Annotated in this window: 60 protein-coding genes and 3 pseudogenes (2 of these 63 only partly in view); 15 read left to right on the top strand and 48 right to left on the bottom strand. The window is 62.2% G+C overall.

Features of this window, described 5'->3' with window-relative positions; translation table 11 throughout:
* Positions 1-417, top strand: the final stretch of a protein-coding gene (locus P5W98_RS35145) for an HNH endonuclease family protein (protein ID WP_434717183.1). It extends 1,167 nt beyond the left edge of the window; the window shows 417 of its 1,584 coding nt (coding positions 1,168-1,584); its start codon lies off the left edge, out of view; its stop codon occupies positions 415-417.
* Positions 418-847: 430 nt separating this feature from the next.
* Positions 848-2,194 (top strand): IS4 family transposase, encoded by a 1,347-nt coding sequence (locus P5W98_RS35140; protein ID WP_421028804.1) that lies wholly within the window; start codon positions 848-850, stop codon positions 2,192-2,194.
* A gap of 25 nt (positions 2,195-2,219) precedes the next feature.
* On the opposite strand, the gene tnpA (P5W98_RS35135) is transcribed toward P5W98_RS35140, so the two are convergent.
* The 16 genes and pseudogenes from tnpA (P5W98_RS35135) to atpD form a co-directional block, all read right to left on the bottom strand.
* On the bottom strand, positions 2,220-2,681 hold the full coding sequence (tnpA, locus tag P5W98_RS35135) for an IS200/IS605 family transposase (protein ID WP_421023352.1): 462 nt from the start codon (positions 2,679-2,681) through the stop codon (positions 2,220-2,222).
* Between the two features lie 82 nt (positions 2,682-2,763).
* Positions 2,764-3,435: an endonuclease NucS domain-containing protein gene (locus P5W98_RS35130; RefSeq protein ID WP_421045109.1), complete on the bottom strand. Its 672-nt coding sequence runs from the start codon at positions 3,433-3,435 to the stop codon at positions 2,764-2,766.
* Between the two features lie 155 nt (positions 3,436-3,590).
* Positions 3,591-4,765 (bottom strand): IS3 family transposase gene (locus P5W98_RS35125; RefSeq protein WP_421028881.1). Its coding sequence is split into 2 segments (ribosomal slippage): positions 3,591-4,516 and positions 4,516-4,765, totalling 1,176 coding nucleotides; the frame shifts between segments, so codons are not numbered across the junction.
* 711 nt (positions 4,766-5,476) lie between these two features.
* The gene (locus tag P5W98_RS35120; RefSeq protein ID WP_421029105.1) at positions 5,477-6,145 is read right to left on the bottom strand and encodes a hypothetical protein; all 669 of its coding nucleotides are present in this window, start codon (positions 6,143-6,145) and stop codon (positions 5,477-5,479) included.
* A 391-nt stretch (positions 6,146-6,536) separates the two neighbouring features.
* Positions 6,537-7,001, bottom strand: coding sequence for an HU family DNA-binding protein (locus P5W98_RS35115; RefSeq protein WP_421029104.1), 465 nt, complete (start codon positions 6,999-7,001; stop codon positions 6,537-6,539).
* Between the two features lie 1,132 nt (positions 7,002-8,133).
* Positions 8,134-8,475 (bottom strand): BON domain-containing protein, encoded by a 342-nt coding sequence (locus P5W98_RS35110; protein WP_421029103.1) that lies wholly within the window; start codon positions 8,473-8,475, stop codon positions 8,134-8,136.
* Complete coding sequence (locus P5W98_RS35105) at positions 8,394-8,750, bottom strand: BON domain-containing protein (protein ID WP_421029102.1); 357 nt, start codon at positions 8,748-8,750, stop codon at positions 8,394-8,396. Before P5W98_RS35105 ends, P5W98_RS35110 begins: the two co-directional genes overlap by 82 nt.
* A gap of 26 nt (positions 8,751-8,776) precedes the next feature.
* A complete protein-coding gene (locus P5W98_RS35100; protein WP_434718550.1) occupies positions 8,777-9,667 on the bottom strand; it encodes a F0F1 ATP synthase subunit gamma in 891 nt (296 codons plus the stop codon).
* A complete protein-coding gene (locus P5W98_RS35095) occupies positions 9,664-11,268 on the bottom strand; it encodes a F0F1 ATP synthase subunit alpha (protein WP_421029100.1) in 1,605 nt (534 codons plus the stop codon). Before P5W98_RS35095 ends, P5W98_RS35100 begins: the two co-directional genes overlap by 4 nt.
* Positions 11,213-11,962 carry a F0F1 ATP synthase subunit B family protein gene (locus P5W98_RS35090; RefSeq protein ID WP_421029099.1) on the bottom strand — a complete coding sequence of 250 codons (750 nt, stop codon included), beginning with the start codon at positions 11,960-11,962 and terminating at the stop codon, positions 11,213-11,215. The genes P5W98_RS35095 and P5W98_RS35090 overlap by 56 nt, the downstream gene beginning before the upstream one ends.
* Positions 11,963-11,972: 10 nt before the next feature.
* Entirely contained in the window at positions 11,973-12,218 is a 246-nt protein-coding gene (locus P5W98_RS35085; RefSeq protein WP_410852683.1) for a F0F1 ATP synthase subunit C, read from the bottom strand.
* Positions 12,215-12,913 (bottom strand): F0F1 ATP synthase subunit A, encoded by a 699-nt coding sequence (locus P5W98_RS35080; protein WP_421029098.1) that lies wholly within the window; start codon positions 12,911-12,913, stop codon positions 12,215-12,217. The genes P5W98_RS35085 and P5W98_RS35080 overlap by 4 nt, the downstream gene beginning before the upstream one ends.
* Positions 12,910-13,185, bottom strand: coding sequence for an N-ATPase subunit AtpR (locus P5W98_RS35075; RefSeq protein WP_421029097.1), 276 nt, complete (start codon positions 13,183-13,185; stop codon positions 12,910-12,912). The genes P5W98_RS35080 and P5W98_RS35075 overlap by 4 nt, the downstream gene beginning before the upstream one ends.
* The gene (locus P5W98_RS35070; RefSeq protein WP_434716294.1) at positions 13,182-13,652 is read right to left on the bottom strand and encodes an AtpZ/AtpI family protein; all 471 of its coding nucleotides are present in this window, start codon (positions 13,650-13,652) and stop codon (positions 13,182-13,184) included. Before P5W98_RS35070 ends, P5W98_RS35075 begins: the two co-directional genes overlap by 4 nt.
* Positions 13,586-13,933 (bottom strand): annotated as a pseudogene (locus P5W98_RS35065) (F0F1 ATP synthase subunit epsilon); the annotation flags it as partial. The gene P5W98_RS35070 and the pseudogene P5W98_RS35065, both read right to left, overlap by 67 nt.
* The gene (gene atpD / locus P5W98_RS35060; RefSeq protein ID WP_421029094.1) at positions 13,930-15,447 is read right to left on the bottom strand and encodes a F0F1 ATP synthase subunit beta; all 1,518 of its coding nucleotides are present in this window, start codon (positions 15,445-15,447) and stop codon (positions 13,930-13,932) included. The pseudogene P5W98_RS35065 and the gene atpD, both read right to left, overlap by 4 nt.
* A 191-nt stretch (positions 15,448-15,638) precedes the next feature.
* Here atpD and P5W98_RS35055 point away from each other — a divergent pair, with 191 nt between their 5' ends.
* Positions 15,639-16,151: an acylphosphatase gene (locus P5W98_RS35055; protein ID WP_421029093.1), complete on the top strand. Its 513-nt coding sequence runs from the start codon at positions 15,639-15,641 to the stop codon at positions 16,149-16,151.
* Positions 16,152-16,230: 79 nt separating this feature from the next.
* Here the strand turns inward: P5W98_RS35055 and P5W98_RS35050 are convergent, their stop codons facing one another.
* The 4 genes from P5W98_RS35050 to P5W98_RS35035 form a co-directional block, all read right to left on the bottom strand.
* The gene (locus P5W98_RS35050; RefSeq protein ID WP_421029092.1) at positions 16,231-17,622 is read right to left on the bottom strand and encodes a cytochrome C; all 1,392 of its coding nucleotides are present in this window, start codon (positions 17,620-17,622) and stop codon (positions 16,231-16,233) included.
* Positions 17,623-17,802: 180 nt separating this feature from the next.
* Positions 17,803-18,417 (bottom strand): c-type cytochrome, encoded by a 615-nt coding sequence (locus P5W98_RS35045; protein ID WP_421029091.1) that lies wholly within the window; start codon positions 18,415-18,417, stop codon positions 17,803-17,805.
* 442 nt (positions 18,418-18,859) lie between these two features.
* On the bottom strand, positions 18,860-19,627 hold the full coding sequence (locus P5W98_RS35040; RefSeq protein ID WP_421029090.1) for a hypothetical protein: 768 nt from the start codon (positions 19,625-19,627) through the stop codon (positions 18,860-18,862).
* Between the two features lie 740 nt (positions 19,628-20,367).
* A complete protein-coding gene (locus P5W98_RS35035; protein WP_421029089.1) occupies positions 20,368-21,051 on the bottom strand; it encodes a DUF4396 domain-containing protein in 684 nt (227 codons plus the stop codon).
* A 614-nt stretch (positions 21,052-21,665) separates the two neighbouring features.
* Between P5W98_RS35035 and P5W98_RS35030 the strand changes: the two genes are divergently transcribed.
* The 5 genes from P5W98_RS35030 (at position 21,666) to P5W98_RS35010 (ending at position 26,997) form a co-directional block, all read left to right on the top strand.
* The gene (locus P5W98_RS35030; RefSeq protein WP_421029088.1) at positions 21,666-22,040 is read left to right on the top strand and encodes an STAS/SEC14 domain-containing protein; all 375 of its coding nucleotides are present in this window, start codon (positions 21,666-21,668) and stop codon (positions 22,038-22,040) included.
* Positions 22,041-22,601: 561 nt separating this feature from the next.
* Positions 22,602-23,033 (top strand): MarR family winged helix-turn-helix transcriptional regulator, encoded by a 432-nt coding sequence (locus tag P5W98_RS35025; RefSeq protein WP_421029087.1) that lies wholly within the window; start codon positions 22,602-22,604, stop codon positions 23,031-23,033.
* 108 nt (positions 23,034-23,141) lie between these two features.
* The gene (locus P5W98_RS35020) at positions 23,142-24,743 is read left to right on the top strand and encodes an APC family permease (RefSeq protein WP_421029086.1); all 1,602 of its coding nucleotides are present in this window, start codon (positions 23,142-23,144) and stop codon (positions 24,741-24,743) included.
* 57 nt (positions 24,744-24,800) lie between these two features.
* Positions 24,801-26,765: a chloride channel protein gene (locus P5W98_RS35015; RefSeq protein WP_421029085.1), complete on the top strand. Its 1,965-nt coding sequence runs from the start codon at positions 24,801-24,803 to the stop codon at positions 26,763-26,765.
* Positions 26,749-26,997, top strand: a complete 249-nt coding sequence (locus P5W98_RS35010) for a hypothetical protein (protein WP_421029084.1) — start codon at positions 26,749-26,751, stop codon at positions 26,995-26,997. The genes P5W98_RS35015 and P5W98_RS35010 overlap by 17 nt, the downstream gene beginning before the upstream one ends.
* A gap of 41 nt (positions 26,998-27,038) precedes the next feature.
* Here the strand turns inward: P5W98_RS35010 and pal are convergent, their stop codons facing one another.
* The gene (gene pal / locus P5W98_RS35005; RefSeq protein ID WP_421029083.1) at positions 27,039-27,545 is read right to left on the bottom strand and encodes a peptidoglycan-associated lipoprotein Pal; all 507 of its coding nucleotides are present in this window, start codon (positions 27,543-27,545) and stop codon (positions 27,039-27,041) included.
* Positions 27,546-27,972: 427 nt separating this feature from the next.
* Here pal and P5W98_RS35000 point away from each other — a divergent pair, with 427 nt between their 5' ends.
* The 3 genes from P5W98_RS35000 to P5W98_RS34990 all read left to right on the top strand — a co-directional run bounded on the left by P5W98_RS35000 (position 27,973) and on the right by P5W98_RS34990 (position 30,861).
* On the top strand, positions 27,973-29,133 hold the full coding sequence (locus P5W98_RS35000) for an MFS transporter (protein ID WP_421029082.1): 1,161 nt from the start codon (positions 27,973-27,975) through the stop codon (positions 29,131-29,133).
* A gap of 81 nt (positions 29,134-29,214) precedes the next feature.
* Entirely contained in the window at positions 29,215-30,525 is a 1,311-nt protein-coding gene (locus tag P5W98_RS34995) for a chloride channel protein (RefSeq protein ID WP_421029081.1), read from the top strand.
* A 102-nt stretch (positions 30,526-30,627) separates the two neighbouring features.
* Complete coding sequence (locus P5W98_RS34990; protein WP_421029080.1) at positions 30,628-30,861, top strand: hypothetical protein; 234 nt, start codon at positions 30,628-30,630, stop codon at positions 30,859-30,861.
* On the opposite strand, the gene P5W98_RS34985 is transcribed toward P5W98_RS34990, so the two are convergent.
* The 6 genes from P5W98_RS34985 to tnpA (P5W98_RS34960) are packed head-to-tail and all read right to left on the bottom strand — an operon-like array spanning position 30,858 to position 36,737.
* A complete protein-coding gene (locus P5W98_RS34985) occupies positions 30,858-32,051 on the bottom strand; it encodes an FAD-binding domain (RefSeq protein WP_421029079.1) in 1,194 nt (397 codons plus the stop codon). The two genes, P5W98_RS34990 and P5W98_RS34985, sit on opposite strands and share 4 nt — an antisense overlap.
* Positions 32,052-32,089: 38 nt before the next feature.
* Positions 32,090-33,718, bottom strand: a complete 1,629-nt coding sequence (pgaB, locus tag P5W98_RS34980) for a poly-beta-1,6-N-acetyl-D-glucosamine N-deacetylase PgaB (RefSeq protein ID WP_421029078.1) — start codon at positions 33,716-33,718, stop codon at positions 32,090-32,092.
* Between the two features lie 49 nt (positions 33,719-33,767).
* The gene (locus P5W98_RS34975) at positions 33,768-34,154 is read right to left on the bottom strand and encodes a hypothetical protein (RefSeq protein WP_421023123.1); all 387 of its coding nucleotides are present in this window, start codon (positions 34,152-34,154) and stop codon (positions 33,768-33,770) included.
* A 28-nt stretch (positions 34,155-34,182) separates the two neighbouring features.
* On the bottom strand, positions 34,183-35,904 hold the full coding sequence (gene tnpC / locus P5W98_RS34970) for an IS66 family transposase (RefSeq protein WP_421023124.1): 1,722 nt from the start codon (positions 35,902-35,904) through the stop codon (positions 34,183-34,185).
* A 51-nt stretch (positions 35,905-35,955) separates the two neighbouring features.
* Positions 35,956-36,306: an IS66 family insertion sequence element accessory protein TnpB gene (gene tnpB / locus P5W98_RS34965; protein WP_421023125.1), complete on the bottom strand. Its 351-nt coding sequence runs from the start codon at positions 36,304-36,306 to the stop codon at positions 35,956-35,958.
* Positions 36,303-36,737, bottom strand: a complete 435-nt coding sequence (tnpA, locus tag P5W98_RS34960) for an IS66 family insertion sequence element accessory protein TnpA (protein WP_421023126.1) — start codon at positions 36,735-36,737, stop codon at positions 36,303-36,305. Before tnpA (P5W98_RS34960) ends, tnpB begins: the two co-directional genes overlap by 4 nt.
* Before the next feature lie 182 nt (positions 36,738-36,919).
* On the opposite strand from tnpA (P5W98_RS34960), the gene P5W98_RS34955 reads away from it, so the two are divergent.
* Positions 36,920-37,114, top strand: a complete 195-nt coding sequence (locus P5W98_RS34955) for a PEP-utilizing enzyme (RefSeq protein ID WP_421029115.1) — start codon at positions 36,920-36,922, stop codon at positions 37,112-37,114.
* Between the two features lie 162 nt (positions 37,115-37,276).
* Positions 37,277-37,966 (top strand): CBS domain-containing protein, encoded by a 690-nt coding sequence (locus P5W98_RS34950; protein ID WP_421029077.1) that lies wholly within the window; start codon positions 37,277-37,279, stop codon positions 37,964-37,966.
* A gap of 354 nt (positions 37,967-38,320) precedes the next feature.
* Here the strand turns inward: P5W98_RS34950 and P5W98_RS34945 are convergent, their stop codons facing one another.
* The 20 genes and pseudogenes from P5W98_RS34945 to P5W98_RS34850 all read right to left on the bottom strand — a co-directional run bounded on the left by P5W98_RS34945 (position 38,321) and on the right by P5W98_RS34850 (position 53,480).
* The gene (locus P5W98_RS34945) at positions 38,321-38,566 is read right to left on the bottom strand and encodes a F0F1 ATP synthase subunit C (RefSeq protein WP_421029076.1); all 246 of its coding nucleotides are present in this window, start codon (positions 38,564-38,566) and stop codon (positions 38,321-38,323) included.
* Between the two features lie 328 nt (positions 38,567-38,894).
* Positions 38,895-39,077 (bottom strand): hypothetical protein, encoded by a 183-nt coding sequence (locus P5W98_RS34940; protein ID WP_434716293.1) that lies wholly within the window; start codon positions 39,075-39,077, stop codon positions 38,895-38,897.
* Positions 39,078-39,192: 115 nt separating this feature from the next.
* On the bottom strand, positions 39,193-39,390 hold the full coding sequence (locus P5W98_RS34935; RefSeq protein WP_421029114.1) for a BON domain-containing protein: 198 nt from the start codon (positions 39,388-39,390) through the stop codon (positions 39,193-39,195).
* A 15-nt stretch (positions 39,391-39,405) separates the two neighbouring features.
* A complete protein-coding gene (locus tag P5W98_RS34930) occupies positions 39,406-39,747 on the bottom strand; it encodes a CBS domain-containing protein (protein WP_421029113.1) in 342 nt (113 codons plus the stop codon).
* Positions 39,730-39,825: pseudogene (locus tag P5W98_RS34925) on the bottom strand (CBS domain-containing protein); the annotation flags it as partial. The pseudogene P5W98_RS34925 and the gene P5W98_RS34930, both read right to left, overlap by 18 nt.
* A gap of 237 nt (positions 39,826-40,062) precedes the next feature.
* Positions 40,063-41,118, bottom strand: a complete 1,056-nt coding sequence (hypE, locus tag P5W98_RS34920; RefSeq protein ID WP_421029075.1) for a hydrogenase expression/formation protein HypE — start codon at positions 41,116-41,118, stop codon at positions 40,063-40,065.
* Positions 41,115-42,260 (bottom strand): hydrogenase formation protein HypD, encoded by a 1,146-nt coding sequence (gene hypD, locus P5W98_RS34915; RefSeq protein ID WP_421029074.1) that lies wholly within the window; start codon positions 42,258-42,260, stop codon positions 41,115-41,117. The genes hypE and hypD overlap by 4 nt, the downstream gene beginning before the upstream one ends.
* Positions 42,257-42,499, bottom strand: a complete 243-nt coding sequence (locus P5W98_RS34910) for a HypC/HybG/HupF family hydrogenase formation chaperone (protein ID WP_421029073.1) — start codon at positions 42,497-42,499, stop codon at positions 42,257-42,259. Before P5W98_RS34910 ends, hypD begins: the two co-directional genes overlap by 4 nt.
* Complete coding sequence (gene hypF, locus P5W98_RS34905) at positions 42,499-44,829, bottom strand: carbamoyltransferase HypF (protein ID WP_421029072.1); 2,331 nt, start codon at positions 44,827-44,829, stop codon at positions 42,499-42,501. The genes P5W98_RS34910 and hypF overlap by 1 nt, the downstream gene beginning before the upstream one ends.
* Positions 44,826-45,113 (bottom strand): hydrogenase maturation nickel metallochaperone HypA, encoded by a 288-nt coding sequence (locus P5W98_RS34900; RefSeq protein WP_421029071.1) that lies wholly within the window; start codon positions 45,111-45,113, stop codon positions 44,826-44,828. Before P5W98_RS34900 ends, hypF begins: the two co-directional genes overlap by 4 nt.
* Complete coding sequence (locus P5W98_RS34895) at positions 45,106-45,633, bottom strand: hydrogenase maturation protease (RefSeq protein ID WP_421029070.1); 528 nt, start codon at positions 45,631-45,633, stop codon at positions 45,106-45,108. Before P5W98_RS34895 ends, P5W98_RS34900 begins: the two co-directional genes overlap by 8 nt.
* Entirely contained in the window at positions 45,630-46,925 is a 1,296-nt protein-coding gene (locus tag P5W98_RS34890) for a Ni/Fe hydrogenase subunit alpha (protein ID WP_421029069.1), read from the bottom strand. The genes P5W98_RS34895 and P5W98_RS34890 overlap by 4 nt, the downstream gene beginning before the upstream one ends.
* Positions 46,915-47,691, bottom strand: a complete 777-nt coding sequence (locus P5W98_RS34885; RefSeq protein ID WP_421029068.1) for an oxidoreductase — start codon at positions 47,689-47,691, stop codon at positions 46,915-46,917. Before P5W98_RS34885 ends, P5W98_RS34890 begins: the two co-directional genes overlap by 11 nt.
* A 1-nt stretch (position 47,692) precedes the next feature.
* The gene (locus P5W98_RS34880) at positions 47,693-48,553 is read right to left on the bottom strand and encodes an FAD/NAD(P)-binding protein (protein WP_421029067.1); all 861 of its coding nucleotides are present in this window, start codon (positions 48,551-48,553) and stop codon (positions 47,693-47,695) included.
* Positions 48,534-48,992 carry a cyclic nucleotide-binding domain-containing protein gene (locus P5W98_RS34875; RefSeq protein WP_421029066.1) on the bottom strand — a complete coding sequence of 153 codons (459 nt, stop codon included), beginning with the start codon at positions 48,990-48,992 and terminating at the stop codon, positions 48,534-48,536. Before P5W98_RS34875 ends, P5W98_RS34880 begins: the two co-directional genes overlap by 20 nt.
* Positions 48,979-50,145, bottom strand: a complete 1,167-nt coding sequence (locus P5W98_RS34870) for a 4Fe-4S dicluster domain-containing protein (protein WP_421029065.1) — start codon at positions 50,143-50,145, stop codon at positions 48,979-48,981. The genes P5W98_RS34875 and P5W98_RS34870 overlap by 14 nt, the downstream gene beginning before the upstream one ends.
* A 97-nt stretch (positions 50,146-50,242) precedes the next feature.
* The gene (locus P5W98_RS34865; protein WP_421029064.1) at positions 50,243-50,614 is read right to left on the bottom strand and encodes an STAS/SEC14 domain-containing protein; all 372 of its coding nucleotides are present in this window, start codon (positions 50,612-50,614) and stop codon (positions 50,243-50,245) included.
* A gap of 45 nt (positions 50,615-50,659) precedes the next feature.
* Entirely contained in the window at positions 50,660-51,097 is a 438-nt protein-coding gene (locus P5W98_RS34860) for a universal stress protein (RefSeq protein ID WP_421029063.1), read from the bottom strand.
* Between the two features lie 19 nt (positions 51,098-51,116).
* On the bottom strand, positions 51,117-51,809 hold the full coding sequence (locus P5W98_RS34855) for a CBS domain-containing protein (protein WP_421029062.1): 693 nt from the start codon (positions 51,807-51,809) through the stop codon (positions 51,117-51,119).
* Positions 51,810-52,418: 609 nt separating this feature from the next.
* Positions 52,419-53,480: pseudogene (locus P5W98_RS34850) on the bottom strand (IS630 family transposase).
* Positions 53,481-53,974: 494 nt separating this feature from the next.
* Here P5W98_RS34850 and P5W98_RS34845 point away from each other — a divergent pair.
* A complete protein-coding gene (locus tag P5W98_RS34845; protein WP_421029061.1) occupies positions 53,975-54,217 on the top strand; it encodes a hypothetical protein in 243 nt (80 codons plus the stop codon).
* A 93-nt stretch (positions 54,218-54,310) separates the two neighbouring features.
* Here the strand turns inward: P5W98_RS34845 and P5W98_RS34840 are convergent, their stop codons facing one another.
* The gene (locus P5W98_RS34840; protein ID WP_421029060.1) at positions 54,311-54,469 is read right to left on the bottom strand and encodes a hypothetical protein; all 159 of its coding nucleotides are present in this window, start codon (positions 54,467-54,469) and stop codon (positions 54,311-54,313) included.
* Between the two features lie 81 nt (positions 54,470-54,550).
* Between P5W98_RS34840 and P5W98_RS34835 the strand changes: the two genes are divergently transcribed.
* Positions 54,551-55,116, top strand: partial view of a bifunctional enoyl-CoA hydratase/phosphate acetyltransferase gene (locus tag P5W98_RS34835; protein WP_421029059.1) — the beginning only. The gene runs 829 nt beyond the window's last position; only the first 566 of its 1,395 coding nucleotides appear in the window; it begins with the start codon at positions 54,551-54,553; its stop codon lies beyond the right edge, outside the window.

The raw sequence follows: 55,116 nt of genomic DNA, 5'->3' as shown, positions 1-55,116 counted from the left end.
GTAAATCATGTCGCAGGTAAATTCGGAAGCGGCCCGCGAAGTATGGAGCCGATCCTCGGCATGTACAGGACGATTATTAGTTGTTTGTATGGGAATGCCGACGAAGAAGAAATCTTTAAACGCTTCCGCGAGGACCCCAAGACAATCACTCTCGCGCCCTATACCGAAGAAGAACAACGGGCTGGCAGGAATTTTCGAAGTGAAACAAAATCGGCGATCTACTTGAAGGAAGCGATCGATAACGCGCCACGTTGCCAGATTTGCGGTGCGCGAATCCATAAGAAGGCGGTCACCATCGATCACATCAAGAGAAAGGCTGACGGTGGTTTGGGCACGTTCGAGAATGGGCAACTGGCTCATCCGTATTGCAATACAGGGTATAAAGAGCACAACGTATCCGGTAGCATCGCCCGCTGATGTCTCATTTGATGGCGCTGGGGCCGTCCTTGTATGTCTATTTGAACGCGGCGGCTCGTAGCACGATTCGCAAGGAATCAGGCAGAGCCACGAGAAGCGCTCTGTCGTGATCATTAGCGACAGGCGGCCGTCGCAGTTCCTCGACCCATATGAGACGTTCGCCTCAACGAAAACTGGACATTCAACGTTTAGGAGCACCCGCTTCGCCAAGTTAGAAATGTGCTCATAATTTCTCTGACATTCGCAGCGAAAAATTCAGCTCGTATTCCAAGTGAATCACCACGTTCGTAGAACGTGGTTTCGCCTTAAGCCCCCCATAGGCATGCCCTTATACACAAGTCACCGCAAGCGGAAAGGCACAGTGCAGGTGACGAAGCAAAAAAGCGATTGTTAACGCTGCGGATTTCCTGTTTACTCTCGGATTTTCTGCATGAAAATTCGGGACGATGCGGGGGTGTGGGTGGACGAGGAATTCGAAACGCTGGATCTGGGTGATCCACGGCGAGACCGGCGCGCGAAGGAACTGCTCAAACGGTTTGCCAGCCGGCCGACAGCCAGCATTCCCGGTGCGTGCGAGGGGTGGGCCGAGACGATGGCGGCCTATCGCTTTCTGGGCAATGAGCGCATTGAGTGGCGCGACATGATGCAGCCGCATTGGGATCGCACCACAGCGCGCATGGGGCAATTGCCGGTGGTGCTGTGCATTGCCGATACGACGGAGCTGAACTTTAACGGCCAGGATATCGAGGGCGCTGGCCCGCTCAGTTATGAAGCGCAGGTGGGCATGTATCTTCACGCGACCTATGCGGTGACACCGGATCGGGAGCCGCTGGGTGTCGTCAATTCCTGGATGTGGGCGCGTGAGCCGCGCGAAGCCAACGGCAAACGCGGTGGTGTCAGGGAAAGTATACGGTGGATCGAAAGCTACGAGATCGTGGCCGAACAGGCGCGAGCACTACCTGAGACGCGGTTGGTGTATGTGGCCGATCGGGAAGGTGATATCGCGGCGCTCATGAAGCGGGCGCAGGAACTGGGCGAACCGGCTGACTGGCTGATCCGCTCCCAGCACAATCGTGCCCTGAAGGATGAGGAAAAGCTGTGGGACAAGGTGCACGCGGGTAACGTGCTCGGCCATATCAGCTTCGTGTTGCCCGGGCGCAGTGGCCAAAAGGCGCGGGAAGTAAGGCAGGAACTGCGTAGCCAGCGCATCACGCTGCCCGGGCGGGCCGGTATCACGCTCACCTGCGTCGAGGCGTGCGAGGTGGATGCACCAGTGGGCGCCACGCCCGTTATCTGGCGTCTTGTGACCAACCGCGAAGCGGTTGATGCGGATGCGCTCATCGAACTCATTGACTGGTACCGGGCGAGGTGGGAGATCGAAATGTACTTCAATGTCCTGAAGAACGCCTGCCGGGTTGAGGCGCTGCAGCTCTCGCAGATGGAGCGGGTCGAGAAGGCACTCGCGTTGTACATGGTCGTATCGTGGCGTATTGCACGGCTCATGCGTGTGGGCAGGACGTGTCCGGAGCTGGATGCGTCACTGTTCTTTGCGGCTGACGAGATACATGGCGCTCACGTACTCTCAAAAAAGCCACGCCCGAAAAAGCCACCAACGCTCAACCAGATGATACGGATGATCGCATCACTGGGTGGATTCCTCGGGCGCAAGAGCGACGGTGAACCGGGCGCGAAGACGCTGTGGATCGGTATGCAGCGGGTCATGGATGCCGTGATCACCATCCAGATCTTGCGCGACGGCTACGATACTTCTGTATAAGGGGATGCCCCATAGGGGGGCACACCTATCGGCCCTTCTGAGAAGGTCCTCTACCCGGTTCCAGCTGAAGCTGCTCTTGATGCATCTCTTCCTTCTCCTGGAACCGTACGTACTTTTGAATCATCTCGCTGTTCAGGCCTACGGAATCCACGCAGTAACCCTTTGCCCAGAAGTGATTGCCCCAGTACGGTTTCTTCTTCAGAAACGGAAACGCCGTAAAAATTCGTATCGCGGTACGTCCTTTCAGGACGCCCATCAGTCCCGATACCGACAGCTTCGGCGGAATGCTTACCAGGAGATGGACATGGTCTGGCTGAACGTTGAGTTCTATCACCTCGCAACCCAGTTGCTGACTAAACACCATCACGCATCTGTAGACTTCCTTGCCGACCGGACCTTGCAGCACGCGAAACCGATATTTCGGCACCCACACAATGTGGTATTGACAATGCCATATGACATGCGATGCTCTTTTGAACCTGCTCATGCTTCTGTTCCTTTTTATGCGTTGTGGGGACAACACACAGAAAGGTACCTGCATGGGCAGGTGCTCTAACAGGCATAGCCAGTTAGGCGATGACCACGTCCATAGGACGTGGATTTCGACTTGTCATTAAAAGTATTCCGGGCACCTCTGATGCTGCATATTTAAGTTTATCAGATGCGCCGCTGGCAACAACTACACCGTATACGGGGCTACCTTTCGCAAGATTGGTTCTTACCCACGCCATGTAGCGTAATATTTGGCCGATCACCGCGTCAGAGCCGCGAGCAAGCTTTAACTCAAGAACATAGAATGCACCATCGGCACCTTTTGTGAGGATGTCGATATAGCCGACGGAGGTTCTGTACTCGATAGCAGGCATATCTGAGTCATCCCTATACAGGTCTAGTTGCGTCGGCAATCCTTCGATACGATTCAAATTCTGCGCCAAATAGTCCCTCAAATGAGACTCCATGGCGAAGCGTGAACTGGCCGAATTTCTTTCAGCGTCACAGACTATGCTTTCAGCTTCAAAAGGCTCCTCATCGGTTGCGGCGTTAGCATCCGATTCTGAAATTCTTTGAACATAGTGGTTGCCTTGGCTATTTTTTGCAATTTCCCAAATACCATGCTTTTCTGGAAGGTAGAACTCGTAGCGTCCATCTTCCCTGCGATATAGGCGGTCGTATTGATTTCCGGAATCTGTTCGCCTAACTTTTTTTCCCGCTCCGTAATGTACCCTTGAGTTGGCATTCACGGTGATCGACGTCGCATCAGCGCGCACGTTGGCCGCACGCTTTATGGGTGGGAAGTTTGCTTTGAAATAAGCCTCAATTTCAGGAATGGATGCGGCACCATTTAGCGCTTCTATGACGTTGCCCGCGATTTTCGCATCCGCTAACCGAGCACTTATTATGCCGCTTCCTTTCGCTGTGCGGCGTGCCAGTCTTGTTCAAATTGCATCGGACTGACGTAATTCAACGTCGAGTGCAAGCGCGAATGATTGTAGAAGCTCAACCAGTCGATTACCTCGTCCATCGCTTCGCGACGCGTCGCAAAGCGTTTGCCGTGGATGCGCGCCTGCTTCAGCGATCCCCACAGGCTTTCGGTCGGTGCGTTGTCCCAACAATTTGCTCGGCGACTCATCGAGCTTTGCATGCCGTAGCTCTTGAGCAGGTCCTGAAACTCGGCGCTGCAATATTGGCTCCCACGGTCGCTGTGCACGATCAGACCGGTCTCGGGGCGACGACGGAACCACGCCATACGCAACGCGTCAGAAACCAGCTCCGTGCGCATGTGCGGCTTGAGCGACCAGCCCACGACCTGGCGGCTAAACAGATCCAGGATGACCGTCAGGTACAGCCAGCCCTCGTCGGTCCACAGATACGTGATGTCTGTCGTCCAGACCTGATCGGGCTTCGCCGGCGAGAAGTCGCGTTGCAGCAGGTTCGGTGCGACCGGAAGGTTGTGGCTGCTGTCTGTCGTGGCCTTGAAGCGGCGTTTGGTCCGCGCCTTGATGCCATGCAGCTTCATCAGCCGTTGAACCCGGTCCTTGCTCACGCGAATGCCTTGCGCAAGCAGCTTTTTCCACACGCGCGGCCAGCCGTACTCGCCTTTGGATTCGGCGTGCACGGCCTTGATGTGGACCAGCAACGCATCGTTGCTGATACGTCGGCGCGGCCGATCAGGATCAACGTCTCGGGCCTTGCGGTTGTGATAACCACTGGGGCTGACACCCAGCGCCTCACAGGCCACGGATACCGGCCATTGTCGGCTGTGCCGCTCAATCCAGGCATACTTCACGCCGACCTCTTCGCGAAGTATGCCGTCGCTTTTCCCAGGATGTCGCGCTCCATGCGCAGCTTCGCGTTCTCTGCCCTGAGTCGCGCAATTTCCATCTGTTCGGCCGATACCTGTTTGCCTGCGCCAGCGAGCTTGCCAGCCTCGTCAGCCTTGAGCCAGCTGTTTAGCGTCTGCGTACTGATGCCCAGAATCTTTGCCACCGCCGCCTGGCTCTGGCCGTTACGCACCATGCGAACCGCCTCAACCTTGAATTCCAGCGTGTACCGCGCCCTCGGGTTACCCATTGCTCAATCCTCCGTCACTGAAGTTTTACACACTCTCAATAACGGATACGTTTTTCGAGGGCAAGGTCACTATGGCTTGAATTACAAGCTTCCAGTTTGGGGTTGTCGGGTCAAAGCTCATATTTGTCAAGTTTTCTAACGAATAAAGTTTTATCCACCGCCTCGGCGCGACTTTCCTTTTCCATAGCACGAGTCGATCAGCGGCAGATAAACGCTGTCGGACTGCACCGCCGCTACCGCGGTGGTCATGGAAATTGTAAGCCCAAGAATCTGTTGCCGGATGGGGGATTTTTTGTCTGCCCCGAACAGTGGTGGGCAGCGTTGAACTGGTGTGCTGCCGCCCGGAGTCAAGCGGGACTGGACAATGCGAGGTAGCCGCTGAGTGTAATCAACAAAACGTCAATCTGTTTTCAGCGTAACCTATCTGCTCGACCAAATTCATGAACACGGAAACACGAACAGCCGGTTTCGAGCTGAAGCTCGACCGATGGACTTGGACGACTAGCGCCCGACCACCGAGCGCCACGATCGTGTCCGGCGCGTGGGCGATGCAACAGGCATAGCACGACCCAATGCAGACGTTGTTGCTATAGAAAAGCGGACGTTGAAGTGAAGATAATTTGCAACCGCGCGGGGTGGCTGTCTCGGAGAGCGCCCCGCCTTCGGCTGTCAGGTTGACCGGAGTTTTAGACCTGGAGCGTATAGATAAGATCAGGCTACCCATGGCCTAACAGATTGATGCATGACGACGCCTTCCCAATCCTCCATCTGATCGCCATAGCCTTTAGCATCGAGTCCTATGAGGGGCGGAATTTCCAACACTTTTTCACCGTATGAAAAAAGTTGGTCTATCGCGCGAATGTCCGAGCCTCTGACGTAATTCAAAGTGTTCTTTTCTGCTCCCGATATAGCCTGCGGTTTGAAATCAGCAACGGAAACTGGCGTCGGGTATCTTCCTGCCCAGACCGCGAAGTAGGTGAGTCGCTGAAGCAGTTCTCTGCCAGAATCAGTAACAGGCATTCCTGCCTTGGCCGCTAACTTCAGGAGGTTGTGTGTCTTTATCTCTTTTAACAAATCTGTCGGATCGACGGTTCCTTGTGACGACGCGGCCTTTGCAACGATTGCCTTCAACAGATTTTCAGCCACAAAGCCTGCTATCATAAGGTAGCAGCCGTGCACACGTTTGTTCATTGGCAATGCTTGTCCCAGAGTGCTGCGCGTAGCCTTGAAAAAATCTATGGCTGGTGTCCGCAGGTAATTCAACGTGCATGCCAACTCGGTTGCGGTATCGATCCAAGATTTCGGATCAAGCACCCCATCATTGAAAATTGAATCCCAGTAGTCGTCGCTTTCTGGATAGTGGAAGTTCAAATGCAGCACAGCAGCCTCCGTGCAATGGTCTATCAATTATTCAGATTCAAAACCGCCGGGACCGTTTCTTGTCGCCCCCGACGATACCCTCTGGCGACTCTCAAGCAGCACGTTCGACCGCATGCTTCGAGATCCGGCAGGCCGATTTTCCTGTCGCGGCTGGAGTCCCTCGATGCAATGCAGGAAACAGCGCCGCCGCTTGCCAAGACGCTCGGTGTGTCGGAGACATTCGCAACGGAGCTTTTGATGAACGTTCCAAAGGGCAAGTATCTGCGGGTGCCGCCTCCATCGAAAACTCTGGCGGCATCGCCATCCGTGCGGGCGTGTACTCCGCCATAACGCCGGTCTGAAAACGAAAAGCCCGCTCAACGCGGGCTTTCTGTCAACGTCGCAACGGGCTTCAGGTTGCGGCGGCGTCCTTCAGCTTCTTCAGCGCACGAATCTTCAGCTTCACCGTTGCCGGCTTCGCATCGAACCAGCGCTCTTGACCCGTGAACGGGTCCTTGCCGAAGCGCTTTTTCTTCGCCGGGACGGCCTGGACGCCGATTTTCACCAGGCCCGACAGCGTGAACTCACCTGCACCCTTCTTATGCACCGAGCCCAGAATCGTGTCTTCGAGCGCAGCCAGAACGGCTTTGGCCGCTTTCGGCTCGACACCGGCCTGCTCGGCAACGTACGTTGCCAACGAGGCCTTCGTGAACGTGTCCTTCAGCGGCTTGAGTACGTCATTGGTCACAGCCTTCTTCGCCGGAGCCGCAGCCTTGGGCGCGGCCTTCCTCGCTGCCGGCTTTACGGCCTTCGGTGCTGCCTTCGTTGCGGCCGGCTTTGCCACCTTCGGGGCTTTCGTTGCGGTCTTCGTTGCCATCAATAATCCTCTATCAGGTTGAGAACCGCTTAAGACGGTGCACGACGCCTTGCGTTACTGCACCGTCTTAAGCTGGCGCCTAGCGTATCAACGGTGTCCGCGATTCGCAACAGGAAAACACCTTCTGGCAAGGCTTTTCGTCATCGCCAGCGCACGAAGCCCGGGACGCGCAGCGGGCGGACCTGGGAACCGCGTCTGAACAGGGAGAAGCGCGCCGCCGCTTGCGTCGGCGCATTGCGAGCGGTCATCTCCGCTCCTGCCGCTCTCGACGCGACACAATTCCGCCGCCTGCGCGCGCGTCCCCGGCTGCTGCCCTGAGTTCAATGCGCTCGATCTTGAACGTTGCGACGACAGAGACATACTCCCAGGTATGTCTCTAATTGGCCCCGCCACACCGCCTTTTTTTTCACGGGTGCGCGGCCATGACGCTGTCCCTCGCTGGCGCGACTCCCTGAGACCTCCATGACCGACGAACTCGCGCTTCCCTCGCCGCCCCCGCCGTAGGCGAATCGCAATCGCGCGATCTCGCCGATCCTCGCCGAGGGCGCGACCGACGTCGTTGCCGTTCTCGGTTCGGTAACTTAAATTGCGCCAGCTATGGTGTGCCTCGGGGAAGACAAACAGATCGGCGGTGCCGTTGCGAATATATGCACAGTCGTAGCGCAAGGGTTTGCCGGCTCGACCGGGATCGGTTGTCGTCTCGCCGATGTGCCGGGTCAAACCTTTCCGCGCTCGAAATCCGGCACGAACGCGAGCCCGTGCCGCACGGCGTCCAATATCATAAGGACTACAAACCAAAATGCGATCAATAGAATTATGTTAAATTCATGTCACCAGGCAAGGCGCACAGAGGGTCCTCCGTGCCGTGGCCATGGCGGCAAAAAAATAGAACTACGCGTGCTGCGCTACCTAGCCGAGATGGATGTTCATGTACTCAATCGAGTTCCGGCGCGGTGGACGCGCCCGTGAGCATGGAATCGCAAAGCGCTCGCCGCGCGCGTGCGCCTTCTCGATCAGGTGCGCCAGTTCGAGCGGCACGGCCTTCTATCAGCGCGGCAGCAGCGCTGGCCGGCATCAACTTCGACGCTAGCGATGTGTTCCGGATACGCAATTCCATCTGCAGTCCTCTTCACTACACAACCGGCCGGTCCACGACGGCGCGCACGCCGCGCGTGAACCAGACGGCGCCGCAGGCCGCAAGCCTCTCATGCAGCGAGGCGACAGTATCGATGAGCGTCATCACGCCGTCGTGCTCGTCGATGTGGATGCCCGCGAACTCGCGTTGCGCAGGGCGCGCCAGCGCCGCGCTGATATGCTGAGCGCCGTGGAGCGCCGCATCGCTATGGCGCACGCTCAGCCGGTTAGCCACGCCCACCAGGCCGCGCATGCGGCTCACGACGCTCTCCGCGGCGGTGTGCTGATAACACAGGTCCACTTCGCCGATGAGGGTGACGCAGCGATGTTCGACCTCCACGCGCACCCCGGTTCGGGCTCAAACTCGCCTGCCAACGCAAGGCGCCCATGATCGCGGTGGCTAGATAGGCGTCGGGATGGTCGGGGTCCGGCGGCGGGTCGATCGACAGTTCCAAGCGCGATCGCGCGGCAACCGGCCACGCGCCCGGCGGCGCGCTCGGTTGCCAGCTTCTGCGCATAGTCGGGCGCCCACCCCGACAACGTGACGATGCGATCTTTCACACCGACCTTGATGCCCGAGGCGTCGAGTGCGAGATCCCGCGCCAGTTCGAACATCGCGGGGACCGCTCGGCTGATGCCGATCAATCCACGGCGCGACGGGCAGCCTCGCCGCCGGCGCTCAGCTCGACGATCTCCGAGGTAATCTCCTCCTGGCGCACTGCCCGATAGTGCTGCGTGAGATCATTCAGGCGCTGCTGCACGTGGGTGCGCGCCGCGAGCATCGCGCGCACGCGCGCTTCGTTTTCAGCCGCGAACGAGAGCATCAGCGCTTCACACAATTGCACGAACACATAAAAGTCGACGAGACCGGACAGCAGCCGCGCCGGCGCGACGTTGACAAGCGGTGGCTGCGCGCGCGGGGATACCCGGAAGCGCGTGAAATCGAAGGGAATGAGGATGCGCTGCGCGATCTGCAAGCGTGACTCGCCGGGCTGCGCACTCACCACCGAAATCCGGGCGACGCGCTGGCCGGGCGCGAGCCGCGCGTAGAGCGCATCGGTAATGCGGACCGCCAGTTGCGGAATGGCGTCGGGATGCACCGCCATCGGTGCGGACCAGGCAGCGCTCAGGCCGCGCGAGGCGGCGGCGCTCGCGAGCCGCGAACCGACGAGCAGCCAGCGGTACGCATGCGCACCGCCGTCCTGACGCAGCGCGTACTCCACCAGCTTCGTCGTTGAGCGCCCCGACGAAGCCCTGCTCCGTGCCGACGACGATGCACACGTCGCCTCCCCCGCGCTGTCGCGCACGGCCGGCGCGCCGGCCGCTGGACCGCCGGCGGCGCCTTCGGTCGCGAACGCGAGCACTTCACCGATCGCCGCCCCCGCCGTCGCCGCCGCCGCGCGGATGCCGGCCAGCCGCTCGCGCGCCTCGTGCGAGCGCGAGGCCGCAATGCCGCGCATCGCCGCGATCACGGCATCGAGTTGATGCGTCGCCGCGATCCGGCTCTCGATTTCGCCGAGCTTGCCGCTCATTCGTGCTCCCTGGCGGGCGCGCCGCCCGCCGCCGTATCGGAAATCCGCTCGCGCACCCACTCGCGAAGCTGGGCGAGGTTTAGCGATGCTTCGGCATCCGAATGAACCGTCGATCGCTGTGCATGCCGCTGCGCGAGGCGCTCGCGAATCTGCGCGGCCACGCTCGCGGGCGCCGCGTCGAACACGCCCGCGGCGAGCGCGGCGAGCAGCGCCACCTGGTCGCCCGTGCCCAGCGCGCTGAAGCGCGGCTGCGCGAGCAAGGCGCGAATCCGCTCGCCGCGCGCGATCTGCGCGCTCACGCGCGCATCCGTGAGGCCGCCAAAGCGCGTGAATATCTCCAGTTCGAGGAACTGCGCATAGTCGAGCCGCAGGGGCCCGGCCACCTGGCGCAGCGCGGCTGTCTGCGCCTTGCCGCCCACGCGGCTCACGCTCAGCCCCACGTTGACCGCCGGCCGCTGGTTGGATGCGAAGAGCGCGGCATCCATCACGAGCTGGCCATCGGTGATCGAGATCAGATTCGTGGGGATGTAGGCCGAGAGATTGCCCGCGTCGGTCTCGGCGATGGGCAGCGCGGTCAGCGAACCGCCGCCCAGCGCGGGGCTCAGCTTCGCGGCGCGCTCCAGCAGCCGCGCGTGCAGATAGAAGATATCGCCGGGATAGGCCTCGCGGCCTGGCGGCTCGCCGGTGAGCAGCGCCAGTTCGCGGTGCGTGGCCGCGTGTTTCGAGAGATCGTCGATCACGACGAGCGCGTGCTGGCCGCGGTCGCGGAAGTATTCGGCCACCGAGAAGCCCGCGAACGGCGCGATCCATTGCATGCCCGGCGACGCCGCCGAGGACGCGACCACGAACACGCAGCGCTGCGGCGCGCCGCGCTCGCGCACGGCGTCGATCACGCGCTGGACCGCCGTGGCGCGCTGCCCCACCGCGACGTAGACGCAGACCACGTCGCTCGCGCGCTGGTTGACGATCGCGTCGACGGCGAGCGAGGTCTTGCCCGTCGCGCGGTCGCCGATGATGAGTTCGCGCTGGCCGCGTCCGATCGCGAACAAGGCATCGACGATCAGCATGCCGGTTTCGAGCGGCTCGGTCACAGCGGCGCGCTCGACGATGGCCGGCGCAGGCCGCTCCACCGGTAGCCACGCGCTGGCGGCAAGCGGTGCGCCGCGATCGAGCGGCCGGCCCAGCGGATCGATCACGCGACCGAGCAGGTCCTCGCCCACCGGCACCTGAAGCACGGCGCCTGTACGCTCGACGCGCTCGCCCGCCGCCACGCCTTGCGCGCCGTCCAGCAGCACGATCCTCGCGAGTTCGCTGTCGAGCGTGCGCACATAGCCCGTCGCGCCACTTGCGAAGCGCACCGTCTCGTCGAGCGCGACGTCGGGCAGTCCCGAAATATGCGCGACGCCGTCGGCGATACGCTCCACGCGCCCGAACGTTCTTGCATCGGCGCCAGGATGCACGCGCGCGAGCGCGCTGTGCTGACGCTCGAACCAGCGGTCGGCCTCGCCCGCCAGATCGGCACCATGGGCATCCTCGGCCGAGGTGTCAGCGGCGCTCAATGGCGTGCTCCAGCAAGGTCTCGCGGATATCGTCGAGATCATGACGCAGGTGGTTGCGCACCACGGCGTGCGAGCCTGTGAGTTCGAGCCCGGCGATCAGCGCCGGGTCTTCGCGCACCTGCAAGGTCACGGGCCGGCCGAGCGCCGCGCCGAAGGCCGTGACGCACGCCGCCTCTTCGGCGGCGCTCAGCGCGCGCGGTGCGGCGAGCGCAAGCGGCTCTCCCGGCGCGGCGAATCCGGCGCGCGTCTCGGGCGGCAAGGCGGCCAGCACCCCGGCCGTGCCGTCGATAAAACCCGCTACGCGCGCCTGCGGCGGCAAACGGTCGAGCAGCCGCCCCGCGATCTCGACGGCAAGCCGCACTGCATCGTTTTCAATCGCCCGTGCCTGCGCGGCGCGCGCGCGTTCGATCTCGCCAGCGGCATCGGCGCGCAATTGCGCAGCCTCGGCCCGCACTGCGGCGAGCAGCGCGTCCTTGCCTGCTTTCGCCTCGGCCTGCGCGGCCTCCAGCACCGCCTCACGCGAGGCCGCGAGCTTCGCGGCCTGAGCGCTCGCGGCCTGCTGCTCGGCCTGCGCCGCGCTCCGGCACGCCAGGGCATCGGCGAGCAGCGCCTGCGCGGCCTTCTGGCGCGCCGCCACGATCTCCGCCACGGGCCGGAACAGGAAACGCGCGAGCAGCCACACCAGCACGAGGGCATTGACGGTCTGCAAGGCAAGCGTCGACCAGTCGATATGCATGGCCGCGGCCTTACTTGACGAACGGATTGGCGAACAGCAGCAGGAGCGCGACCACGAGGCAGTAGATCGCCATCGTTTCGATCATCGCGAGACCGACAAACAGCGTGCGCGAGAGCGTGCCCGCGGAGTCGGGCTGGCGCGCGATGGCGTCCATCGCGGCCGCGACGGCGCGGCCCTCGGCGAGCGCGGGCCCGATGGCGCCGAACGAGACGGCGAGTGCGGCAGCGGCAATGCTGACGATTTCGATGAGGTTCATGGTTGTTCCTGTGCGCCATGGCCGGCGCCGGCCTGCGCGCCGCCCGCCGCGGCGCCGACGAACACCATCGCCAGCACCGCGAAAATGTAGGCCTGGACTGCGCCCGTGAGGAGATCGAGCGCCATCAGCGGAATCGGCACTAGCAGCCCCGCGAGCGAGAGCACGATGCCCACCACGAACACGCCGCTCATCACGTTGCCGAACAGGCGCACGACGAGCGAGAACGTGCGCGTGAGCTGCTCGACGACATTCAGGGGGATCATCACCCAGGTGGGCTCGGCGAAGGTCGCGAGGTAGCCGCGCAGCCCGCGCGTGCGCAGGCCGTGAAAGACGGTGGCGGCCAGCACGATCAGCGCGAGCGCGGCATCGGTTTCGATATGCGCGGTGGGCGGCTCCACGCCCGGCAGCAGCGAGGACCAGTTCGCCGCGAGCACGAACACGAAGAGCGTACCGATCAGCGCGCGGTACGGCGCGGGATCGCCTTCGAGGGTGTCGCGGATCTGCGCGTCGAGCGTGGTGACGAACAGCTCCAGCACAGTCTGCGCCTTCGAGGGCACGAGCGCGAGCCGCCGCGTGAGCAGCGCGGCGGCGATGGCGAGGCCGGCCATGATGGCCCATGTCACCACCACGGGCGCCGTGATCGGCAACGGGCCGAGATGCCAGAGCGGCGCGGTGGCAAGCGGCGAGGTTTTCATCGCTTCACCGCCGCGAGCCGCAGCACGGCGTGGCGCGCGAGCAGCAGGCCCGCCATGCCCGCGAGCAGCGCCGGGGCGCCCGCGCGTGCGAGCGCGAACAGCACCAGCGCGGTCAGCAGACAGCGCACGGCCTGTGCGCCGAGCGCGAAGCCGATGCGGCCCGCCACCAGCAGCCGCGTATTCCAGCGCAGCGCCGCGAAGTGCGCGGCGCCGGCCCCGGCGCCCGCGGCGAGGCCCGCCAGGCAGGCCCAGATCGTCACATGTTCCGTCATCCTGAAGAATCCTGTCGATGCATCCATTTCCAGGCGAACCAGAGGCCCGCCGCCGCGCCGAGCATGAGCAGCGGCGCCGAGAAAAACACGCGCGTACCGAATAGCCGGTCGAGCACGCGGCCGATCACGAGGCCCGCGAGCGTCGGCAGCACGATGGTCCAGCCGAGAATGCCGATCTGCCCGAGACGGCTGCCGAGCGACGGTTCGGGTTGCGCCCGGCCGCGCGCCTCGCGCACGGCGGCCTCGCGCGCCGCACGGGCAACGTGATCGGGCTCATGTGTTGGACCGCTCATCGCCGGTGCTCCCGCGGCGCCGGAATGTCCTGCCCGTCGGGCACGACCGGACCGCGCAGATACCGCACCATCTGCCGTACCGCCTGCGCGTGCAGTCGCACGGTTTCCACGCGCACGCGCCGCCCGGCGTCGAGCTGGGCCGCGCGCACGCGCGCCACTTCGCGCTCCAGCCATTCGAGCGAATCGCCGGCTATCGCCTCGCGGCACGCAATCGCCACCACACGGCCGCCGGATACGGTCATGACGCCGCCGTCCACGGCACAAAAGCGCCGCGCGCCGTCCGGCGCGGCCCAGCGCACCACCGAAGGGGCGAGCATCGTGATGAAGTCCGCATGACCGGGCCGGATGCCGAACGAACCGCTTTCGTCCTCGGCGCGCAGGGCGCGCGCCATGGCGTGGTTCACCACCATCTGGAGCGGCGTGGCAATCGTGAGGTCGAGCAGCGCGTCGTTCATGCGGGGGCTCCCGCGTGCGCGTCCGCCGTGGGTGTCGTGGGCAAGCTCGTCGAGGCGCGTTCCTTCGCGCGCGCCTCGTCGAGCGTGCCGACCATGAAAAGCGAGCGCTCCTGCCACTCGTCGCACTCGCCGGCAAGAATCGCCTTGCAGCCCGCGAGCGTCTGCGCGATCGAGACCGAACGGCCCGGCTGGCCCGAGAACGCCTCGGTCACCGTGAACGGTTGGGTGAGAAAACGTTGCAGGCGGCGCGCGCGTTGTACGAGCAGGCGATCTTCGGCGCCCAGCTCCTCCACCCCAAGCAGCGCGATCACGTCCTGCAATTCACGATGATGTTCGATGAGCCGCCGCACCTCGGTCGCGATGGCCGCGTGCTCCGCACCCACCACCAGCGGGTCGAGCAGCACCGATGACGACGCAATCGGGTCGATGGCCGGATACATGCCCTCGGCGGCCATCGCGCGCGAGAGCACGACCATGCTGTCCACGTGCGCGGCGATGGTGGTCACGGCCGGATCGGTGAAATCGTCGGCGGGCACGTAGACGGCCTCCACGGCCGTCACCGCCGCGCCGCCCACCGAGACGATGCGCTCCTGCAAGGCGGCCACCTCGCTCGCGAGCGTGGGCTGATAGCCCACCCGCGACGGCATGCGCCCGAGCGATGCCGATACCTCCGCGCCCGCCTGCACGAAGCGGAACACGTTGTCGATCATCAGCAATACGTTCTGGCGTTTCTCGTCGCGAAAATATTCGGCGATGGTGAGCGCCGTGAGCGGCACGCGCCAACGCGCGCCGGGCGGCTCGTTCATCTGGCCATACACCAGCACGGTGCGCGCGAGCACGTCGGAGCCGCGCATGTCGGAGAGCATCTCGTGGCCCTCGCGCGAGCGCTCGCCCACGCCCGCGAACACCGAGATGCCCTGGTAACGCTGGACCATGGCGTGGATCAGCTCCATCACGAGTACTGTCTTGCCGACGCCCGCGCCGCCGAACATCGCCGCCTTGCCGCCCTGCGCGAGCGGCGCGAGCAGATCGATCGCCTTGATGCCGGTCGTGAAGATTTCGGTGGAGCCGCGCAGCGCGGCAAGCGCAGGCGCCGCGCGATGGATCGGACGGCGTGGCGCCGCAGGGTCGAGCGGTGCGCCGCCGTCATGCGTGGCGCCGCTCACGTCTAGCAGACGGCCGAGCACCGCCTCGCCCACCGGCACTTCTAGCGGCCCGCCCTGGGGCTCGACACGCGCGCCGCGCCGCAATCCGGCCGTCGATTGCAAGGCGAGCGCGCGCAATGCCGTAGGACCGAGATGCGCCTGCACCTCGGCCGTCAGTCGCGAGCCGTCGTCGCCCATGATCCACAGCGCGTCTTCCACGTCCGGCAGCGGGCCCGTCTCGAACACGACGTCCACCACGGCGCCGCGCACGGCGCTCACGCGTGCAGCGCCAACAGGCACGGCCTGGTCTGCAGGCGTCGTCGAGATATTCGGGTCGGTGGCGCAAATGGGCACGTCGTTGCTCCGCATGGCACGGGTTCGATTCGTCCAGGATAAGCGCTGGATGCGCATCTCGACTGATCTCGGTCAATTCGCTGCGCCTCGCCCTGCAAATCGGCGGGTATGGCCGTCTCCCGCGCGCTCGTCGAAGAGGCGAGGCGCGCCCCGAGTCGTTCTGGGCGCGTCTCGCGCGCGAACAGCTCGACAGGATGCAACCAGTCATGCGCGCGATAGAGATGAGGATTACCGGCTGGGTGCGCAACCTTTTGGATGGCCAAGTGAAGGTATTCGTGCAGGGTTCGCCGAAGCAGCTCCTCGACACGTGCATCTGGCCAGGAAAGGGCATGCCCGGCACCCCCATCGACGAATTCGAGCTAACTGACCTTCCGGAGGGCACCGCGCAAATTTCATCGGCTCGCGTAGTCAAAGCCGGCGGCCCGTCTACCCCGCCTTCGGATGAGTGGCGCACGAGCGCGTGGAAGCGAGGGTCATCAAGTGCTTTGCGCTTCTCAATAGATGCGAGTGAAGTGACGAAGGAGCGAATCGCCGTGCTGCGCCATACCAGGCCGCACGGCCTCGCCGGCGCGCCTCTCCATCGTGACAAGGCGACATTCAGCGGACGGTATCCAGTCGTTCCCGTTCAGCATGAATGCGGCCTGTCATCGCGCCACACTTCGGGTGCGCCTTTTCATCTGGCGGGAATGGCCTGGCGTAAGCTACCTCGCACCCAATAACAAGGAATCCTTTACGCCTTGAAAGAACACATGCCATCTTCATCAATTCGACAAAGCCGCGTGCAGGAGCAAACGTGTATCACCAGGACGCCGCCCACAAGTATAGAAACAGCGTGTCGTTGGAACTTGCGTTGCGCCCGTTACCATCGTAGTTGCTGCTCGCGCCAAGGTATTTGGTGAAATGCGTATACTGTAAGCCGATGCGAAGGTATTGCACCGGGATCCAAAAAATCTCAGGCGTCCAGCCTTGCGTATTGGGGGAGAAATTCGCGCTGCCGGCGTAGGCGACGCTATCAGAACTACCCGTCGTATTGAAGAATGAAAGGCTTATACCGTATTTGTTCTGGTAGACGTATGACGCCTTAAGCCGCAGGCTGTTCAGATTCCCCGACGTGCTGTCGCCCAGAACGAAATTGTTCGGGTCGTGGATATTCTCTTTGACATAGAGCGCCTGGGCGGTAATCGTATGCGGGTCGAGGATGTATTCATACTGCGCGTCCGCGCCAATATCCCGATAGCGGGTTACGCCCTGCACGAATATCGGGAAATCGTTTGCATCGTTGGGATAGACGTTCACGTTAAACCCGAACGCGCCTAGCATGACACTATGTGGACCCCAGTCACGGGTAAAGGCGATTCGCGCGTATGGGTTGTACCCGCGCAGATAGATCTGCGGGTGAGCTGGGTCGCCCGCACTGTTTCCATGGCTCAGGAACGACCAGATGCCATCTGCCGTGCTGTACGCCGTCAATTCCGCGTAAATCGTCTTGTTCCAATACATATAGGCGCCCGTGCCTACGACCTGTTGGGCCAGTGCCCCGTCGATAATTGGCAGGTTCTCAATGCGGGCAACCGGGCTAATCGTTGAGGAAATGTAGGGGTAGCTCCACGCCGGCGCGCTATTCCACACGTCCTGCACGGTGGGATTGTTGTGCACGGTCAGGCCGAGTATCAGGTCGCTGGTGTCCCCGATGATACTGTCCACAAAACGGAAGTCGGTGTTGTCCGACCCCCAGCGACCCTGCCACCGGCCGTCACCGTTCTGGTGATCGTAATTCGAGTATGTGAACTGAGCGAATCCGCCAATATGATCGGTAATTTTCCCTGCGAGGAAGATGCTGGCCGAATCGAACATTGGAAGGCCGTTTTTGGGATTGATGGGCATCCCGTTAGAGTCGAGGTTATTGCGTGTGTTACTCAGATCGGCAGTGGCCATTGCTGCTAGCGGAATCGTGCGCTTGCCGATGGTGTAGCCATTTAACTTGAACCACCGCCCGTAGGGAGTCAGTTCAGGAAATTGCCCGCCGGCGTGACACGCCACGCAACTTTGCCCCGTCTGTCGTGCGAATATGGGCAATGCATGGGCTGCAGAAGCCTGGAGCAGGCAAAGTGCCGCCACTACAGCAATCCAGGCGCGGCGAAGCAGGTAGCAGCATGTTCGGTCGCGGGCAAGAGCGGACGTCGTGATCATTTTTCCCCCTGCGGTGTCGCCGCCTTGCACTCTTCCTTGAAGGCATCGGTAGCGAAGGCGAATCATTTAGCCATGAGTGAATCTCGCTGTGCCTTGGCTGCGGCGCATTGATCAAGATCAACTGGCATACGGAACAACTTGTTCAGAGTCCACTGCCCCCGCCATGCGGGGGGGAATGGCTTATCTGGATTGCAGGTAGGTCACCACGGCCTTAGCCTGTTCGTCATTCAAGGTATGTGCAACTGCACTCATCACAGGCGCATTGCCACGCGTACCGTTTTTGAAAACCTCGATCTGATGCAACAGATACTCCTTGTGTTGCCCGGCCAGCCGTGGGAATGTGCCGGCTCCCTGGGCCTGCGCGCCGTGACATGTTGCGCAAGCCGGCACGCCCTTATCCGGCACCCCACGTTCGAAGATTTCCTGTCCCCTGGCCGTCAAGGCGGCATCTCCACTCGCGCCTCGCGTTGCCGGCTGGTGCGAGAAATAGTCGGCCAGCGACTTGACAGCGGCGTCGTCCAGCAGTGCGGCAATGCCCCACATGTAATCGCGGGCAGTGTTTTCACCACGCGCGTGCTCGCGGAATCCTTTCAACTGGGCTTCGATGTATTCGGGGGTCTGCGCATTGAGCTTCGGAAACATCGGCGATTCGCTACGCCCGCCTACACCATGGCAGCCGGAACAAATCTGCATGGCAATGCGGGTGCCATCCTCGCTCTGTGCGAGGGCTGGCGTAAAGGTGAGGCCAGCTGCAGCAAGCAGCGCAATTACGGGCAATCGTGGACCGAGGATCATTTTTTATCTACGTTGTCTTCAAGTCGAACGGATGGAAGATGTCAACCCGTTCGGGCAGCGTAGGATATTTTTGAACTCAAGACAAAGGGAAAGTTGAAGGCGGACGTGTTGCCCCACACACGCGACGTATTCGGCTTTCTTGTCACAAGCGACGGCACTACAGTGGCGAGTCCCGAGTGTCTCCATCACGATCGCGCCGGTGCTCAGGTGCAAATGTTTCCCCGGAACCCGCCGGTCGACCTGCGCCCTGTCGAAGTGCAATTCAGGGGCGATTTGAGGTGATCGCGTCCGGTGGCAGGCAGCCATGAACTCACCCGGACCGTACCTCGCTCGTTCACTAGACTCCTCATCCCCAGTAAGCAGCGCTTCGACTCCGAACGCTTCGGCTCCTCAAACAGGCGCCTGCTTCATTAACGCCGTTGGTGTACAACGCCCACCCGAGTCAACGCACGACAAACTTTCCGTACATGCCTTCTTCAGCGTGCCGAGGGGTCGGGCAAACATACCAGTAGGTGCCAGCGTCGCGAGCGACGAAGGTTGTCGAGAGCGCCGCGTACCTAGCTTGTCCGACATCCTTCTTGCTGCGCCATGGGAGAAGTGGTTCGACCTGCGCGAGGCCGGCCCCCGTGTACATCATCGACATATAGGGGTATGGCGGTGGAGCTGGGGTGATGATCAGGCCGTGCTCCATATTGCCGCCATAGTCCATGTTCACCAGATTCAGATGAACCGTCGCGCCACGCGGAACAACGAGTGTCGGATTCGTGAGACCGGCGACCTCAAAGGTCTGGTCGTCATGTCCCGGTTGCACCGTGACCATGTTGATGGTGATCTCCGTCCCGCCATATGTAATGGCGTTGGCACTGGTGTCGACGTGGCCCTGAGCGGCGCTCTCACGCAAATACTTCGCGACCTGTGCATGGGTGAAAACACCGCCCTCCCAGGCTGAATCGACAGGACGGTCTGCGAAGCCGCCCATCATGCCCGGTCCCATTGACCACCCGCCCGGCCCATGGGGACGGCCATCGCCCGTTTCGCGCTGCCATGCTCCCGTTCCGTAGCCACCCATCATTCCGGGGCCCATGCCGTAACCCCTCCCGTAACCCGATGCCGCAGATGTGTCGGTGCTATTGGTGGATTGCGCCCATGCCGGGATGGATGCGAGCGCAAGCGCAGAGGCCGCCAAGGCCGCCAAAACCCGTCTGTTCATGATCTCTCCCCTGCTAACGTGATGAAACCGCGCCCGCGAAGCACGGCCTGCACTTCTGGGCGCTCCAGGTCTGCGCGCCCGTTTTATGATTCGTCGGCGTCGATCTCACCGTACGCGCAGCGGTCGTCGAGTATGCCAGGAGCCGACCGGCTTCGAGTACTTCGTTACCGTTGGCAAGGTGAGGACCGGCTAACCAAACCGGGCACCACAGCCCAAGCCGCGACAATTAGAAGCACGAGCAGCCATTCGAAGCCGCCCCCGCCGCGTTGCGGCAAACCACATCATCCGATGTTCCACAACTTGACTTGACCAAAGGCTAATTCGTCCAGCCGGTATTCTTTTGATTTACATCACGGCATGACTATTCTTTGCGGCCAGCCGCTGGTCCGCACCCGGGACCGGTTCGCCAGCAGCGATGGCAAGCCAAAGTAGCGTACAAGCCCTCGACGACCTCCTCGAAAGGCAGACGACAGCCTGAAGTATCGCCAGTTCGATCAAACGTCCAGCTGCCAGACACCTCGGCGTCGCCCTCGCGAATCACGTGTGCACGGTGTGCCAGTGGCCGAGTTCCGCCGGGCACGCCGCATCGCTGGGTGCCCATGCGACTTATCCACAGCGCCGCTTCGATAAAGCGACGATTGTCCCTGGCCACTCGACCACGATCACCTTCCTTGCCCTGCAACATCGCTTCGGCACGTTTACAGTCACCACCTCTCCTGTCCCGAGATCGAATAATCTCTTCACATCTTTTCTTTCATGCCGTGACTGATGAGCCACCAGTTCACCGGATACGTGGTAATGAATCCGGCCAGCATTGCCAGCTGCATGAGAAGCCAATAGCGTAAATTGATCGGCTCGAGCCCGGGAAACGCCATGGCGAACGCCACCATGCACGCGAACATACCCATCTCGTAGGCCACAAGTGAAAGCGTGTCGGCCTTCACGGCAGCGACGATGCCGTCGCGCAGACCAAGTCCCCGCATCGGGGCGATCGAGAAAAACTGGAAGGCGATCCCAATCAAGTAGGCAAGCACGAACGCGAGAAGCAGTTTCCCGCCCAGTGCCGAGCCAGCCGCTCTGAAAGTAGTACCGAATGCTACCCATTCACCAATAAAGTCGCCGAGCGCGCAGCCCGCGCCGCAGTGCATCGCGCCTTTGAACGCTGCATGCCACATCGGAGCCACTGACTTGTCATCTTCGTCGTGACTCCTGCTCGCCGTCACGCGAACGGCACGCCCCAAGGAAACATAAAAGACTAGCCCTGGCGGCCCCCAGTACAACATGGTCAACGGCCAGACGACCGCCATGACCGTCATGCGTTGATGCCGTCCGCCTCCTGTCACGTCCCAGGTAACCCAAGCCGCAGAAAGGACGCTGGCAGCGAGCCAGAGGGCGACAAATGCTTCGAGTCCATTTTGTTCCATTCCTTGCACTCCGCAATTCGGCGCACGGGACTTGCAGCAAACCCTGGTCACTCCGGCGCGGCACAGCCGGAGCGTCGACTGAGATGTCGCTCTGGCCGAGCAAATTGAAAAATTGCGTTCCACTGGCGCAGGTGAGCGACGACCTTCCATCACGAATGCGGACGCAGATTCCCATACCGGGCATCGTGGCGGACCATCGCAAATCGCTCACTGCTTCGGCGTTCGCACGAACGTCGGCGCAAGCAGGTACCCGCAACGTCCATTCCTTGAAACATACGGAGCGCTTGCGGCGTGACCGGTTCAAGTTGTGGGAGCGCGCGAGACAGACAGGCGCGACAGATATCATCCGGAGTGGCCGCGCAATGGCGGTTAGCCGCGACAACCCGCGCAAGCACTATGAGGAAGAGGAAGCAAACGCCATCGGTTCCGGGCCCTTCTTCCCCATTTTTCCCGGCGATTTGGCAACGATACCGGAGTCGACTATCGTAAGGACGAGGGGGATGTGGTCCAGATGATGGGATCTATGCCTTGCGAAGTGTCTCCCCGGTTAGAGCTTCATCGAGCCCTACCGGCCGCATTGACAAGCACCACCCAATCACGAGAAGGGGACGATCATGATCGAGATTGTTACCGGCCTGCCGGACGGCGTAGCAGGATTCGTCGCCACGGGGCGTGTTACGAGAAAGGACTATGAAGACGTGTTGCTTCCAGCGCTGGAAGCAACACTTCGCAGTCACCCAAAGGTCCGCTGCTACTATGAATTGGGACCCGACTTCTCTGGAATGGACCCGGGTGCGGCATGGGAGGACTTCAAGGTCGGTATGCAACACATCACACAGTGGGAGCGCGTTGCCGTCGTCACGAACGTCGAATGGATCCGAATTGCACTGACTGCGTTTCGATTCATGATCCCTGGTGATGTCCGGGTATATTTAAATGGCGATGCGGCAACAGCGCGAGCATGGATTGTCGAAGGTAAGTCTCCGTAGAATCGCACATCCTCAATTCCCGGAAGCGCAGCCACTCCCGGGAACCGGGTACGGCCAGCACGACGCATTTCGCCGGAGCGCAGCAAAACGACAACATGAACGCTGCCGACCAGCGGGGAAGCCAAGCACAAAAAAATCAGCCAGGTGCCAGGCGAAAGCGAGCGGCGGACGAATGAGGCATCAGCACCAACCAGGCTTCGCCGCCATTTCTGACATCCTGCGTGGACATAGACGCTTGCGACCCGATCAATAACGCAACAGGGCGCCCCGCCACGCGCGAGGCTTTGGCGCGTACCAGTGAAAGCGTTGACCACGTAGCTTTGAGGAATCGACTTCGAACTGCCGCTGTCCGCGCGGCAACGCCGAAAACCATTGCGACCGCGAGCGGCCCACACCGCCGATGGAAATGAACACCGAGGCACCGCCGGCAGGCGAAGCCAGCGCGTGGTCCAGTCGTTGCGGCGCGGCGCTCCCTTATACAATCGTGTTTTGCACGACAACTCAATTACGTCTATATTTTATGTCACATAGTGATCTTTCCCCACCTAAGCTCACCAAAATATGGACAGGCCTATGCCACCGAAGCCCCGTCAAGTAACGGAAAAGGTGACACGGGCCGACCTGGAGGAGCTTTCGGAGTTTCGCTATCGTCTGCGCAGGTTCTTGCGAATTTCCGAGGAATTCTTGCATGCGCAGGGGATAACGCCTCTCCAGTACATGCTCATGCTGCACACACGCGCGTTTCCCGACCGCGACTGGGCTACCGTGGGCGAAATCGCCGAACGCCTGCAGGCTTCGTCGCACGGAACCGTGGCGCTGGTCACCCGCTGTGAGGCGGCCGGGCTTGTCTCCCGCGTACAGAGCCCATACGACCGCCGTCAGTCACAGGTGCACCTGACGCCCAAGGGGGAGCAATGCCTCATGAAGGTGGCCGCATTTCACAAGCAGGAGGTTCAGTCCTTCGGTTGGGCTTTCAGGGACAAAGAGGAATAGCACGAAGCGACAAGAGCCCGTAGTCTCGTGCCAACGAAGAGGAGAACGCCACACACGGCACAAGAACAAAGCATTAGGTCAGGGGTGACTGAAAGCAAGGAGTTCAGCATGAGCACACCCTCAAGCCTGACCCTCGAAGGCAAGCTCCGGCGTGATGCCGGAATCGTAGGGCTATTGTTTGCCAGCACCACCAGCATGATCGGCTCGGGCTGGCTGTTCGGCGCATTTCACGCCTCCCGGATCGCGGGGCCGTACAGCATCGGGAGCTGGATACTGGGCGCCATCATCATCATGTTGATTGCGCTGTGCTTCGCCGAGCTCGCCGCGCTCTTCCCGCGCAGCGGCGCGCTGGTCCACATGAGCCACGCCAGCCACGGCGAAGGGCTCGGCCGCATCTGGTGCTGGCTGCTCTTTCTGGCCTATGTGCCCGTGCCCGCAGTCGAAGCGGAGGCCATCGTCACCTATGCCAACAACTATCTCCCCTGGTTCATCCGCCCGGGAAGCTCCGGGCTGCTTACGTTGACGGGATTCGTCGCCTGTGCCGCGCTGCTCGGCGTCATGGCGCTTCTGAATCTGATGGTCGTGCGCTGGCTCCTCAACGTGAACTCCACCATCACGTGGTGGAAGATCTTCGTGCCGCTCGCCACCATCGTTGGGCTGATCGCCGCGAGCACCCATTGGGACGTCATGCACGCGGCGCCCGGCACCTACAAGCTCTCGGGCATGTTCACGGCATTGCCGGCCGCCGGGATCGTTTTCAGCTATCTCGGCTTTCGCACAGCCATCGACCTGGGCGGGGAGACCGCCAACCCGCACCGCAATATTCCGCTTGCCGTGATAGGTGCCGTGGTGCTGGCCGCCGTCGTCTACATCCTGCTCCAGGTCGCGTTCATCATGGCGCTCTCGCCCGGCGACCTCGCGCACGGCTGGGCGCAGTTGAGCTTCCAGGGAGAAATGGGGCCGTTTGCCGGACTAGCGGCCACGCTCGGGCTGGGCTGGATGGCGACGCTGCTTTACATCGACGCCTATGTTTCGCCGGGCGGCACCGGCCTCATGTACATGACGGGCGGCTCGCGCGTCCTGTTCGCCACCGGTGAGCTGAGCGCGGGCCCGCGCGCGCTCACGCGCCTGAACGGCAACAGGATTCCGTGGCTCAGCGTGCTCGTGATGTGGGTCGTTGGCGTGCTGTTTCTGCTGCCCTTCCCGGCGTGGCAGCAAATGGTCAACTACATTACCTCCGTCACCGTGCTGACCTATGGCCTCGGTCCCGTCGCGCTCTTGGTCCTGCGGCGCAATCTGCCGGATCTCCAACGGCCGTTCCGCATGAGCGGCGCCGCGATCATCGCCCCGCTCGCCTTTATCTGCAGCAACCTCATCATTTACTGGACCGGGTTCAAGACCAACAATTTCCTGTTCACGCTTGTGGCGATCGGCTTCGTGATTTACGCCGTCCACTATCACTTCATTGCGCGCCGCAGCGTTCACGACTTCGGCTGGAAGCACATCGCATGGCTGCTGCCCTGGTTCGGCGGCCTCTGGGTGCTTTCGTGGCTTGGCGGAATCGGCGGCGGACGCGGAGTGATCGGCTTTGGCTGGGATATCCTGGTCGTCACGGTCTGGAGCATTGTGGTGCTCCTGCTTGCGCTTCGCAGCTCGCTTGACGGCAGCGAAACCGCTGACATGATGGCGCGCATGAACAGCACCAGCTAACGACCACAGTCAGGCGAGCGCCGCAAAGCAACCGATGGCAGCCGGGAGCACAGGACCATGAGCGAAGGGATAAGGCAACAGGATACTGGGAAGGCCGCTCGCCAGGCCGTTCCGGTCGCGGCGGGGCGCGCCGTACCGGCCACCCTGCCCGATGACGAAGCGCAGCCGATAGGCATCTATCTGCTGTGCTTCTATGCCTTCCTCGTAGGCATCGTCACCGGACTCGGGGCCGTCGTGTTTCGCGGCCTGATTGGCGCCGTGCACAATGTGTTCTTTCTCGGCCATCTGTCATTTTCCTATGACGCGAGCCGGTTCACACCTGCGGCGCCATGGGGCGCCTGGGTGATCCTCGTTCCCGTTGCAGGCGCGCTCGTCGTCACCTGGCTCGTCAGCACCTTCGCGCCCGAGGCAAAGGGGCATGGCGTGCCAGAAGTCATGGACGCGATCTATTTCAAACGCGGCGTGATCCGGCCGGTCGTCGCCGTCGTCAAGTCGCTTGCGTCGGCGTTTGCGATCGGCACCGGAGCGGCCGTGGGCCGGGAAGGCCCCATCATCCAGATTGGTTCGGCGCTCGGCTCGACACTCGGCCAGGCGATGCCGATGGCTGCGGGCCAGCGCATCACGCTGGTCGCGGCCGGGGCGGGCGCGGGGATCGCCGCCACCTTCAACACGCCTATCGGCGGCGTACTTTTCGCGACCGAACTGATGATGCCGGAGATCAGCGTCAACACGTTTCTTCCCGTTGCCCTCGCGACCGGGACAGCCACGTTCGTCGGGCGGCTCTTTTTCGGAGGCGAACCCGCATTTCTGGTGCCCGCGCAGCTGGGCGCGTTGCCCAATCAGCCGGGCAGCGCCCTCACGATGATGCTGTACGCAGTACTCGGGGTGGTCACCGGCGCTGCCGCTGCCGTGCTGATACGCGCGCTGCACTGGGCGGAAGACGGCTTCGACCGCATCCATAATCGCTACTGGCGCCACGCGCTCGGCATGCTGCTTGTCGGTGCGTTGATGTACGCGCTGATGCGTTACGCCGGACACTATTACGTCGAAGGCGTGGGTTACGCGTCGATCCAGGCGACGCTCTACGGCCAATTGCAGGGCGGCCTGTTTTTGCTTCTGCTTGCTGCCGCGAAAACGTTCGCGACTTCGGTCAGTCTCGGCTCCGGATCGTCGGGTGGGGTCTTCTCTCCGTCACTGTTCGTCGGCGCGACGCTGGGCGCCGCGTTGGCATCGGCGTTCCAGTTCATGCTGCCGGGGGTGCCGGTGAGCGCTCCTGCGTTCGCCATGGTGGGCATGGGCGCCATGGTCGGCTCGGGCACCGGCGCCGCCATGACTGCCGTGGCGATGATCTTCGAGATGACGCGCGACTACGACATCGTGCTGCCGATGATCATAGCCGTCGCGTTTAGCCTGGGCACCCGCCGCCTGCTTTCGCACGAGAGCATTTATACGCTGAAGCTTGCGCGCCGGGGGCACGTCATTCCCAATGCCTTGCATGCCAACATGTTTCTGGTGCAAAGCGCTGCACAGGTCATGGAAACCGATGTCCTCGTGCTCGACGAGGCCGTGCCGTTCCGGAATCTGCTTCGCTCGCCAGGCGACCCGGCCTTTCGTCATGTGGTTGTCACACGCGATGGCAAGATAAACGGCGTGCTTCGCATCAATACCGGCCTGCGACGCGCCGTGAGTCGCGACGACCTGACGGTGACGCTGGGCCGGCTCGCACAACACAACTACATCGTCGTCGACGAGTCCGATGCCGCATTCGACGTCATCAGCCAGTTGCGGCAGCACAGGGCGACGATGGCGGTCGTCGTCGCTGGAGGTCTATCGGGGCCGTTGCGAGTCAGCGGCGTCATTGCAAAGGAGCACATTGCGGATGCCGTCGCCAGCAGCATCCGCATTTTCCCTGCTCGCGCAAACAACGATGCGCGCGGGCCGCACGGCGATGCGCGTGCGTTGCAGCGCGAAGTAGCGTCGCGCGGCGCAGACGAGGAGGACCGTCATGAAACTAAAGACTGACTGGCGCGCGGTCCGCAGCCGCATTGAAGCGGCACTGCATTACGCGAAGCTGCACAATGCCCCGGGATCCAGCCGGCCTGGCGAAGACAATCGCGCATGGGTGATCATCTACCGGACGGCGAACGGTTTTTGCTGCATGTACCAAGAGCTGCCCGTGGATTTCGAAGACATGCTCGACGTCCAGACGTGGGCAGAGGAAATGGATGTACGCCCCTACTTCATGGGCATGTGAATGGCCGGGTGCGCCAGGGCACCCAGCCATAGTGATACGAACTACTGACGATAAACCAGATCGGCGCGCCGGTTCTGGGCCCACGACGCCTCGTCGTGGCCAGGCGCCACGGGCTTCTCCTTGCCAAGACTGACGGCCTCGAGTTGGGAGCCGGATACGCCGAGCGATTCGAGCTCGTGCAACACGGCTTCGGAGCGGCGTTCGCCCAGCGCCAGGTTGTACTCGTCCGTGCCGCGCTCGTCGGTATTGCCCTGGATCAGCACCTGCTGGGCCGGATGATTGCGCAGATAGTTGGCATGGGCGCGCAGCAACGGCAGATAGTCGCTCTTCACGTCATAGCTGTCGAAATCGAAATAGACGCTGCGTTTGGCGAGCGGACTGTTGGGATTGTTCAGCTCGTCGACTGAGGACGCTGCCCCGGTGACGGGCTGCGTCGTGGCGGCATTGGTGTTTGCCGTGCCACTGGCTTGCGGTACCGTCGTTGCCGAATGACATCCGGCAAGCAGCGCAGCCAGCAGGATTGCCGCGCAGGATCGATTCAGGCTCATCCGAGGCTCCCCGTCCGGGTGGACATGCGTAGCACCACAATTCTCATTGCATGATGCAGTCTAGGTGGCAATATGCCCGGATGCCAGCGTATTTTCCCGCGTTGGTGTTGGATTTCACGAATGCTCTCGCGTAACCGGATCCTCCGGCAAAACCGCGCACCTGAAGCGACAAATTTAAGCTTCATTTAAGTATTGCGGCTTAAACTGGACAAAATGTCATGTTGTGACCATTTATTGCAATATGCTTTCAGCGGGTGCATCAGAAGTGAGCACGACTCCGTTGTATCCTCAGCTTGCCGGATTGAAAACGTCCAGTTACCACCGGTAGAGTACCGGCGGCAACTCCCCTGACCCAGCGTTGTCGCTGGGTTTTTTTTCGATTGCCCATATGCGCACCTCCTCGACGTCGCCTACTCCTTCTTCACGCATGAGCGCGCCGGAAATGCGCGCGACCGTGTCGCTCGCCGCGATCTTCGCGTTGCGCATGCTCGGCCTCTTCATGATCATGCCGGTGTTTTCGGTCTACGCGAAAACCATTCCCGGCGGTGACAACGTGCTGCTCGTCGGCATTGCGCTCGGGGCCTACGGTGTCACGCAATCGCTCCTGTATATCTTTTATGGCTGGCTTTCGGACAAGATGGGCCGCAAGCCGGTGATCGTCATCGGCCTCGTGATCTTTGCCCTCGGCAGCTTCGTGGCGGCTTTCGCGCACGACATCACGTGGATCATCGTCGGGCGGGTGATTCAGGGCATGGGGGCGATTTCCTCGGCGGTGCTCGCGTTCATCGCCGACCTCACTTCCGAGGAGCACCGCACCAAGGCCATGGCGATGGTGGGCGGCTCGATCGGCATGTCCTTCGCGGTGGCGATCGTGGGCGCGCCCATCGTGTTCCACTGGGTCGGCATGAGCGGCCTGTTCGCCCTCGTGGGCGTGTTCTCGATTCTCGCCGTGGGCGTCGTGCTGTGGATCGTGCCCGATGCGCCCAAACCCGTGCATGTGCGCGCGCCGTTCGCCGAAGTCCTGCGCAACGTGGAACTGCTGCGCCTGAACTTCGGCGTGCTCGTGCTGCATGCCACGCAGACCGCGCTTTTTCTCGTCGTGCCGCGCCTGCTCGTGGACGCGGGCCTGCCTGTGGCGTCACACTGGAAAATTTATCTGCCGGTGATGGGCGTCTCGTTCGTCCTGATGGTGCCGGCCATCATCGCCGCGGAAAAGCGGGGCAAGATGAAGGCTGTGCTGTGCTCGGCCATTGGGCTTGTCCTGATCGGCCAGCTTCTGCTCGGCTCGCTTGCGCATACCATAGCAATCGTGGCGACCGTGCTGTTCGTGTACTTTCTCGGGTTCAATATTCTCGAAGCCTCGCAGCCCTCGCTGGTGTCCAAGCTCGCACCGGGCAACCGCAAGGGCGCGGCCACGGGCGTCTATAACACCACCCAGTCGATCGGGCTCGCGCTCGGCGGCGTGGTGGGCGGCTGGCTGCTCAAGCACGGCAGCGCGAGCGCGGTGTTCTACACGTGCTCGGGGCTCGTGTTCTGCTGGCTCCTGATCGCGGCCAGCATGAAGGCGCCGCCGCTGCGCCGTGCCTGACTTATTTGCGCCCTGGCGCGAACTGAATGAAACGCCTGTACCATCCGTACAACGACAATCGACAAACAGGGGATACAGATCGTGCGAATCTTCGGGCTGATCGACAGGCGAACGTTACAGCGCGCCAACCGGCTGTGGCTCCACTATGGCGTGTTCTGGCTGGGCGCGATCGCCGTCGGCCTCGTCGCCGTGCTCTACGCAAAGCTGATCGATTTTGGCTATGCGCTGTTCCTGCGCTACGCAGCTGAGCGGTTCTGGCTGCCGCTCCTCGTCGCGCCCGCAACGGGTGCAGTGACGGTCTGGCTCACGCGGAAGTTCTTTCCCGGCTCCGAAGGCAGCGGCATCCCGCAAGTCATTGCGATGCTGCACGGACCAAACGAACTCGGTCCGCGACTGCTCACGCTGCGCATCCTCGTGGGCAAGATCTTCATCTCGTTCCTCGCCATTCTCGGCGGGTTCACGATTGGCCGCGAAGGACCGACCATCCATGTCGGCGCCGCCCTGATGTTCAGTCTGAGGCGCTTCTATCCCCAGCGCTTCCTCACCATCCGGCCGGGCGTGCTCGAACGCAGGCTGGCACTCGCAGGTGCAGCCGCGGGCCTGTCCGCGGCATTCAATGCGCCGCTTGCAGGGGTCGTGTTCGCCATCGAAGAGCTCATGCGCAGCTTCGAGCAGCGCACGAGCGGCGTGCTGATCACGGCCATCATCTTCGCTGGCGTCGTCTCGCTGGGTCTCCAGGGCAACTATGTGTATTTCGGCACGATCGATATCGGCTCCGGGTTGCCACAGTGGCTCAGCGTCGCCGTCGTGCTGACCGGTGTGCTTGCGGGTGTGCTGGGCGGCAGCTTCTGCTGGCTGCTGCTCAATACCCGGCGCTGGATGCCGCGCATGCTGCTCGAGATGCGCGCGCAACGGCCGGTGCTGTTCGGGGCGCTATGCGGCCTCGTCATCGCCGTCGTTGGCGTGCTGTCTCACCGTCACACGTTTGGCAGCGGCTACGCCGAGGCGCGCGGCATGCTGGAAGACACTGCGCATGTCAGCGCGGCCTACCCGATCCTCAAGCTCATCTCGATGGTGGGATCGTATCTGCCGGGCGCGCCCGGTGGCTTGTTCGCGCCGTCGCTGGCCATCGGCTCCGGCATCGGCAATACCTTGCACATGGTGTTCTCGCAGATGCAACTGTCGATGCTGATTGCGCTCGGTATGGTCGGCTATCTCGCAGCGGTGACGCAGAGTCCGATCACGGCATTCGTGATCGTCATCGAGATGATCAACGGCCATGCGCTCGTCATCTCGCTGATGGCTACCGCGCTCATCGCGAGCCGCGTCTCGCGTTTTTTTGCACCACCGCTGTACGAGGCATTGTCGGAGCGCTATCTGCGCGAGCCGTGAGTTCGATGCCAACGGCGCGCCTGGACCGATATCAACGGGATTGAAATGAAGCTTGCAGCAACGTGGGAATAAGACAATCGCGAGCGGTTCGTAGCGGCGGCGATGAACCAATACGCCCGCATCAAAATCGAGCGCATCGCCGCCGAACGTGCCCTCGAGGTCACGCACGACAGGAGGAGCGAGCAGTTCAGAAGCAACGTGAGGAATCCCGCCAGTGCACGCAGCGTTCCCAGCGAAGCCCTCGTTCTGATGTCGATCGAACGTAATACGCGCCATCTGCGCGTCGAACGGAAGGACAACGGTGACCGCCGGATGCCAGTCAATTACCAAGGCTAATCGCCAGGAAACAGGAAGCGCTCTCCCAGCATGCGCGGCGCAAGCCACGCGCCAATCTGCGGGACGTTCATCAGGTTCACGACACAATCGCGCAGGAGAAGTCCGATACGGCTGCGCGGCGTGAATGAGCCCGCGAAACGCGCAGCTGCATCCTGCTGGCGCAACATGAAGCCCCGCAGGCGCTGCTCATACGCCGCAAAGGCACGCGCGAAATCCCCGTTTGCGGCGTTCAATTCCTCCGCCAGAACATAGGCGCCAAGCATCGCAAAGGCTGCACCTGCCCCCGCCAACAACGAGGGCCTATGCGCGGCATCCCCCAGCAGCGCTACCCTGCCCCTCGTCCAACGCGGCATGCGAATCTGGCTGACTGCATCGAAATACAGGTCACGCGTGGTATCGAGTTGCGCCAGAATCTCACGTGTTTCCCAACCATCGCAGGCAAAACGCGCATGAAGCCGGGCCTTCTGCGCCGCCAAATCGTGAGCGGTAACGCCGGGCTTCGGGATCTCTGCAAGCACCAGCAGAAATGCGCTTCGGCCTTCGCGCATGGCATATCGGCTGATCTGGCGGCCCGGCCTCGCGAAACTCACATAGGTGGCCTCATCCCGATGCGGATAACCATCGACGATGAACGACGCGGCGATGTAGCCGAGATATCTTTCGAATTGCGCCTCCTTGCCGAACACCAGCTCGCGCACACGAGAATGCAAGCCGTCTGCTCCGATCAGCAGATCAAAGCATCGCTTCTGTCCGCTCGAGAGCTCGACCAGGACGCCTTGCGCGTTCTGGATCATCGAATGAATGGAGACCCCGTACAGCACCTCGACCCGCTCACTGATCGTGTCGTAGATCGTTCGCGCCAGGTCGCCGCGCGGAATGCTAAAAAACCTCCCGCTCAGTGCCTTGCGCAATACGGCCCCGCCAAATCCCGACACTTCGCGTCCCCGCCCGTCGACGAACTTCAGACTGTCAAACTGGTAGGCACGCTCCTGCACCGGTCGCAACAGACCATAGCGCTCGACGATGTCATATCCGGTACCCCACACATCGATCATGTAGCCACCATCGCGGAACGAATTGGCTCGCTCGATAATCGTGGGTTCAAAACCGTACCGCAATAGCCGGTGAGCCAGGGATGGTCCGGCAATTCCCGCGCCACAGATCAGGATTCGGCGGTTCGCTGTCGCCAAGGCTGGCTCTCCTCCTCGTGACTACCGCGTGTCGTACGTCAGTGGTAAAGCGTCCCGCTGGTGCTGGCCTGAAACAGCGCCTTGATGGAATCACGGTTGAGCTGCGATCGTGTTGACAGAACATCGTTGAGCGCAACAGCCTGCGGCAGATCGCGGGCGAAGTTGTCGGGATAGTACCCGTAGCTCACCATCCCGGTCATACGCAAATGACGCATCTGGTTCACGAGACGCCCCGTTGGTATGCGTGCGCCGGTATGGGCGTCGGTGGCTTCGAGCAGGAAGACCGTCCGGTGAGCGCCGTTCGGCACGGACCGCACGTTCTCGCTCAACGAATCGAGCCAATGATCCACCGAAGTGATGCCCTGGCGAGAAGGCATGGCGAGCAGCCCAACATAGTCATACGCGCGGAGGAACGCTTCATAGTTCTGCGCGTAGCGCCGTCCCGCAAGTGGATCGACCAGAGCATCGGGAAATATCGTCCGAACGGTCAGCACCTCGTCGCTGTTCTGGCTATCGAGCACGATTTTCCTGAGCTCCTTTGTGAAGTCGAGCAGATACCGGGTTTTCATGTCGCCCCAACGCTTCGCCAGGTCAGGGTTGAAGCGGATCTGGTCGATACTCTGCGGCAGATCCCAGCGGGCAAGCATCTGTCGCGCATGCTGCCCCGCGTCCTCGTAATCGGTAAGCATCGCGTCCTCGCCAAACAACACGCCGTTGAACGCGGAATACTTGCCCAGGTCCTCGTACAGTTCGCGCACATATGCCCGCGCAGCGGGATCGAAAGGACTGAGCCGCCGCACGCCGGAGGCACCGGGCGGCAGGCGGCTGCCGGTTGCCGCCGTGACGAATTCCACCCGCCTGTCAAGCTTGGCCGGGATCGCGAAGGCGAGCACCGGTAACCACGCGTAGACCTCCACGTGAGCACGCGTGTTCAACTGCCATGCTGCACGAGAGAATAGATCCGAGCGCATCGGCAGGTGCCGGTTTGGAAAGTACACGGCGCGTGCGAACCCGGAACGTCTGGGGTCCGAGTACGCCTGGAGGTATACGGAGCTTGGACGCAATGCGTACATTCGATCGATCAGCTCGCCAAGCTTCTTTTCCTGCACGGCAGGTGAGGGGTCGTACACGTCGTCCAGTGCAACGACGGCAACCCGTTCCACCGGGTTGATTTCCCCGCGGTTCTGCGCGGGTTCGCGCATCGAGCGCTCCAGACCGCCAACGTCGATATCGTACGTCGCCAGAATCCGGCGCAGCCGGTTGAGCGGCACATCACGCGTGTTCGGGCCGTCCTCGAGCGTGAACTGCGTGGGCATGCCAAGATCCGACGCAATAGTGCGCACGGCAAGGTTCTGTGCTCCATAAGGCCAAACCATCGCCCGCACGGAAGCGCCCGTCTGCGCCCTGATTTGCTGCATGCATGTGGCCAGGTCCGACTGCACGCGCGAACGGAATTCGGTGTCCGTTTCGTAGCGCTGCTGATCTTTCAGGTACAGATGCGATGTTGTTGCCGGCAACTCATTGCCTTGCGGATTGGCAATTGCGCCGTGGTGCAGGTCGTGCGTATGTATCCGCCCGAGAATACCCGTGGTAGAGAGTGCGGCCGATTTCGTGGAAACTCCAGTACCGTCGCGCAGAGTGTTTAGCGGCGGCGCCGATTCGTGCATACACGTCAACATCGCACACTGTTAGGAGAACAGTGCGCGCGAAGACGGATTACCGCCGCGGCGCTTCCCGGGCGTCGCAGAAAAAGCTCAGGGTGTCGTCATCCTTGATCTTGACATGCCATTCTCCAACACAGTATTTGGCGTCGGAGAACTTCTCCTGCCATCGGTGTGAGAGCTTGCCGATCCAGGCACGCGCTTGCGATGGCATCTGCGGCGAGGCCGCGATCTGCTGCAGCATCTGCAGATGACCAGGATCTCCCCAGCGAGGGGTGGCTGCAACATGCGCGTTCCAGACAAGCACCACCAATTTGTATATCTCGCGCACCACGGCGATCGGCGTGTCTTCTGTAATGGCCTCGGACAGAAGCGGTTCACCGAAGTCCAGAATCGTCTCGGAGATCTTGCGCTCGGCCTTGCCCGCGTTTGTCTTGTTCATCGTTTCGTTCCGTTGATGCGCGCGCAGTTCAGTGGCGGGTCGCCGGGCACGCAACCGGCAAGGACGATGTCGAGGCCACGCTCGATGTTGATCCGGCCGCTCCAGAGGGCTTCCAGTTGTACGGGGCCAATTCCTCGATCCGGTTAACCGGGTGGTCGTTAATCCGCCCGAGCACGTCGACCAAATAGTCGTACGGGTTCACATCGTTCGCCCGGCAGGTCGCCAGCACGCTGTAGAACACCGCTGCGGCCTTGCCCCCGGACTCGGAGCCGAAAAAGAGATGGTTCTTTCGAGAAATTGCGACCCTGCGGATGGCGCGCTCGATGAGGTTCGAGTCCATCGCCAGGTTGCCATCGTCGACGTAGCGCGTGAGCGCTTCCCAGTTCGACAGCGTATAGGCGATTGCCCGGCCCAGAGCCGATTTGGGCAAGACTTCGCCCGCCCGGGCCTGCAGCCAAAGCTGGTAATCGCGCAAGAGCGGAACCGATTCCTCCAGCCGCACCCGTCTTCGCTCTGACGGATCGGCATCGCGCAGCTTGCGCTCGATGTCGTAGAGCTTGCGGATCCACGCCAGCGCCTGCGCGGCCACGCTCTCGCGGGCTGTCTGGGGCGACTCCTTGCGAAGCTGCCGGTAAATCTTGTAGTACATCCTGCGTGCATGCGCATGACAGGCTACGTGCTGGATCTTGCCACCGCGGAACAGTGCCGCCCAGCCCGAGTAATCGTCGGCCTGCAGGTAGCCCTGGTAGTTTCGCAGCAGCGCCATGGGATGACAGCCAGCGCGGCTCGCCGTGTAGTCGTAGTACACCACCCTGGGAACCGGCACCCACTGGGCATCGCGCAACACCGCTCCCGCACTCGCATAGCCCCACAGCCGCACCGTGCGGGTGCGCTCCAGTTGTTTGCACAACTGTGGAAAGGGTGTGTCGTCGCCGAAAATCACCCGCGCGCTGAGCAATTGCCGCCTGAACGCCTCGTACAGGCACAGCATCAGCTTCGAGAGCCGGATCGTCCAGTCGCTCATCGTGTTGCGCGAAATCCGCAACCCGTGCATCGCGAACTCTTCCTCCAGCCGGTAAAACGGCATGCCCGAGTCGAAGTGCGCCACGATGATGCGCGCAAGCAGCTCCGGGCTTGCATTGCTCTTCATCAGCGGCGACGCCTGGAACGTCACGCCGCGCACCGTCGAGACCCCGTCCTTGACCAGCGCATAGCGCAGGCACGCATGCTCGACGACCGAAATCCGGGCCGGGGTGTACTTGAGCGTGCGCGTGAGCGTCTCGCCGATCACCGTCGCCTGGTCGTACTGCGCCAGTTCCTGTTCCGGCATCGCATGCACGACGCGCTCGCGCGGAAGATCGTCTGGCAGCGCCGGACGGCCCTTGCTGCGGCGCTTGCGCCGGTGCCCCTCCACGGGAATCGACAGATCCGGCTCCTGTGGCGGCAGTGGCGCTTCGTGCTCCTGATCGAAGATATCCAGTTGCCACTCGCTCATGCGCTCGCGGCTCGCCCCGAACATCTCCTGCCGCGCGTTGGCCAGTTTGGCCCGCAGCTCGAGCAGCACCTGCTGCGTCTTCGCCAGCAACTCGCTTTGCCCCTCGACTCGTTCGCGCAGCCGTTCGATCTCGCGCTGCTGCTGCTCGATCGTCGCATCGCGCACGGCAATCTCGCCGAGCAACTCCGGCAGGTTCCATGCCCCCAATGCCATCGGCAAGGGTTGTTTCGCGGCAGGGACGTTGAGCGGTTGCATAGGTCAGCATTATCGCCGCGATTGACCCGCTCATGAGCATATCTTCACGATTCATGCGACCACCGTTGCGTTCACCGCATGCACGCGCCGGCGCACACCGACATCGATTCCTTCAAGCCATGTCGTCAGTTCTGCAAGCGAGATTCCGCGCCGCGCGATCGCTGCGGGATCAGCGAGCGATCCGCTCTCGAAACGCTTGTACATCAGCCAAAAACCTGTGCGGTCGTAAACCAATACCTTGATCTTGTCCCTGCGCCGACCATAGAAGACGAACACGTGTCCACTGAGTGCGTCCTGATCGAACATCGGGCGCACCAGCATCGAAAGTGAATCGATTGACTTGCGCATGTCGATCGGCTCGGCCGCGATGTAAACCTTGACTGCCGTCGAGAGCATCATCATCGCGTTCCCCCGCCAATACGATCGATCATCGCCTGAAGCAAAGGCTCGATCGAATACACCGGAAGTCGCAGCCGAATCCCGTTGCCCAGAATCAACTCCGGTACGTCGCATGCGCTGCCGTTGGCGGTGGCGTTAACGCCGCCATCGACGATCCCAACGCGCACAAAACCTGTCATGGCCTGCGCTATCGCGCCCGTCGCACTTGCGGCGTGCGTGTCGCCGCTTCGCTCAGCTTCGCGCGCACGCACCAGATACCTCGACATCGAGGAACGGGAAATCCCGCTGCGTTTGCAATACGCCAGGATCGACAAGCCGCTCGCCCGATACTCGTCCACGAGCTCCTGCCATGGACGTGTACTCCGATTGGGCCGTTCTCTGCGGGGCAGTGCGTGCGCCGCTGCATCCCCAGACAACCTCTCCGTTTCCTGCATGAATGTTCTCCCGTCGTTGCAATGGGAGAATCGTCCGCCTTCCGCGCCACACACTCAATAATGGGGATTCTCGGGCGGATACTTCTCAACATCGTCAAGGTACGACAGAGCCCATCGCATCCCGGCGCGCGCCACCGGCCTTCGAGAGCTTCCGCCCGAACGATTCGGGACGGTGCTGAAAGCTGGGCGAGAAGATCGCCGTTGGGCTGGCGCACATCATCCGGCACAAGCACAAGCTGGCAGCCTTCCGGCCCGGCGAGGTGCAGGTGGCCGACGCCACGCTACCTGATTGCGAAACACTGATGAAGACTGCGGCAGCGATCGTGACCAGTCGCGGCGGACGCACCTTCCATGCAGTCGTCTGCGGGAAGACATGACCCAAGTCGGCACTCAATCTGATTTCTGTCAAGCTACTTATATCGGCCGGACCTATCATAAAAAATGAATTGGTTCTCATGGCGCGATACCACCGCTCCTCATGATCGATGGATGACAACGATTCATTCCACGCCATGACCTTTGTAAGAGAGGAGACAGCGATGCGTGCAATCGATGTAATGGCTACGGCAGTGGTACTGGCGCGGCCCGACATCACAGTTCAGGAAGCAGCGAAAATGCTGGCCGATCATCACATCAGTGGCATGCCCGTCGTTGACACAGACGGCAAACTGGTAGGCATAGTTACTGAGGGGGATCTGCTGCATCGCACTGAAATCGGCACGGAAATGAAGCGGCGCGGACGGTTGTCGGAATTCTTTGCCTCGACGCGAGAGCTGGCCAGCGAATACGTGAAGGAACACTCGCGGCTCTTAAGCGAGGTGATGACCACCGACGTCGTCACCGCGAAGGAGGAAACACCGCTCGCCGAGATCGCCGAGTTGATGAACCGGCACCGAATCAAGCGTGTCCCTGTGCTGCGGGATGGCAAAGTGACGGGGCTGGTCAGTCGTGCGAACCTCATTCGGGTACTGGCGAGCATTGGGCCCGATTTGCGCCACAGCGTCACCCAGAGTGATTCGGAAATACGCCGCGCGATCCTGAATGAATTGAGCAGGAGCCGCTGGGCACTACAGCCGCAAAACGTCATTGTCACCAATGGCGTTGCACACCTGTGGGGTGTGATTAGGAGTGAAGACGAACGAAACGCCATCCGCGTCGCTGCTGAGAACGTCTCAGGCGTCAAGGAGGTGCAATGTCACTTGGACTATGCGTCCGCGCCACTTTACTAAAGGACGTTTCCGAGGGGCATTGGCATGCGAGCGCAGGTGCACAGCTTCAGTCTGTGCCGCCGCGAGTTGCGTAGCCTTGTGTGCTTCCGTGTCCGCCTGTGCGGCCTGCACTGTTGCCTCGCGCGAAGCGGCAAGCCGCGCTTTTTCGTCGAGCGCGGCGGCCCGCCCAGCCCGCGCTGCGCGGTAGTTCGCCTCGGCATCCACAAGCTGCGCCAGCGTCGCTTTCTGTCTCGACGCAACGATGTCCGCCATGGGCCAGAGCAGGAAGCGCGCGAGGAGCCACACCAGCATAAGCGCATTGAAGGGCCGCGGGGCGCAGCGTCGACCAGTCGATATGCATGGCAAGGCGTTGCCTTACTTGACGAACGGATTGGCGAACAGCAGCAGGAGCGCGATCACGAGGCAGTAAATCGCCATGGTTTCGATCATCGCGAGGCCGACGAACAGTGTGCGCGAAATGGTGCCCGCGGAGTCCGGCTGGCACGCGATGGCGTCCATCGCGGCGGCGACGGCGCGGCCTTCGGCGAGCGCCGGTCCGATGGCGCCAAACGACACGGCGAGCACGGCGGCGGCAATGCTGACGATTTCGCGGAGGCTCATGGTTGTCCTTGTTCATGATGGCTGGGCTCGCCTGCACGCGATCCGCCGCGGCGCCGACGAACGCCATGGCAAGCGGCGCGCGCAAATGAATTGACACCGGTTGCCAGGCACTCAATGGAGCCACCTGGCACCGCCCATGCGGGGGAAAGTTCCCCCTTCGCATATGGCGCCTCATCGCAGTCGCCTCGCGGTGCGGCCGCCACGCGGAACACCCCACGCAATGGCAGATGGGCTATGAACATGTCAGGGAGCCTGAGTCCTGCTAAACAGCTCGTCCAACTCACGGCGTTGCTCATGATGTGCCGATGCGTCAACGCGGTTTCCAGTGTTAGCGATCCGAAAGGGCGAACTGCTGATGATGATCGACCTTCCGCATCGGCGCGTGGAAGAAATCGAGCACGCGGTCCAACTTCACCATTCCGACACAGATATCGGGGGGATGGCCCAAACCGCTCCGCATTCCCATGATGAGAGTTTGCCTCGAACTGCTGCCGGCGGCTACGGCGCGCATGAATTGTCTGGAGCGCGCTGTGGTAAGGGAACGCACCCGGCAAAAACGCACGTCCGCCGGCCACGAGGCAGTTCGCACTGCCTCAAGGCCAATACCGGCTACCACAATCCCCGTTTCATCTCCTCGAGCGGCGGCGTCCCACCAGTGTGGTCTTCTCTACCGACTTGACCCCCGGGATGCTTTCTGCCGCTACGCGCGCTGCCCGTACCTGCTCCGGCGACCACACGTAATAGCCCCAGAGGTGAACCACGCCATTGCGCACAATGATGTTGCGTCCCGGGAATGACAGATGTTGTCCCGACAATTCATCCATCATCCGGGCCCGAATCTACCGGTCGCTGTGCGTCTGGGCGAGCGGCGTCTCTGAAGGCGAAGTCGCGAGCGCCCGCACCAGATCTGCCCGGCTCAGAACCCCGACCACCCTGTTGTCGCGCATGACCGGCATACGCTTGACGTGATGTTTCTCGAGCATGTCAGCGACCTGGTCAAGCGGCGTCGACTCCCCGACCGTGAACAACTCTGTGCTCATCACGTCCCTGAACAAGTGGGTGTGCGCTTTCACATAGTCACTTATGTCGCAGTTCGAAACGAACAGTTCAAGCCACCATGAACGGCGCCGTTTTTGCGTTCCAAGTTCCTGTCGGTGCAGAAAGTCGCCCTCACTGATCATCCCCACCAACTCACCGTTTGAATCAATCACGGGTGCGCCGCTGATCCCATGCTCCATCAGCAATGTTGCCGCCTCCTCGTGCGTCGTGTCTCACCGTCTCACGTCGACAGTTAATCCACCCTTAGCGTAAGCGCCGGGGAACCTGGGGGGGTTGACATACGTCAACGTGGGCGCGTGGGTTATGGAGTGGATCGACGCGCGCATTGGTGCATGCTCCACGCCGTCGCAAATCTCGTCATGATCAACTGCACGACGTCCAGCCGCGAGCTGCGGCAGCGGCAGTGTGTGAATCCTAAGAAAATGGTTCGCTCCCAATCAGCAGATGCGGGGCAACTGCTCACCGCTGAGCATGTCCAGCGCTCGCACCGCGCCAATCGTGCGCAGGCGCACACCCGGATTGCCCTCACCGGCTTCGACGTGGCCGATGATGGTTGCCTGCTGGTCAAACCGCTGGAGGTGTTCGAGCGCGAGCGCTGCGTACTCAGGCGGCACGAGCGCAACAAACCGGCCTTCGTTAGCCACATAGAGCGGATCGAGGCCCAGTATTTCGCACGCGCCGCGTACCGAATCCGAGACCGGAATCACAGACTCGTCAAGTTCGATGGCGACATGTGCGGTATCCGCGATCTCGATCAGTCCGGTGGCGAGTCCTCCGCGGGTCAGGTCACGCAGGCAGTGGATTTCGATCCCGGCGTTGATCAACGCGAGCACGGCGGCGGCAAGCGGCGCGCAATCGCTCGTAATTTCCATCTCGAACCCCAACCCCTCGCGAACCGCCAGAATGGCGACACCATGCCGCCCGATGTCGCCGCTCAGGATCACGGCGTCACCCGGCTGCACCCGTTGCGGCGCAACCGGTGAGCGAGCGCGAATCAGCCCTACGCCGGAGGTGTTCACGTAGAGGCCATCGCCCTTACCCCGCTCGACAACCTTCGTATCCCCCGTTACGATTCGCACACCCGCGGCAACGGCAGCCGTTCGCATTGATTGGACAACGCTGCAAAGCAGGTCGATGCTCAAGCCTTCCTCGATCACGAGGCCCACGCTCAGATACTTCGGCTCGGCACCACACATCGCCAGATCATTGACGGTGCCGTTGATCGCCAGGGTGCCAATGTCTCCGCCCGGGAAGAACAACGGCCGCACCACGTAGGAATCGGTCGTGAACGCAAACTGCTGTCCATCGGCTTCCAGGCCGAGCACGGCACCATCATGCGTAAAATCGTCGGGCGACACAGCAAATGCAGGCCGAAAGATGTCGTCGATCAGACGGTGTGTGAGTCGTCCCCCGCCTCCATGCGCCAGTTCGATGATGCCGCTCGCGATGGCGGGCGCGGGACAGGCCAGCGACGCAAAGGATGGCCCGCTCATATCGATCTCTCCGTGTCGTGGCTTGCGCCGTGATCTGTTTCGCGACCTTCCATTGTCTCTGCACGGCGATAGCGGTAGTAGGCCGCACAAACACCTTCTGAGGACACCATGGTTGCGCCGAGCGGATGCTCCGGTGTGCAGCGCGTGCCGAACGCGGGGCAATCGGCAGGCTTCTTGCGGCCACGCAACAGTTCGGGCGCAATGCACTCCCCGCTGCGCTCGACCGGCATCGTCCGCTGCACGAAACGATCGAACGCATCGAAGCAGCGATAGGCGGGTGCTAGTCCGAGCCCGCTTCGCGCGATCTCGCCCATGCCGCGCCAGTGCTGCGCCTGCACCGCGAACACTTTCTCGATGGCTTCCCGTGCCAGCACATTGCCGTCGCGCCGCACGGCACGGCAGTACTGGTTTTCCACCTCTGCCTTGCCGGCCTCGAGCTGCCGGATGCACAGATACAGGCCCTGCAGCAGGTCAATCGGCTCGAAACCCGTCACGACTACAGGAGCGCGATACCGGCGCGCAATCGGCTCGTACTCGCGGTAGCCCATCACCGTGCATACATGCCCCGCTGCCAGGAATCCCTGCACGACACTCGCCGGATCGCCCAGAATGGCTTCGATTGCCGGTGGCACGAGCACATGGGACACGAGCAGGAAGAAGTTCCGTATCTGCTCACGCTCCGCCTGTAGCACCGCCATGGCGGTCGCAGGCGCCGTAGTCTCGAAGCCGATTGCGAAGAACACGACCGCGCGCTCCGGCTCGCTGCGGGCGATCGCCAACGCGTCGAGCGGCGAGTAAACGATCCGGACGTCGGCACCGCGTGCCCGGGCAGTCAGGAGACTGCCGTCCTCGCCCGGCACCCGGAGCATGTCGCCGAACGAGCAGAAGGTCACCTCCGGGCGACCCGCTATCCCAATGGCAGCATCGATCATCCCCGCAGGCGTCACGCAGACCGGACAGCCCGGGCCGTGCAGCAGCGTAACGCCATGGGGAAGCATGTGGTCAATGCCATAACGCACGATCGAATGCGTCTGGCCACCGCAAATCTCCATAATGGTCCAGGAGCGCGTTGTGATCCTGGCGATGGCATCAGCAATGCGATGGGCCTCAACGGCGTCGCGCCATTCGTCGAGATGCTTCATGTTGCATCTCCTGCCGTATCCATAGAAGCGAAGCATGCAAGTGTCTTCAGCGCCTCGTCTTCGTCGATCACGGCGATCGCAAGGCCCGCGTGCACGAGTACGTAGTCGCCGGGCTTTGCCTCCGGGACAAAGGCAAGATTCGCGTGTTTGACAATACCGCCGAAGGCGATACGCCCCTGCCGTGTGAGGAGATCGTCTCCGTCGATGCTCAGTATTTCTCCTGGAACGGCGAGGCACATCAGCTTGTCTCCTCGATCAATGGCCGGGCCGCGAATGCCGCCTGTCCAACGGCAAGGCCGCCGTCATTTGGCGGGACGCGATGATGACACCGGACTTCGAAACCCGCCGCGCGCAGCCGTGCAACGGCGCACCCCGTCAACCGCGCATTCTGGAAACAGCCGCCTGTCAGCAGCACGCGGCGAAGACCGATCTGCCGTGCCACAACGACGATGAGGTCCGCGAGCGCGCTGTGAAACGCGGCAGCGAGCGCCGCCACCGGAACATTCTCCTGGCTTGCAAGCGCGAGCGCGGCAAGCGTTGGCCGCCAGTCTGCGATCAGCCTGCCGCCCTCCTCGCGCAGCACCGGGCCGGCAAGCTCGCACACCTCAAGCGAACGCTCTGCGGCGCCTTCCAATGCCATGGCGGCTTCACCTTCGAAGCTTGCTCGCTGGCATACGCCTAGGATGGCCGCAGCGGCATCGAACAACCGTCCGGCGCTCGATGTCCAGGGTGAATGGATGCCGCCCGCGAGCATCGCCGAAAAGAGCTGCCGTTCGCGCGCCGTCAACACCCCGACCGGGCGCAACCCCGTCATCGTCAATGCGGAATCGCCATGGATCACATGCAGCGCGCCAAGGGCCGCACGGTATGGCGCCCGTGCCGCAGCCTCGCCTCCAGGCAGGCGAAATGGCTGCAATTGCGCCACGCGACGATAGCGGTCGCGCCCAAGCGCAAGAAACTCCCCGCCCCAGACGGTACCGTCGCCGCCGTATCCACTGCCGTCCCAGGCGACCCCGAGCAACAGCCCATCGAGATCGTTGTCAACCATCCCTGCCAGAACATGAGCGACGTGGTGCGGCACGCGCTTTACACATGCGGCGCTACGCTGCACATACTGTGTGCTGTAATAGTCGGGATGCGCGTCGCATGCGAAGCTCTGCGGCACCACGCCGTAGAGCGCTGTCATCGTGCAGACCAAGCGTGCAAACGCGGTGCGCGCCACGCTGCTGTCCAGGTCGCCGATATACGGTCCCAACACGAGTTGCGGTCCCGACGCCACCGCAATCGCGCTCTTTCCGTGCCCACCTGGCGCCAGGCAGGTCTCAGTATTACGCGCGTGGCCTGGCTTCAATGTCAGCGCAAGCGGAGCATAGCCCCGGGCATGCCGCAGGACCACGGGCTCCCCTGCGATCACACGGACAACGGAATCGTCTACCGGGCACGCAATTGGCCGGTCATGCACCAGAAAGAGGTCGGCCAGCCCGGCGAGCCTGTCGAGCGCTTCATGCTCGTCCGCAACGATCGGTTCACCTCCCCGGTTGCCGCTGGTCGCCACGATGGGAAAACCGAGATCGTGCATTAACAGATGATGCAGTGGCGTATAGGGCAGCATGATGCCGAGCCATGGGTTTGCCGGTGCGACGCTCGATGCGATCTGGTCTGATTGCGCCCGCGAGCGCAGGAGCACGATCGGCGCCGCCGGAGAGCCCAGCAGGTGCTGTTCCGCAGGACAGATATCCGCGAGTGCCCGCGCAGTGTCATAGCCAGGCACCATGATCGCGAAGGGCTTGGAAGGACGGTGTTTGCGCTCCCGCAAACGCCGCACCGCAAGGTCATTTCGTGCGTCGACGAGAAGCTGGAAGCCGCCAAGGCCCTTCATGGCGACAATCGAACCCCTGCGTAGCGCATCCGCCGCCTCCTTCAACGCGTGGCGCCCCGTCGCCTGTTCCCGTCCCGCTGCATCCCATAGCATCAACCGGGGCCCGCAAACCGGGCACGCATTGGTTTCAGAATGAAAACGTCGGGAGCCAGGGTCGTCGTACTCGGCCTGGCAGGCGGCGCACATCGCAAAGCGCCGCATCGTCGTGCGCACGCGATCGTAAGGGATGTCTTCGATGATGGAAAAGCGCGGCCCGCACCGTACGCATGTCGTGAATGGGTAACGGTAGCGCCGGTTAGACGGGTCGCTCACCTCTTCGAGGCATTGCGCACAGACCGCGAGGTCTGCCAGCACCACGGCAAGACTTCCCTCACTGCGTATGCTTGGCGCGATCTCGAACCCTTGCTCGCCTTTCAGCTCGACTTGACGTATACGCCGCTCCTGCACAAAAGCAGGCGGCGTCGTTTCGCTCTCGAGCCTTGCAACGAATCGCTTCAGTGCATCAAGCGGCCCTTCGACTTCGAGCGTCACGCCTTGCCCCGTGTTGCATACGAAGCCGGCGAGTCCTTCACTGACTGCGAGCCGGTGCACAAACGGGCGGAACCCGACGCCCTGCACGGCGCCGCTCGCCTCGATATGCAGCCGTTCGCGCGGTTCCCGCGCCGGCAGCGCAAGCAGGTGCGAGTTCATCCCGCATCGTCCTTGCTCTCAGGCACGTCGAGTTCGAGCCGCTCGAGAATCACATGCTGCGCCTGCGTGTGGCGCGTGTCGTCCGAAGGCTCGATGTGCAATGCTGCCCCTTCTGCAGCGGTACCGCGGGCCTCCTCCTCGAAGTGGTCACGGAAATGCTCCGGCGAGAAGGTCGTGAGCGCGCCAATCCACACATGCACGCCACTGACCCTGCTTGCACCGGCCTCATGGGCCGCGCGCACGATGCGGCTGATGAGATCGCGTACGATTCCTGTTTCATGCATTGTCAGTCCCCTCCCGCACGTTTCGCCGAAGCCTGTTCGCTTCCGCGACGACCTGCCCGACAACCTCGTCAGCGGCGGCCATGACTTCGGGTGTCATCGGTGCGCCAGCGTCGAACGAAGCGCCCTCGATTGCATAGACGACGATGTCCCGCGGGGCGGTGCCGAGCGCCTCGGCAAGCGCAATCACCTCCGCCAGTCCGAGTGCATGGCTGGACGCGAACGACATGGTCCGATCGAGTTGGCCGGTTGCCAGATCGACCCGCCTGACGCGCCCCGGCGATCCAGCGGGCACGGCAGCATCGATGCAGATCAGCGCGTCGACAGCCTCCATGTCGTCGCCAAGATCCATCATGTCGCCGCTGCGGGTCAGTACCGAGACATCGGCCGGCAGGCGACTGGCGAGCCGGTGCGCGACGAGACAGCCAATGCCGTCGTCACCGCGATCCGGATTGCCGATCCCGATTACGCGAACACAGCGCGCTCCAGGTTGAAAAGCTTGTTCTCCGGTCGCCTTTGTCATGGTCGATCCACCGTCAACTTGAGAAAATGTGCGGAGCAGGAAATGCACGGGTCGTAATTCCTCACGCTGCGCTCGCAACGATCCCGGATCACGTCATCAGGCTCATCGACAAGCGGTGCTGCAATCGCTGCAAGGTCGGTCTCCATGCTCGCCTGATTTTGCGATGTCGGCGGCACGATCCGCGCGCTCCGGATGGCGCCGTCCGCGGCAATGTCATACCGATGCCAGCATATGCCGCGCGGCGCCTCCGTACAGCCATAGCCGACTGCCGCACGGGGCTCGACAGGCATTGCTGTCAGCTCCGGCGGCTCATAGGCCGCAATCAGCCTGAGCGCCTCATCGCACGCAAAGACGATCTCCAGCGCGCGCACGACAATGCTGCGAAACGGGTTGTGACAGACCGGGCCCAGGCCGACCTCACCGGCAAGCGCGCGCACATGCGCCGGCAGACGCTCGAAGTTAAGCGCATAGCGCGCCAGCGGACCGACGAGATACGCACCGCGCCGTCTGACGAACGCATGCAGCGCAGTCGAATGACGAACGTGACGCTCCTCGAACTCGGATTCGTAGGCGCAAGTCTCGATGTCGATACCGCGACTCGAAACGAGGCGCCCCTCGTTGAAAGGGTACTCTTCGGCTTGGCGTAACGCGACAAACTCGTAGTCGCGCTCGAACTCGGGAAACGGGAAGGTGGCGACCCACCGCACGAGTCCGACTGCCATATCGCGTGCGCGCTCGAGGCTGGCAGCAAGCGGTGCGAGCTCTGCCCGTTCAGGCAGGCGGTAGAAGCCCCCCACCTTGACGTTGACCGGGTGAATTTCACGGCCGCCGAGCGTGCGCATCACCTCGTTGCCGGCTTTCTTGATCGCAAGTCCGCGCCGGACCGCATCGCCGTGTTCGACGGCCATTGAGACGGCATCCGGAAACCCCAAAAAATCCGGCGCGTGCAGCATGACGACGTGCAGCGCATGGCTCTCGATCCATTCGCCGCAATAGAGTAGCCGCCTCAGCGCTCGAAGCTGTCCGTCGACTCGCACGCCGAAGGCGTTTTCAATCGCGTGAACGGCGCTCATCTGATAGGCGACCGGACAAATACCGCAAATACGCGCCACGATGTCGGGAACCTCCGCATAGCCGCGCCCTCGCAACATGGCTTCGAACAGACGCGGCGGTTCGAAGATATTGAGCCGGGCCGAACTCACCCGGCCGTTTCGAATGCGCAGCTCGAGCGCCCCTTCTCCTTCGACACGAGCAAGGTAGTCGACGCTAATCGTCCTCGTTCTAGTCGCCATGGATCTCACTCTCCTTCCGGAACGGCTCTGCTGCGGCGTTAAATGTCCGGAAAGCCCTGTGTATCTCGCCTGGACTGGCGCCCAGGGCCTGCCATTCACGCGCGAGCGCAGCCGTGTTGGGTGTCTCCATCGGGCCGTAGCAACCGTAGCAGCCGCGCCGGAACGACGGGCAGATCGCGCCGCAGCCGGCATGCGTCACCGGTCCGAGGCAAGGCGTGCCCTGCACCATGACGCATACGGTGCCGCGTCGCTTGCATTCGACGCACACGCTGTGTGCCGCAATCGCTGGCTTGCGGCCAATGAGAAACGCGGAAATCACCTCGAGCAGCTGGACCTTGTTGACCGGACAGCCCTGCAATTCATAATCGACCGGAACGTGAGCGGAAACAGGCGTGGACGTCGCAAGCGTCCTGATGTATTGCGGCGAGGCATAGACTGCGGCAACCCATTCCTTCACGTCGGCAAAATTGCGCAACGCCTGAATGCCGCCTGCCGTCGCGCACGCGCCAATCGTGACCAGGTGCCGCGATTGCCGGCGGATCTGACGGATGCGCCTCGCATCGTGGGCGGTCGTGATCGAACCTTCCACGAGCGACAGATCGTAGGGGCCACCGCCCATCACACTCGATGCTTCGGGAAAGTTCGCGATCTCGATCGCTCCGGCGAGTGCAAGCAGTTCGTCCTCACAGTCGAGTAACGAAAGCTGGCACCCATCGCAGGAGGCGAACTTCCAGACAGCGAGCCGTGGCCGCCGCAGGTCTCCCATGTCATATCTCGCGTACAGTGAGAAAATTCGCGATGGCGTCGTAGCGCATCACCGGCCCATCCCTGCAAATGAAGGCCGGGCCGAACTGGCAGTGACCGCACAGGCCGATCGCACACTTCATGTTGCGCTCCATCGACAGATAGATCCGCCCGGCCGGGAACCCTTTCTCGCGCAGCGCGCTGATGCAGAAGCGCATCATCACTTCCGGTCCGCAGATGAGTGCCGTCGCCGCACTGCTGTCGAATGTCGTGCGGGCGACCAGTGAAGGCACGACGCCAACGTGGCCACGCCAGCCGGCATCCGCGTGATCAACGGTGACGTCGACCTCGATGTCGAGCTGCCGACGCCATCGCTCCAGCTGGGCGCGATAGAGAATCTCCCTGGGGTGGCGGCAGCCGAACAGGATGGCGACCCGGCCGTAGCGTTCCCGATTGGCAAGAATGTCGTGGATGGCGGGGCGCAGCGGTGCAAGACCGAGCCCGCCCGCCACAATGACGATGTCCGTCCCGGTTGCGGCCTCCATCGGCCAGCCCTTGCCGAATGGCCCGCGCAAGCCGATGACCGCGCCTTCCGTCATCCTCGCGAGCGCGCCGCTGACCGCCCCGACGTCGCGAACGGTGTGGACGAACGTGTCGTGCGCGGCCGGATTGCCGCTCACGCTGATCGCCGCCTCGCCGATCCCGAAAGCGTAAAGCATGTTGAACTGCCCGGGCGCGAAGGCAGGGCGCACACCCGATAAAGGCACGAGATCCAGAGTGACGGTATCCGCGAGTTCCCGTCGCCTGCGCATCACGCGATAGCTGCGGGGTACAAAGGGATTGTCGGGCCCCACTTCGACGGCCTCAGCGTTTTCCATAGACATCGAGAATCTGCAGGCGGGTAGCGTGAAGGCGCTGCGTGAGGATCGGCAAAAAGCGCTTCATCATTTCGTAGCCAAGATGGTGATCGCTTTCGCATTTGCCACGCAGGCAGGCGGCATCGATGCCGATCGCCCGCGTCAGCTCCATCGCCCGTACGTCGAACAACCATCGATACGGCGGAACGAGCCACGATGCGCCGACGATCTCGCCCTCGCCCAGCGTCTCGAACACGACCGGCTTTCGCCCGGGTTCGACGATCTCCAGCGCGACGCGTCCATGGCGGATCAGAAAGAACTCCTCAGCGGGCTCGCCCTCGTGGAAAAGGTACTGCCCCTCGTCGAACCGGCAGTTTCGCGCGCAGCCCTGAACGAGCCGCAGATGCCCGGCCTCGAAGCCAGCAAAAAACGGGTGCCCGGCCAGGATGCGCTCAAGCCCCTCCATGGTCCTCTCCATGACGGGCGGTATCCGGCGCCGCCCGCAATGCCGCGACTTCTGCCGTAATATCGATCCCCACCGGGCACCACGTAATGCACCGTCCGCAACCGACACAGCCGGAGGTGCCAAACTGATCGATCCAGCTGGCGAGCTTGTGCGTCAGCCACTGGCGATAGCGCGACTGCCTCGTCTGGCGCACGCTGCCCCCGTGGATATACGAAAAATCGAGGGTGAAGCACGAATCCCAGATGCGGATGCGCCCGGCGGTTTCTCCTGAGAGATCAGAATGGTCCTCCACCGTCGTGCAAAAACAGGTCGGACAGACCATCGTGCAATTGCCGCAACTCAGGCACCTGTCGGCGACTTCAGCCCAACGCGGATGGTGCGGGTTATCCTGAAGGAGATTCCTGATTCCCTCCGTTTGCATCGAGCGGCCCATCTGGCCTGCCGTGCGCGCCACCACCGCCCGTGCCGCTGCCACCTGCGCGTCTGTTGCCGGCCGATGGGGAATGCGCTCGAGGAGCGCCGCGCCCGCCAGGCTGCCGGCTTCGACGACAAGGTCACCCCCGCAATCCTGAGGCAACTCGGTCAGCGCGAGATCAAATCCGGATTCGACAGCCGGTCCCGTTTGCATGGACACGCAGAAACACGTTCCGCCCGCCTGTCCGCAATTGACCGCGACGATGAACGTATCCTGCCGGCGCGACGCATAACCTCGATCAACGCAGGGTCCACTGCTGAAGACGCGATCCTGTACCTGGATCGCGTGTAGTTCGCAGGCTCGTACGCCGATAAACGCGAGTTTCCGGGGCGTTTCTGCTACGGGCGCGAAGGTCAGGCCGTCATCGCCCTCATGCGCGGTAAAGAGGCGCTCGACGGGTGGATGCAGAAAGCGCTTCCATGAGTGCGGGCCGACAGCAAAACCGAAGAGCGCCGCATCCCCGCGTCGTTCGAGCTGGTAGCGCCCCGCGTCCTGCCGGTCCGTCCAACCTGCGGGAAAATCGTCGACGCTGGCCACATCGTCGTAGACGATCGCACCGTCTTTCACTGTCGGCCCCAGCACACGATAGCCCTGCGCGGCGAGTGCGTCGACCAGCGTCTGGATCCCCTCGCGGGCGCCGATCACCGACAGCTCCCGGGTTGGCGAATGCTTGATCATGTCTGTCCCCACATCCTCAACGGCTCGTGGTGCTCATGACGTGCCGTATCCGGACTACGAGAAGAACCGCATCACCAGTGCTGCGGCGCCACGCTAGTCACTCCTTGTCCTCGATGAGCCACCCGCGCGCCTGCGCCGACTGGCAGACGCCGAAGATGCGCAGTTCCCCGGGGATCAGGAAGCGGAAGACGCTAAGTGCAATCCGCATCCACTCGATGTCCGTCACGACCGCCATGCGTTCCCATTGCGTCAGATGCTGCACACCAAGCTTGAAGTCTTCCCAGGCGGCGCCGGGATCCATGCCGGAAAACTCCGGCCCCACTTCGAAATAGCACCGCACCTTCCGGTGAGTCTTGAGCATCCTCTCCATCGCGGGAATCAGGACGTTTTCGTAGTCCTTTCTTGTCACGCGCCCCTTTGCCACAAATCCTGCAACCCCGTCTGGCAGGTTTGCCACGATCTCTATCATCTCGACTCCTTTTTACGCCTCTGGCAAACCTGGAGAAATCCCGGTTCATGGGACAACGACCACCGGCACGGGTGCGAGACTCACAAGCGCCTGCGAGACACTGCCCAGCAGCAGACCGGCAACGCGTCCCGTCCCGCGCTTGCCGACGACAATCGCCTGGGCGTTCTTTTGCGCGGCAATTTCGATCAGCGTTGGGGCGACCTCTCCGGCTCTCGATTCCAGTTCAACCGATTTAGCCCCGATGGACCATGCGCGGTCTCGCGCGTCCTTGAGAGTTTCGGCGGAAAGTGCCGTCAACATTTCGTCAAACCAGGCATTGCGCGCCTGCGTCAGGTTTCTGAGCGCTTTTTCCGGGAGGCCATATCCGCCGATGGCATTGACGATCAGAAGTCCCAGGTGCTCGCGACTGGCCCAACGGGCCGCATATTCGACCGCCCTGTTGGCCCCCTCGGAACCATCCGTCGCCGCGACAATCCAGTTCATGATCGTCCTGCCCTGTCAGTTATATTCCCACCGTGGCCGGTGTGGCGCACGTATGATCCTCGACCGCTTTCACACCAGGGACGCTTTCAGCCGCGACCCGCAATGCCTGCACCTGAGCGGGGGACCACACGTAGTAACCAAACAGGTGGACGACGCCGTTCCTGACAATGATGTTACGGCCAGACAGGGCCCAGTTATGGCTGGCAATCTCCCCCATCAACATGGCCCGGATCTCGCGATCACTCACGGCCTGAAGCGTGTTGGGCTCAAGAGGCGCAATGGCCAGCGCCTGGACAAGATTGGCCCGGCTGACAACGCCGACTACCTGGTCTCCGCGCATCACCGGCACGCGTCTGATGTGATGGCTTTCAAGAAGATTGGCAACTTCATCTAGCGGCGTCGACTCGTCGACGGTGACTACGCCCCCCGTCATGACGTCTTTCACCAGCCGCGCATGCGCCTTGACATAGGCTGCGGCATCATGACTGGCTGAGAAGATTTCGAGCCACCGCGAACGGCGGGGCTCTCCCGTGCCGAGTTCAACCCGATGCAGCAGATCACCGTCGCTGATCATGCCGAGCAAATGTCCCTGAGAGTCAAGGACCGGCGCTCCACTAATTTCATGTTCGACGAGAAGTGCTGCGGCTTCCCGCACGGTCATGTCCGGCTTGACGGACACGACTTTCCGAGTCATGACATCGACAGCTTGCATGGCCATCTCCTTTCACCCTGAACGCTCGCACACCGCTGCTTGTTACCGTAGGAGCAGCCTATGCTGGCCCGACACCGGAAAGTTGACCTGCATCAATTGGTTTCAAGGTGGATCGCCATCGCTTTTCCGTCCGCCCGGCGCGCAGCCGCCTGTGACGGGACGGTCGAGCCCCCACGCTTCTGCACGGGGTTTGCGCGCGCGTGCTGTTCGCCCCAGCGGGCAATCTCAGGGCCGGGATGCCCCGCAACGTATGTGATTTCCGAAGTCAGCGGTTTCATCCCGGTGGTGCGCGGGCTACGGCCATGTGATGGGAAAACCTGCTCGCCAGGGCAGGACGCCCTGTCATGATTCAGGTCAATCCGCTGTTCCGCCGAAGCACTAGCCTGCAAATTATCGTGAACCGGTTTCGATTCGCGACGGTACGCCGTGCCGGCTTACTGGAGGCATATGATGAAACGATTCAACGGCTTAATTATGTCTTTGCTGGCGTCAGGCGCGTTAGCGGTGGCGCCAGGAATATTGGCGCGAGAACCGTCGCCGTTGTCACCCGCCACGCAGGGCGGCGTGGTCTACATCAGCGGCGGAATTGGCGCAGGCTAGTCCGCTGCGTCATTGAATTGGCACCGCTCGAATCCGACGCGAAGGTTCGGCATATTTCCACTTGATTGGCTTCGGGTTCTTGTTGTGCTCGCGAATGTAATGCATCAGTTTGCGATCCAGATCCTTCACTGAACTGAAGATGCCGCGCGCGATCACATCGCGCTGGATGCGCGAGAACCAGTTCTCCACCTGGTTGAGCCACGACGAGTAGGTCGGCGTGAAGTGCAGGCGCACGTTGCGATGGGCATCGAGGAACTCGGCGACCCGCTGCGTCTTATGGCTGCTGACGTTGTCGCAGATGACATGGATTTCGCGGCGTTTGGGCTAGCTGGCAACGACGTCGGTCAGGAAGGCCACGAACTGTTCGCTGGTGTGGCGTGCCGCCGTTTTGCCCAACACCTCGCCAGTGGCAGTGTTGAATGCCGCGAACAGACTGAGCGTGCCGTTGCGCTTGTACTCGAAGCCGTGGCTCTCAGCGCGCCCCGGCGACAGCGGCAGCATTCGGTCCTTGCGGTCGAGCGCCTGGATCGCCGTCTTCTCGTCCACGCAGAACACCGCTGCGTGTGCCGGCGGGTTCAGGTACAGCCCAATCACGTCGGCCGCCTTGGCCTCGAAGTCCGGGTCGTTGGAGACCATGTGCCGCTCGAGCTGCTGCGGCTTGATACCGTGCTTGCGCCAGATGCGCTGCACGCTCGAGACCGACACGTCGCCGAGTTCTGCCGCGAGCTTGTAGCTGCTCCAGTGTGTCGAGCCGTCCGGGGGTTTGTGCTTGAGGGTGCGATTGAGCACCCGCGCTTCCAGTCTCGCGGGTGGCACCCTGGGCGCTCGCCCGGGGTGCCGGGCATACATGCCGGCCAGCCGCTCACTGAGGAATCGCGCCGACCAGCGCGCGATGAAGCGAGAGTCACAACCGAGTGTGCGCATGATGCTGTCGCGCGACTCGCCGTCCTCGAGCATCAAGATCAACTTCGCACGTCGCACGTCCGCCGCCCGCACGGTTCGGCTACGCGCGGCCGACTGCAGTTGCTCCCGTTCGATATCTGTCAGATTCATTTTTCCCATGACCTGTATCTGAACACACATGGGGTGCCAATTCAATGACGCAATCGACTAGCAGCAGGCCATTCGCGCGGCAAGCAAGGACTATAACCTCCGTATGACGTTTGCAACGAAAGGTACCGGCGCGTACCTCTCCGATGTACGCGTGTCCATCCAGGACGCGCAGGGCAAGACACTCATGAGTGCCGTTTCCAGCGGACCGTTCTTCCTCGCGAAGGTACCGGCGGGGCACGGTGAGCGCAGCCAATGGTGGGCAGGTCCAGACCCGCGTGGTCAGGCTCAGCAAGACCACTCCCGCGGACCTGTACTTCTATTGGGTAGAAAAATAATCGAAGTGCCTGCTACGCAACTGTGGATGCACACGCGGTGAAAGCCGTTGATGCGTGACGCGGGACGAAAATCCGTTCGCCTCGCACGGCCCGGGCACCGCCGAGAGCAACATTGCCCGGAAGTATTGAGCGCGTGTCGCGTTGCCTGCGGAGAACGCACCTGAAGTGGAGTCTGAGGTGAAACACTTTCGCTGGTTGGACGCGGCGGGTCAGTGGATTGGCACTGCAGTGCACTGGAGCGATCTGCAGTCGGCGCTGCGTGCCGGTCTCCACGATAACCCGGAGTGGGTCATCGTCTACGAAACGGCATTCGGATTTTGCTGCGTCTATCATGACCGGGAGATCGAATTTGCTCATATCGACGACTTCCGGGCGTGGGCCGAGCAAGCCGGTGTACAGCTTTATTTCATCGGCCTGTGAACGAGCGTATCGCCCGATCCGCGCGCGGAACACACATGCGCCCCTGGCGGCGAGAACCACGCTTATATAAAAACCTGACGTACCCACGTCGCGTCATCGCGCCCTGTCGAGCACTTTGAACTGCGCGCCGATCTCCACGCGGGTCCCGGTTGGGGCACGAAAACCGCGGGCTTTGATCACCGCGCCTTCCCTTTCCATCACCTTGCAGGGTCCCGCCTCGTTGACGTCGATCAATTCGACATCCAGATTCATCGACGATAGTCTTCAGGTCAAGCGCGTTGTGCGACTGATCCCCCCTCACGACCGCTATGGAGTCGGGTCAGAGGACACACCATGGAACGAATCGAAAACCGCACATACGCGGAGTTAAACGTTGGCGACTCGGCGAGCCTGGTGCGAACGCTCACACACCGCGACCTCGAACTGTATTCCGCCATGGCTGGGGATGCGACCACCATGAGCCTGGAGCAGGGCATCGCACGAAGTGCCCCTTTGCCGAATAACGTGGCACACGGCATGTGGGCCGGCGCCCTGCTCTCGACCGTAATCGGCACGCGCCTTCCCGGTCCCGGCACTGTCTGCGTGGACCAGTCCCTTCACTTCGCGAAACCGCTCGCACTCGGCGACACGATTACCGTGTCGGTACGCGTCACCGGCAAGGACGACGCCAGCCATCGGGTCACACTGGAGTGCCGTGCTGTTAACCAGCGTGGCGGGGACGTCATCACGGGCATTACAGAAGTCGTTGCTCCAACAGAAAAAATCCTGCGTCCGGCCGAAGCGCTTCCCGAATTCGAACTATTCGAGAAAGGTCGACGCTACACGCGTCTCATCGCAATGACGCGCGGACTCAAGCCGTTACGAACCGCCGTCGTGCATCCAGTGGATTCGGCATCACT

It is taken from the genome of Paraburkholderia sp. A1BS-2L (genome assembly GCF_051125205.1).
In the GTDB taxonomy this organism is placed as follows: Bacteria; Pseudomonadota; Gammaproteobacteria; order Burkholderiales; family Burkholderiaceae; genus Paraburkholderia.
This window is presented reverse-complemented; position numbering and strand designations above follow the sequence as displayed.

What these genes read in the sequence shown, in the direction of transcription:
- P5W98_RS35055 (WP_421029093.1), top strand. Translation starts at nt 15,639, where the DNA reads ATGCGCGCGATAGAGATGAGGATTACCGGCTGGGTGCGCAACCTTTTG.
- P5W98_RS35010 (WP_421029084.1), top strand. Translation starts at nt 26,749, where the DNA reads ATGAAACTAAAGACTGACTGGCGCGCGGTCCGCAGCCGCATTGAAGCG.
- hypF (WP_421029072.1), bottom strand. Translation starts at nt 44,829, where the DNA reads ATGAACTCGCACCTGCTTGCGCTGCCGGCGCGGGAACCGCGCGAACGG.
- P5W98_RS35015 (WP_421029085.1), top strand. Translation starts at nt 24,801, where the DNA reads ATGAGCGAAGGGATAAGGCAACAGGATACTGGGAAGGCCGCTCGCCAG.
- P5W98_RS35070 (WP_434716294.1), bottom strand. Translation starts at nt 13,652, where the DNA reads ATGGCTGGAGCGCGAAGTGGCGCGCGTGCGCGCGGCCCAGCTCGACGC.
- P5W98_RS34855 (WP_421029062.1), bottom strand. Translation starts at nt 51,809, where the DNA reads ATGCAAGCTGTCGATGTCATGACTCGGAAAGTCGTGTCCGTCAAGCCG.
- P5W98_RS35000 (WP_421029082.1), top strand. Translation starts at nt 27,973, where the DNA reads ATGAGCGCGCCGGAAATGCGCGCGACCGTGTCGCTCGCCGCGATCTTC.
- P5W98_RS34930 (WP_421029113.1), bottom strand. Translation starts at nt 39,747, where the DNA reads ATGATCAGTGAGGGCGACTTTCTGCACCGACAGGAACTTGGAACGCAA.
- P5W98_RS34860 (WP_421029063.1), bottom strand. Translation starts at nt 51,097, where the DNA reads ATGAACTGGATTGTCGCGGCGACGGATGGTTCCGAGGGGGCCAACAGG.
- P5W98_RS34890 (WP_421029069.1), bottom strand. Translation starts at nt 46,925, where the DNA reads ATGGCGACTAGAACGAGGACGATTAGCGTCGACTACCTTGCTCGTGTC.
- P5W98_RS34840 (WP_421029060.1), bottom strand. Translation starts at nt 54,469, where the DNA reads ATGAATCTGGATGTCGAATTGATCGACGTCAACGAGGCGGGACCCTGC.
- hypE (WP_421029075.1), bottom strand. Translation starts at nt 41,118, where the DNA reads ATGAGCGGGCCATCCTTTGCGTCGCTGGCCTGTCCCGCGCCCGCCATC.
- P5W98_RS34945 (WP_421029076.1), bottom strand. Translation starts at nt 38,566, where the DNA reads ATGAGCCTCCGCGAAATCGTCAGCATTGCCGCCGCCGTGCTCGCCGTG.
- P5W98_RS34895 (WP_421029070.1), bottom strand. Translation starts at nt 45,633, where the DNA reads ATGACAAAGGCGACCGGAGAACAAGCTTTTCAACCTGGAGCGCGCTGT.
- P5W98_RS35050 (WP_421029092.1), bottom strand. Translation starts at nt 17,622, where the DNA reads ATGATCACGACGTCCGCTCTTGCCCGCGACCGAACATGCTGCTACCTG.
- P5W98_RS34940 (WP_434716293.1), bottom strand. Translation starts at nt 39,077, where the DNA reads ATGCGCGCCGTAGCCGCCGGCAGCAGTTCGAGGCAAACTCTCATCATG.
- P5W98_RS35085 (WP_410852683.1), bottom strand. Translation starts at nt 12,218, where the DNA reads ATGAACCTCATCGAAATCGTCAGCATTGCCGCTGCCGCACTCGCCGTC.
- atpD (WP_421029094.1), bottom strand. Translation starts at nt 15,447, where the DNA reads ATGCGGAGCAACGACGTGCCCATTTGCGCCACCGACCCGAATATCTCG.
- P5W98_RS35020 (WP_421029086.1), top strand. Translation starts at nt 23,142, where the DNA reads ATGAGCACACCCTCAAGCCTGACCCTCGAAGGCAAGCTCCGGCGTGAT.
- P5W98_RS34875 (WP_421029066.1), bottom strand. Translation starts at nt 48,992, where the DNA reads ATGGAGGGGCTTGAGCGCATCCTGGCCGGGCACCCGTTTTTTGCTGGC.
- P5W98_RS34950 (WP_421029077.1), top strand. Translation starts at nt 37,277, where the DNA reads ATGCGTGCAATCGATGTAATGGCTACGGCAGTGGTACTGGCGCGGCCC.
- P5W98_RS34900 (WP_421029071.1), bottom strand. Translation starts at nt 45,113, where the DNA reads ATGCATGAAACAGGAATCGTACGCGATCTCATCAGCCGCATCGTGCGC.
- P5W98_RS34975 (WP_421023123.1), bottom strand. Translation starts at nt 34,154, where the DNA reads ATGAACAAGACAAACGCGGGCAAGGCCGAGCGCAAGATCTCCGAGACG.
- P5W98_RS35045 (WP_421029091.1), bottom strand. Translation starts at nt 18,417, where the DNA reads ATGATCCTCGGTCCACGATTGCCCGTAATTGCGCTGCTTGCTGCAGCT.
- P5W98_RS35075 (WP_421029097.1), bottom strand. Translation starts at nt 13,185, where the DNA reads ATGACGGAACATGTGACGATCTGGGCCTGCCTGGCGGGCCTCGCCGCG.
- P5W98_RS35030 (WP_421029088.1), top strand. Translation starts at nt 21,666, where the DNA reads ATGATCGAGATTGTTACCGGCCTGCCGGACGGCGTAGCAGGATTCGTC.
- P5W98_RS35025 (WP_421029087.1), top strand. Translation starts at nt 22,602, where the DNA reads ATGGACAGGCCTATGCCACCGAAGCCCCGTCAAGTAACGGAAAAGGTG.
- P5W98_RS34990 (WP_421029080.1), top strand. Translation starts at nt 30,628, where the DNA reads ATGAACCAATACGCCCGCATCAAAATCGAGCGCATCGCCGCCGAACGT.
- P5W98_RS35115 (WP_421029104.1), bottom strand. Translation starts at nt 7,001, where the DNA reads ATGGCAACGAAGACCGCAACGAAAGCCCCGAAGGTGGCAAAGCCGGCC.
- P5W98_RS34880 (WP_421029067.1), bottom strand. Translation starts at nt 48,553, where the DNA reads ATGTCTATGGAAAACGCTGAGGCCGTCGAAGTGGGGCCCGACAATCCC.
- P5W98_RS34935 (WP_421029114.1), bottom strand. Translation starts at nt 39,390, where the DNA reads ATGGATGAATTGTCGGGACAACATCTGTCATTCCCGGGACGCAACATC.
- P5W98_RS35140 (WP_421028804.1), top strand. Translation starts at nt 848, where the DNA reads ATGAAAATTCGGGACGATGCGGGGGTGTGGGTGGACGAGGAATTCGAA.
- P5W98_RS35105 (WP_421029102.1), bottom strand. Translation starts at nt 8,750, where the DNA reads ATGTTCGAACTGGCGCGGGATCTCGCACTCGACGCCTCGGGCATCAAG.
- P5W98_RS35095 (WP_421029100.1), bottom strand. Translation starts at nt 11,268, where the DNA reads ATGATCTCGACGATATCCGCGAGACCTTGCTGGAGCACGCCATTGAGC.
- P5W98_RS34910 (WP_421029073.1), bottom strand. Translation starts at nt 42,499, where the DNA reads ATGTGCCTCGCCGTTCCAGGAGAAATACTGAGCATCGACGGAGACGAT.
- P5W98_RS34885 (WP_421029068.1), bottom strand. Translation starts at nt 47,691, where the DNA reads ATGGGAGACCTGCGGCGGCCACGGCTCGCTGTCTGGAAGTTCGCCTCC.
- P5W98_RS34865 (WP_421029064.1), bottom strand. Translation starts at nt 50,614, where the DNA reads ATGATAGAGATCGTGGCAAACCTGCCAGACGGGGTTGCAGGATTTGTG.
- tnpA (WP_421023352.1), bottom strand. Translation starts at nt 2,681, where the DNA reads ATGAGCAGGTTCAAAAGAGCATCGCATGTCATATGGCATTGTCAATAC.
- P5W98_RS34870 (WP_421029065.1), bottom strand. Translation starts at nt 50,145, where the DNA reads ATGATCAAGCATTCGCCAACCCGGGAGCTGTCGGTGATCGGCGCCCGC.
- P5W98_RS35040 (WP_421029090.1), bottom strand. Translation starts at nt 19,627, where the DNA reads ATGAACAGACGGGTTTTGGCGGCCTTGGCGGCCTCTGCGCTTGCGCTC.
- pal (WP_421029083.1), bottom strand. Translation starts at nt 27,545, where the DNA reads ATGAGCCTGAATCGATCCTGCGCGGCAATCCTGCTGGCTGCGCTGCTT.
- tnpA (WP_421023126.1), bottom strand. Translation starts at nt 36,737, where the DNA reads ATGCAGGAAACGGAGAGGTTGTCTGGGGATGCAGCGGCGCACGCACTG.
- P5W98_RS35090 (WP_421029099.1), bottom strand. Translation starts at nt 11,962, where the DNA reads ATGCATATCGACTGGTCGACGCTTGCCTTGCAGACCGTCAATGCCCTC.
- tnpC (WP_421023124.1), bottom strand. Translation starts at nt 35,904, where the DNA reads ATGCAACCGCTCAACGTCCCTGCCGCGAAACAACCCTTGCCGATGGCA.
- pgaB (WP_421029078.1), bottom strand. Translation starts at nt 33,718, where the DNA reads ATGCACGAATCGGCGCCGCCGCTAAACACTCTGCGCGACGGTACTGGA.
- P5W98_RS35080 (WP_421029098.1), bottom strand. Translation starts at nt 12,913, where the DNA reads ATGAAAACCTCGCCGCTTGCCACCGCGCCGCTCTGGCATCTCGGCCCG.
- P5W98_RS35100 (WP_434718550.1), bottom strand. Translation starts at nt 9,667, where the DNA reads ATGAGCGGCAAGCTCGGCGAAATCGAGAGCCGGATCGCGGCGACGCAT.
- P5W98_RS35035 (WP_421029089.1), bottom strand. Translation starts at nt 21,051, where the DNA reads ATGGAACAAAATGGACTCGAAGCATTTGTCGCCCTCTGGCTCGCTGCC.
- hypD (WP_421029074.1), bottom strand. Translation starts at nt 42,260, where the DNA reads ATGAAGCATCTCGACGAATGGCGCGACGCCGTTGAGGCCCATCGCATT.
- tnpB (WP_421023125.1), bottom strand. Translation starts at nt 36,306, where the DNA reads ATGATGATGCTCTCGACGGCAGTCAAGGTTTACATCGCGGCCGAGCCG.